The 57134-nt window shown below is 62.4% G+C and carries 52 protein-coding genes (2 of these 52 only partly in view); 27 read left to right on the forward strand and 25 right to left on the reverse strand.

The window, feature by feature from the left end; genetic code table 11:
• The 4 genes in view from tssM to OX459_RS22995 are tightly spaced (at most 53 nt apart) and all read right to left on the reverse strand, a layout consistent with a single transcriptional unit that may run on beyond the window.
• A protein-coding gene (gene tssM / locus OX459_RS22980) for a type VI secretion system membrane subunit TssM (RefSeq protein WP_289906669.1) crosses the window boundary here: on the reverse strand, positions 1 to 455 show its beginning. 3310 nt of this gene lie to the left of the window's left edge; the window shows 455 of its 3765 coding nt (coding positions 1–455); it begins with the start codon at positions 453 to 455; the stop codon falls past the left edge of the window.
• A 53-nt stretch (positions 456 to 508) separates the two neighbouring features.
• A complete protein-coding gene (locus tag OX459_RS22985; RefSeq protein WP_289906670.1) occupies positions 509 to 1945 on the reverse strand; it encodes a hypothetical protein in 1437 nt (478 codons plus the stop codon).
• 31 nt (positions 1946 to 1976) lie between these two features.
• Positions 1977 to 2246: a PAAR domain-containing protein gene (locus OX459_RS22990; RefSeq protein WP_289906671.1), complete on the reverse strand. Its 270-nt coding sequence runs from the start codon at positions 2244 to 2246 to the stop codon at positions 1977 to 1979.
• 11 nt (positions 2247 to 2257) lie between these two features.
• On the reverse strand, positions 2258 to 3100 hold the full coding sequence (locus OX459_RS22995; protein WP_077402306.1) for a M15 family metallopeptidase: 843 nt from the start codon (positions 3098 to 3100) through the stop codon (positions 2258 to 2260).
• A gap of 220 nt (positions 3101 to 3320) precedes the next feature.
• On the opposite strand from OX459_RS22995, the gene OX459_RS23000 reads away from it, so the two are divergent.
• The 5 genes from OX459_RS23000 to OX459_RS23020 are packed head-to-tail and all read left to right on the forward strand — an operon-like array spanning position 3321 to position 10267.
• Entirely contained in the window at positions 3321 to 4124 is an 804-nt protein-coding gene (locus OX459_RS23000; protein ID WP_289906672.1) for a hypothetical protein, read from the forward strand.
• A complete protein-coding gene (locus tag OX459_RS23005; RefSeq protein WP_289906673.1) occupies positions 4121 to 7021 on the forward strand; it encodes a type VI secretion system Vgr family protein in 2901 nt (966 codons plus the stop codon). The genes OX459_RS23000 and OX459_RS23005 overlap by 4 nt, the downstream gene beginning before the upstream one ends.
• A 2-nt stretch (positions 7022 to 7023) precedes the next feature.
• On the forward strand, positions 7024 to 7944 hold the full coding sequence (locus OX459_RS23010; RefSeq protein ID WP_289906674.1) for a DUF4123 domain-containing protein: 921 nt from the start codon (positions 7024 to 7026) through the stop codon (positions 7942 to 7944).
• Positions 7945 to 7957: 13 nt separating this feature from the next.
• Positions 7958 to 8620, forward strand: coding sequence for a hypothetical protein (locus OX459_RS23015; RefSeq protein ID WP_289906675.1), 663 nt, complete (start codon positions 7958 to 7960; stop codon positions 8618 to 8620).
• A gap of 3 nt (positions 8621 to 8623) precedes the next feature.
• Entirely contained in the window at positions 8624 to 10267 is a 1644-nt protein-coding gene (locus OX459_RS23020; RefSeq protein WP_289906676.1) for a DUF2235 domain-containing protein, read from the forward strand.
• Positions 10268 to 10285: 18 nt separating this feature from the next.
• On the opposite strand, the gene OX459_RS23025 is transcribed toward OX459_RS23020, so the two are convergent.
• From OX459_RS23025 to tssI, 11 genes are all read right to left on the reverse strand, one after another.
• The gene (locus OX459_RS23025; protein ID WP_289906677.1) at positions 10286 to 11389 is read right to left on the reverse strand and encodes a hypothetical protein; all 1104 of its coding nucleotides are present in this window, start codon (positions 11387 to 11389) and stop codon (positions 10286 to 10288) included.
• Positions 11386 to 12222: a PoNe immunity protein domain-containing protein gene (locus tag OX459_RS23030; RefSeq protein WP_289906678.1), complete on the reverse strand. Its 837-nt coding sequence runs from the start codon at positions 12220 to 12222 to the stop codon at positions 11386 to 11388. Before OX459_RS23030 ends, OX459_RS23025 begins: the two co-directional genes overlap by 4 nt.
• Before the next feature lie 2 nt (positions 12223 to 12224).
• Positions 12225 to 13142 carry a PoNe immunity protein domain-containing protein gene (locus OX459_RS23035; protein WP_289906679.1) on the reverse strand — a complete coding sequence of 306 codons (918 nt, stop codon included), beginning with the start codon at positions 13140 to 13142 and terminating at the stop codon, positions 12225 to 12227.
• Position 13143: 1 nt separating this feature from the next.
• Positions 13144 to 14025, reverse strand: a complete 882-nt coding sequence (locus tag OX459_RS23040; protein ID WP_289906680.1) for a PoNe immunity protein domain-containing protein — start codon at positions 14023 to 14025, stop codon at positions 13144 to 13146.
• The gene (locus tag OX459_RS23045; RefSeq protein ID WP_289906681.1) at positions 14022 to 15098 is read right to left on the reverse strand and encodes a type VI immunity family protein; all 1077 of its coding nucleotides are present in this window, start codon (positions 15096 to 15098) and stop codon (positions 14022 to 14024) included. Before OX459_RS23045 ends, OX459_RS23040 begins: the two co-directional genes overlap by 4 nt.
• Before the next feature lie 233 nt (positions 15099 to 15331).
• Complete coding sequence (locus tag OX459_RS23050; RefSeq protein WP_289906682.1) at positions 15332 to 16357, reverse strand: PoNe immunity protein domain-containing protein; 1026 nt, start codon at positions 16355 to 16357, stop codon at positions 15332 to 15334.
• A gap of 279 nt (positions 16358 to 16636) precedes the next feature.
• Positions 16637 to 17491: a PoNe immunity protein domain-containing protein gene (locus OX459_RS23055; protein WP_289906683.1), complete on the reverse strand. Its 855-nt coding sequence runs from the start codon at positions 17489 to 17491 to the stop codon at positions 16637 to 16639.
• A 136-nt stretch (positions 17492 to 17627) separates the two neighbouring features.
• On the reverse strand, positions 17628 to 17786 hold the full coding sequence (locus OX459_RS23060) for a hypothetical protein (RefSeq protein ID WP_289906684.1): 159 nt from the start codon (positions 17784 to 17786) through the stop codon (positions 17628 to 17630).
• A gap of 63 nt (positions 17787 to 17849) precedes the next feature.
• Positions 17850 to 18875, reverse strand: coding sequence for a PoNe immunity protein domain-containing protein (locus tag OX459_RS23065; RefSeq protein ID WP_289906685.1), 1026 nt, complete (start codon positions 18873 to 18875; stop codon positions 17850 to 17852).
• Between the two features lie 2 nt (positions 18876 to 18877).
• Positions 18878 to 20638, reverse strand: a complete 1761-nt coding sequence (locus OX459_RS23070) for a hypothetical protein (RefSeq protein ID WP_099664641.1) — start codon at positions 20636 to 20638, stop codon at positions 18878 to 18880.
• The gene (tssI, locus tag OX459_RS23075; protein ID WP_289906686.1) at positions 20635 to 23799 is read right to left on the reverse strand and encodes a type VI secretion system Vgr family protein; all 3165 of its coding nucleotides are present in this window, start codon (positions 23797 to 23799) and stop codon (positions 20635 to 20637) included. The genes OX459_RS23070 and tssI overlap by 4 nt, the downstream gene beginning before the upstream one ends.
• A gap of 285 nt (positions 23800 to 24084) precedes the next feature.
• Here tssI and OX459_RS23080 point away from each other — a divergent pair, with 285 nt between their 5' ends.
• From OX459_RS23080 to OX459_RS23110, 7 genes are all read left to right on the forward strand, one after another.
• Complete coding sequence (locus OX459_RS23080; RefSeq protein ID WP_289906687.1) at positions 24085 to 24690, forward strand: hypothetical protein; 606 nt, start codon at positions 24085 to 24087, stop codon at positions 24688 to 24690.
• Between the two features lie 130 nt (positions 24691 to 24820).
• Entirely contained in the window at positions 24821 to 25522 is a 702-nt protein-coding gene (locus tag OX459_RS23085) for a DUF2325 domain-containing protein (RefSeq protein ID WP_289906688.1), read from the forward strand.
• Between the two features lie 59 nt (positions 25523 to 25581).
• Positions 25582 to 26418 (forward strand): TlpA disulfide reductase family protein, encoded by an 837-nt coding sequence (locus OX459_RS23090; protein WP_289906689.1) that lies wholly within the window; start codon positions 25582 to 25584, stop codon positions 26416 to 26418.
• A gap of 122 nt (positions 26419 to 26540) precedes the next feature.
• A complete protein-coding gene (locus OX459_RS23095) occupies positions 26541 to 26816 on the forward strand; it encodes a metal/formaldehyde-sensitive transcriptional repressor (protein ID WP_099664637.1) in 276 nt (91 codons plus the stop codon).
• 10 nt (positions 26817 to 26826) lie between these two features.
• Complete coding sequence (dmeF, locus tag OX459_RS23100) at positions 26827 to 27795, forward strand: CDF family Co(II)/Ni(II) efflux transporter DmeF (protein WP_289906690.1); 969 nt, start codon at positions 26827 to 26829, stop codon at positions 27793 to 27795.
• A gap of 91 nt (positions 27796 to 27886) precedes the next feature.
• On the forward strand, positions 27887 to 28228 hold the full coding sequence (locus OX459_RS23105; protein ID WP_077402365.1) for a zinc ribbon domain-containing protein YjdM: 342 nt from the start codon (positions 27887 to 27889) through the stop codon (positions 28226 to 28228).
• A gap of 67 nt (positions 28229 to 28295) precedes the next feature.
• Complete coding sequence (locus tag OX459_RS23110) at positions 28296 to 29324, forward strand: RNA methyltransferase (RefSeq protein ID WP_289906691.1); 1029 nt, start codon at positions 28296 to 28298, stop codon at positions 29322 to 29324.
• Here the strand turns inward: OX459_RS23110 and OX459_RS23115 are convergent.
• Both OX459_RS23115 and OX459_RS23120 read right to left on the reverse strand, forming a co-directional pair.
• The gene (locus OX459_RS23115; RefSeq protein WP_289906692.1) at positions 29321 to 29725 is read right to left on the reverse strand and encodes a hypothetical protein; all 405 of its coding nucleotides are present in this window, start codon (positions 29723 to 29725) and stop codon (positions 29321 to 29323) included. The two genes, OX459_RS23110 and OX459_RS23115, sit on opposite strands and share 4 nt — an antisense overlap.
• A 62-nt stretch (positions 29726 to 29787) precedes the next feature.
• Complete coding sequence (locus tag OX459_RS23120; protein WP_289906693.1) at positions 29788 to 30015, reverse strand: protein L; 228 nt, start codon at positions 30013 to 30015, stop codon at positions 29788 to 29790.
• A gap of 125 nt (positions 30016 to 30140) precedes the next feature.
• Between OX459_RS23120 and OX459_RS23125 the strand changes: the two genes are divergently transcribed.
• The gene (locus tag OX459_RS23125; RefSeq protein ID WP_289906694.1) at positions 30141 to 30818 is read left to right on the forward strand and encodes a phosphoribosylanthranilate isomerase; all 678 of its coding nucleotides are present in this window, start codon (positions 30141 to 30143) and stop codon (positions 30816 to 30818) included.
• On the opposite strand, the gene OX459_RS23130 is transcribed toward OX459_RS23125, so the two are convergent.
• The 7 genes from OX459_RS23130 to OX459_RS23160 form a co-directional block, all read right to left on the reverse strand.
• Positions 30815 to 31720, reverse strand: a complete 906-nt coding sequence (locus OX459_RS23130; RefSeq protein WP_289906695.1) for a LysR family transcriptional regulator — start codon at positions 31718 to 31720, stop codon at positions 30815 to 30817. The genes OX459_RS23125 and OX459_RS23130 overlap by 4 nt on opposite strands.
• Positions 31721 to 31918: 198 nt before the next feature.
• Positions 31919 to 32434, reverse strand: coding sequence for a 4'-phosphopantetheinyl transferase superfamily protein (locus OX459_RS23135; protein WP_289906696.1), 516 nt, complete (start codon positions 32432 to 32434; stop codon positions 31919 to 31921).
• A gap of 21 nt (positions 32435 to 32455) precedes the next feature.
• Entirely contained in the window at positions 32456 to 36511 is a 4056-nt protein-coding gene (locus OX459_RS23140) for a Pls/PosA family non-ribosomal peptide synthetase (RefSeq protein WP_289906697.1), read from the reverse strand.
• 148 nt (positions 36512 to 36659) lie between these two features.
• Entirely contained in the window at positions 36660 to 37367 is a 708-nt protein-coding gene (locus tag OX459_RS23145) for an anaerobic ribonucleoside-triphosphate reductase activating protein (RefSeq protein WP_289906698.1), read from the reverse strand.
• Positions 37357 to 37557 carry an anaerobic ribonucleoside-triphosphate reductase gene (nrdD, locus tag OX459_RS23150; protein WP_092610345.1) on the reverse strand — a complete coding sequence of 67 codons (201 nt, stop codon included), beginning with the start codon at positions 37555 to 37557 and terminating at the stop codon, positions 37357 to 37359. Before nrdD ends, OX459_RS23145 begins: the two co-directional genes overlap by 11 nt.
• Positions 37554 to 39302 carry a ribonucleoside triphosphate reductase gene (locus OX459_RS23155; protein ID WP_289906699.1) on the reverse strand — a complete coding sequence of 583 codons (1749 nt, stop codon included), beginning with the start codon at positions 39300 to 39302 and terminating at the stop codon, positions 37554 to 37556. The genes nrdD and OX459_RS23155 overlap by 4 nt, the downstream gene beginning before the upstream one ends.
• Positions 39303 to 39425: 123 nt before the next feature.
• Positions 39426 to 39836 carry a hypothetical protein gene (locus OX459_RS23160; RefSeq protein ID WP_289906700.1) on the reverse strand — a complete coding sequence of 137 codons (411 nt, stop codon included), beginning with the start codon at positions 39834 to 39836 and terminating at the stop codon, positions 39426 to 39428.
• Between the two features lie 165 nt (positions 39837 to 40001).
• Between OX459_RS23160 and OX459_RS23165 the strand changes: the two genes are divergently transcribed.
• Genes OX459_RS23165 through OX459_RS23175 form a run of 3 tightly spaced genes read left to right on the forward strand, consistent with a single transcriptional unit; the run spans position 40002 to position 42502 of the window.
• The gene (locus OX459_RS23165; RefSeq protein ID WP_289906743.1) at positions 40002 to 41036 is read left to right on the forward strand and encodes a peptidase U32 family protein; all 1035 of its coding nucleotides are present in this window, start codon (positions 40002 to 40004) and stop codon (positions 41034 to 41036) included.
• Between the two features lie 9 nt (positions 41037 to 41045).
• On the forward strand, positions 41046 to 41942 hold the full coding sequence (locus OX459_RS23170) for a U32 family peptidase (RefSeq protein WP_289906701.1): 897 nt from the start codon (positions 41046 to 41048) through the stop codon (positions 41940 to 41942).
• Positions 41943 to 41962: 20 nt separating this feature from the next.
• Positions 41963 to 42502 (forward strand): SCP2 sterol-binding domain-containing protein, encoded by a 540-nt coding sequence (locus OX459_RS23175; RefSeq protein ID WP_289899053.1) that lies wholly within the window; start codon positions 41963 to 41965, stop codon positions 42500 to 42502.
• Between the two features lie 23 nt (positions 42503 to 42525).
• Here the strand turns inward: OX459_RS23175 and OX459_RS23180 are convergent, their stop codons facing one another.
• A complete protein-coding gene (locus OX459_RS23180; RefSeq protein ID WP_077402408.1) occupies positions 42526 to 42789 on the reverse strand; it encodes a heavy-metal-associated domain-containing protein in 264 nt (87 codons plus the stop codon).
• Between the two features lie 248 nt (positions 42790 to 43037).
• Here OX459_RS23180 and OX459_RS23185 point away from each other — a divergent pair, with 248 nt between their 5' ends.
• The 11 genes from OX459_RS23185 to OX459_RS23235 all read left to right on the forward strand — a co-directional run.
• Complete coding sequence (locus tag OX459_RS23185; protein WP_289906702.1) at positions 43038 to 43907, forward strand: transporter substrate-binding domain-containing protein; 870 nt, start codon at positions 43038 to 43040, stop codon at positions 43905 to 43907.
• A gap of 261 nt (positions 43908 to 44168) precedes the next feature.
• Positions 44169 to 45851, forward strand: coding sequence for an aspartate-alanine antiporter (gene aspT / locus OX459_RS23190; RefSeq protein ID WP_099664623.1), 1683 nt, complete (start codon positions 44169 to 44171; stop codon positions 45849 to 45851).
• A 56-nt stretch (positions 45852 to 45907) separates the two neighbouring features.
• Entirely contained in the window at positions 45908 to 47596 is a 1689-nt protein-coding gene (aspT, locus tag OX459_RS23195) for an aspartate-alanine antiporter (protein ID WP_289906703.1), read from the forward strand.
• Between the two features lie 76 nt (positions 47597 to 47672).
• Positions 47673 to 49283 (forward strand): bifunctional aspartate transaminase/aspartate 4-decarboxylase, encoded by a 1611-nt coding sequence (locus tag OX459_RS23200; protein ID WP_099664621.1) that lies wholly within the window; start codon positions 47673 to 47675, stop codon positions 49281 to 49283.
• 177 nt (positions 49284 to 49460) lie between these two features.
• On the forward strand, positions 49461 to 50885 hold the full coding sequence (locus tag OX459_RS23205) for a TolC family protein (RefSeq protein WP_251351117.1): 1425 nt from the start codon (positions 49461 to 49463) through the stop codon (positions 50883 to 50885).
• Between the two features lie 2 nt (positions 50886 to 50887).
• Positions 50888 to 51862 (forward strand): HlyD family secretion protein, encoded by a 975-nt coding sequence (locus tag OX459_RS23210; protein WP_251351118.1) that lies wholly within the window; start codon positions 50888 to 50890, stop codon positions 51860 to 51862.
• A 6-nt stretch (positions 51863 to 51868) separates the two neighbouring features.
• Positions 51869 to 53050, forward strand: coding sequence for an ABC transporter permease (locus tag OX459_RS23215; RefSeq protein ID WP_289906704.1), 1182 nt, complete (start codon positions 51869 to 51871; stop codon positions 53048 to 53050).
• The gene (locus tag OX459_RS23220) at positions 53047 to 54198 is read left to right on the forward strand and encodes an ABC transporter permease (protein ID WP_289906705.1); all 1152 of its coding nucleotides are present in this window, start codon (positions 53047 to 53049) and stop codon (positions 54196 to 54198) included. The genes OX459_RS23215 and OX459_RS23220 overlap by 4 nt, the downstream gene beginning before the upstream one ends.
• A gap of 170 nt (positions 54199 to 54368) precedes the next feature.
• Positions 54369 to 55949, forward strand: a complete 1581-nt coding sequence (locus OX459_RS23225; protein WP_289906706.1) for an AAA family ATPase — start codon at positions 54369 to 54371, stop codon at positions 55947 to 55949.
• The gene (locus tag OX459_RS23230) at positions 55946 to 56434 is read left to right on the forward strand and encodes a hypothetical protein (protein WP_289906707.1); all 489 of its coding nucleotides are present in this window, start codon (positions 55946 to 55948) and stop codon (positions 56432 to 56434) included. Before OX459_RS23225 ends, OX459_RS23230 begins: the two co-directional genes overlap by 4 nt.
• Positions 56435 to 56443: 9 nt before the next feature.
• Positions 56444 to 57134 carry the 5' portion of a hypothetical protein gene (locus OX459_RS23235; RefSeq protein WP_289906708.1) on the forward strand. Its footprint extends 281 nt past the window's final position, so the window shows 691 of its 972 coding nt (coding positions 1–691); the start codon lies at positions 56444 to 56446; its stop codon lies off the right edge, out of view.

Raw genomic sequence — 57134 nt, forward strand, 5'->3', positions numbered from 1 at the left:
CTGTCCACAAAAGGAAACTGCAGGCCGGAATTGGCGATCGCCGTACTCTTGCCGGCGGCGGGGTTGCCGATGATCATGTACCACGGTAATTCATACAGCGCGGCATCGCCCGACAGCTGGCCCAGCCGCGACGTCTTGATGGTATTGATCGCTTCCAGCATGCGCTTGCGGATGGCTTCGGTTTCCTCGCGCTGCACCTGACCGGCCTTGGGCGCGGCGCCCGCCGCCTGCTGCTCCAGCATGCTGTTGAAGCTGGCGCCCTCGCGCCGGCGCCGGCGGCGGCGCAGCCACCACACGATGGCGCCCAGCAGCGCCGCCGCGGCCAGCAAGGGCAGCAGCCGCATGGCCGGCCAGTCGAAAATGACGGCGCAGGCGAACAGCAGCAGGATGGCGGCCGCGATGCCGAGGATGAGCAGGCTGGTGCGTGAAGTCAGGGAGTGCCAGAATCGTTGCATCATAGTTTTATAGTGTGCAAACCGTTAAGGTGCGTGAATGGGACGTCGCTGTATCAGGTGGTGCCGTGACTGTTTTTCGCGCGCGGACCAATGACGAGGGCGCCGCGCTGCAGTGGATCGAGGTTGCTGAGACATAAAACGTGCGCGCCGTCGTCGGCCGCCGCCTGCCGCGCCATGGCCAGTGCGGCCAGCGTCGTGACGGCGCCGCACTGGCCGCATGCGGTGCCGACGCCCAGCACCTGCTCGCCCAGGTCCAACTGGGGCAAGATGGCACCGGCGCACTGCATCAGTTCGAGCACGCGGTTGGCGCGCTGGTCGGTATCGGCGCTGACCAGCGCGATGCCGGCCGCCGCATCGTCGCCGGCTGCCGCCAGCGCTTGCCGGCCCAGTTCCGCCAGCATGCTCTTGTCGGCCGGGCCGCGCTGGCTGGCGCCTTGCGGCAGTTCGCCCGTGGCTGCGCGGTGCAGCAGGACAGGCGCGGGCTCGTCCGGTGGCGCCGTCGCGCCAGGGATGGCCAGCAGCAGGCCGGCCGCGCCTTCGCCGGGAATCTGTCCGTTCGCCTGGCTGGCGCTGAACAGCTGGCCCTGGCTCGCCAGGACATGCACGCGCAGCTCGCCCAGGTGCGAATCGCAGGCCAGCACGATGGACAGGCCGGGCGGCTGCGGTGGCGCGGCATGGCCGGCAAGCTGGTTCAACAGGGCAAACGGCGCCGGTGGCCGGTTGGCGGCGTCGGCGGGCGGCGGCAATGTCTGCGCTGGCCAGCCCTGTTCGCGCGCCAGGTGGCGCAGCCAGGCGTCGCCGGCCTGGCGCTGGGCGGCGCTCCACGAGGTCGGCATCAGCAGATGCAGCCGCAGCATGGGCGGCGCGCTGGCTGGCGAGGCCCGTGCGCCTGCGGACAGCGCATGCTGCAGGGCTTCGTCCACCAGTTCGGCCAGCACTTCGGCGCCCAGGGCCAGCGCGCGCACGTCTTCCGGATTGAAGGGAAACGGTTCGCTGGCCAGGCCGGCCTGCGGATGCTCGCGCAGCCAGGCGGCCAGCACTTGCTGCTGCTCTTCTTCGTCGATGCCGTCCACCCTGCCGCACAGCAGGGGATAGCCGTCTTCATCGAGCAGCTGGCCGTCGAGTGCAGGGCGCGCCTGGCGGGAGCGCATGGCGGCCAGCAATTCCGACGGCGTGGCGCCGCCCGGCATGCGCAGGGTGGCCGCCACGATATGCAGCGGCAACGGTGCCACGGGAGGTGTCGCCGCCTCGGCCTGAAGTGGTGCGGCAAGACCCGGCGCCGCCAGGGCTGGCCCGGCCAGCAGCCTGGCCAGCAGTTTTTTACCCAGCCACAGCATCAATAGCAGGGCCAGCGGTAGCGCCAGCATGGCGCCGGCCAGTTCGCCCGGCGTCGGCATGCGCGTGCTGTCGCGCCAGTAGGCGATGGCGCCCGTCCAGCTCAGCGCAAAGACGGACACGGTCAGCAGGCCGCGTCGCAACCAGGGGCGCATCAGCGGGCTCCTCCGCGTATGGGCAGGGCCGTCATGCCTGGTCGATGGTGGCTTGCTGGCTGGCGATCAGCAGCGCCCCACAGCTGGTCTTGTCGCCGTGGCGCGCCACGGGCTTGCCATCGACGATGAAGCTGGAGTCGCCGCTGACGATGGGGCAGACGCCATGGCCGGGCAGGGGACAGGCGACCTTGTCGCCGACCCGCGCCATGCTGATGCCGCCGCTGTCGCTCACCGCCGATGCTTCCAGCACGGTGCCGCCATGCGATGTCTTGTCGCCCAATCTGATTACCGGACCCGCCATACGCGCTCCCCTCAGTGTTTTTTCATTACGCCGGGCAGGCGCAGTTCGGTATGCCCGAAATCCATCATTTTCCAGCGTCCACCCCAGGTCATGCCGACCGATTCGGCCACTTCGCCATACAACTGGTAGCCGCGCATGGCCCACGGGTCCTTCTCGGAAATGACCAGCTTGCCATTGCGCAGGAAAGCGCAGTCGGCCGCCAGGCCGTACTGGTGCCAGCTTTGAAAGGCGGCCGCGTTGCTGACGTTGGGACCCATGCCCGCCAACATGTCTTGCCGCTCGGGGCTGCGATAGCCTTCCAGCAGCGCCATCTCGTAGCCATGCTTTTCCTTCATGATCTTGAAGACCAGCAGCAAGCGCTGGGCGTATTCCACATTCAGCAAGGTCCAGTTGCGGCTGGCCGATACCAGCAGCGGGCGCTCCTGGCGCACTTCTTCCGTGGCAAACACGAGCGGCGGCAGGTCGACGGGCGGCACCAGCTGTTCGCCCTGCAGCAGGCTGGCGACCTGCGTATTCATTTCCCGCGTCGATACATCGTAGGCGCCCAGCATGGATTTGCTGTCGGCCATCAGGGCCAGCAGGGTCGGCAGGCTGAGCGCAGCCACGCCCGCGAGACACAGCAGGTAATGACGGCGCAGCAAGTCGGCAGTGCGGGCCCACAGCGCGCTGCTGCGCTGTCCCAGGCTGGCCATGCCCGTCTGCCTGCGCCTCGCCACGCGCTGCAGGCAGGCGGCGAGGCGCTGCTCCGCGCCATCGACGGCGTGCAGCACGAAATCGCGCCCGGCCGGGAACAGGATCAGCCAGCTGATCAGGCATGCCAGGATGAAATACAGCGCTACCGCGAGTAGGAACACGCTAACCTCAATCAAGAAATGTTTGGCTGCGGGGAACGGTGCTGTCCATCGGGGAAAACAGAGAATCGACGGATATTGCCTGGAAGTATATCTTACAAAACTGATAATTAAGGAGGGCTTTTTTCAATTGTGCGGAGGGTGCGCACTGTTGATTTTATGGCACGCGTCATGATTTTGTTGAATAGCGTAAAGTCTTGCAAATATTACAGGAGCGCACATTTTGCGAACTCATGACGATAGCCCCCGGCTCCCGGCCCGGCCCAGCCTGTTGACGCAGGCGCAGCAGGCGGAGGCCGACCGTAACCGCATCCTGAGCACGCTCGAGGGTGGCAACGCCGGCGCGTCCGCGAAGGCCAGGCGCGGTACCCTGGCCCTGCGCGGAGGCGTGGGCGCGCTGCTGCTGTTATTGGCAGCGGGCGTCTGGCTTGGGCAGCGCGGAGAACGGGTTGGCGACGACGATGCGCCGGCGGCGCCGGTTTCCCCGCCCGTCGCCACCGCCGCGCCCGCCGCCGTGGAAGCGCCGCCGGTCGTCGCCAGCATCCGTGACGAGGCGCCGCCTGGCGCCGCCGCACCGCAGCAGAGCCTGAGCGAGATGCTCGATGCCGGCGCGTCCGCCACAGCCGCCACAGGCGCTGCCCGGAATGCGAGTGCTGCGCACCCGGGCGATGTCCTGAGCAAGGCGCTGGAAACGCCGTCGCCCCCAGCCGCCGCCTCGAAACCCGTCACGAAACAGGTGGCCAAGGCGCCCCGTCCGGCAGCCAAAAAACCGCCGGCGAAAGGGCCTGCGGCTACGCCCGCCCGCCGCGCGGAAGACAGCGATATCGCCCTGCTGTCGGCCCTGCTGGCACACGCGCAGGCCGCGCCGGCGCCGAAGAAAACCGTTCCCAATCTGCGGACCCAGTTGCAGCAATGCGCGGCGCTCAAGCGCGACGCCGCCGCCGCGTGCCGCGCGCGCGCCTGCCAGGGCCATGCCGATAACGCGCAATGCAAGGCCGGGCAAGTTGCCGTGAAAGGCGAAAAATGAGCGCCGCCAGCGCCGCTCAGGTCAACGCTTCCCTCGCTGGTTTCAGCAGTGTGACGCGGTTGTATGAGCTGTCGCTGGACGGCGGCGACGCCGGCGACGGCGGGACGGCGCAGTGGTTGGTGGAAGCGTTTGTCGCCGACGAGCAGTTGCAGGCCGTGGGCGTGCGCGACGTCATCGTGCTGTCCACGCAGGCGAATGTGGCACTGGCGCCTCTGCTGGGCAAGCGGGCCGCGCTGCACGTCAGCCTGGCCGACGGCAGCCGCGCTGTCTTCAGCGGCTATGTCAGCGAAGCGGCGATGCTGGGCAGCGACGGCGGACTGGCCCGTTTCCGGCTGCGCCTGACGCCGTGGCTATGGCTGTTGAGCCAGGTACGCAACAGCCGCGTCTGGCAAGACAAGAGCGTCATCGAAATCGTCGACAGCGTGTTCCAGGCTTACGCGCCGCAAGCCGACTGGCGCTGGAGCGGCGACACGGGGCCGTTCATGGCCGAGGCGCAGCCGCGCAGCTATTGCTGCCAGTACCGCGAGTCGGACCTGGCCTTCGTCACGCGTCTGCTGGGCGAAGAAGGCCTGGCCTGGCGCTTCGAAGAACACGAGGGCGGCCATTGCCTGGTACTGTTCGCCGACAGCAGCACCTTGAGCGCGGTGCCGGAAGACGCCAGCAGCGCGCAAGGCGGCGGCATCCGATTTCATGGCGCGCGGGCCGTGGAACAGGCCGACGCCATCCAGGCGCTCAGCCGGGCACACGCCTTGCGCACGGCGGTGGCGACCGTGCTCAGCTATGATTACAAGGCCAAGAAGGCCGTCAGCGCCAGCGTGCCGACGCGCTTGGCGCCGGGTGGGAAAAATGCGCCCGTGCTGGAAAGCTATGACATGCCAGGCCAGTATTTCTATGCCAATGCGGCCCAGGCCGAACGCTATGCCTTGCTGCGGATGCAGGCGCTCGAAGCGCGCGGCGAACGCTGGCAGGCGCGTTCGACCGTGCGCACCTTGCGTGCCGGTACGCGCTTTACCCTGACGCAGGGACCGTTGCAGCAGGACGGCGCCGAGGCGCCGGCGCTGGTCGTGCTGCGCGTGTACAGCGTGGGCGTGAATAACTTGCCGGCGCCCGCCAGGCAGGGCCTGGCTGAGCTGTTCGGCCCCATACCCGAATTGCTGCAGGAAGGCCTGGCTGGCCAGGCGCTGGCGCCGCGCGATATCGCGCATGTCCAGCAAGTGATCGCCCAGGCGGTCGAGAGTGGCTATGCCAACCATATTGAGGCGATCGCGGCCGATACGCCATGGCGCCCGGCACCAGAGGGCGGCGACGCGCGCCACCATCCGGCACCGACGGCCCGCGGCAGCCAGAGCGCCATCGTGGTCGGCGCCGACGGCGGCGCCAGCGCCAGCGCCAGCGGCGGCAGCGAGATCCATTGCGACAAGCTGGGCCGGGTGCGCATCCGTTTCCACTGGCAGCAGGAGGGCGGCGCCACCTGCTGGGTACGCGTGGCGCAGCGCTCGGCAGGCGGCGGCATGGGCAGCCAGTTCCTGCCGCGCATCGGCCAGGAAGTGCTGGTGCAATTCCTGGAAAACGATATCGACCGCCCCATCATCGTCGGCGCCCTGTACAACGGGCAGGGCGAGGGCGGCGTCGCGCCCTCACCGGGCGGCATCACGGACAAGCCCGCGGAGGCCAGTGTCTTCGAACCGGCGCGCGACCATGCGCCGTCGGCGCAGGGCAACGTGGCTGGCGGCAACAGCCCGGTCTGGCATGGCGCGGCCGGCGGCAGCGCCGGCCACCGCAACGGCGCGGCGCAATGGGGTATCCGCAGCAAGGAATTCGGCGCTGCCGGCTACAACCAGTTGCTGTTCGACGATACCGACCAGCAGGGGCGCATCCAGCTCAAGAGCAGCCATGCGGCAAGCGAACTCAATCTTGGCCACCTGATCCATGCGGCCGACAATTACCGGGGCAGCCTGCGCGGCACGGGCGCCGAGCTGCGCACCGACGCTTACGGCGCCGTGCGGGCCGGCGCCGGGCTCCTGATTTCCAGCTACCTCGTCAATCACGACGCGCAGGCGCGCGATCCGGCCGGCGACAATGCGCCGGGCATGGTCTTGCTCAAGCAGGCGGCCAAGCTGGGTGCAACCTTCAGCGCCGCCGCCGTCACGCACAAGACGGTCGCGTATGCCAGTCACCTGGGGCCGGCCAAGGCGAATGCCAGCGTGCTCGACGAGAAGGCGGCGCCCTTGCCGGCGTTTTTGACGAGCGTCTCCGGCATGCTGAGCCAGGACGATACGGCCGCCGCCAGGCGCGACGCGGCGGGCAAGCCGACCAGCCCCGGCGACGACAAGTTGCCGCACAGCAGCGACGCCATCATCGCCATCGCCGCCCGCGCCGGCCTGGGCGTGCTGGCGGGCCAGGATATCCAGCTGGCAAATGGCGAAACCACCTCCTTGATGAGCGGCCTGGACACCCAGTTCGTTGGCGGCGGTCAGTTGCGCGTGCACAGCGGGCAGGCCATCGGCGCCCTGGCCGGGGTGGTCAAGGCGGGCGAGAACAATATCGGCCTGCAACTGATCGCCGCCAAACAGGCCATCGACCTGCAGGCGCAGGCTGACGTGCTCAACGTGCAGGCGCGCGAGGAAGTCAACATCGTCAGCGCCGCCGCGCACATCGACTGGGCGGCGGCGAAAAGCATCCGTTTGTCGACGGCGGGCGGGGCGAACATCACGATCGAGGGCGGCAACATCACCGTGCAGTGTCCGGGCAAGATCACGGTGCATGCCGGCAAGAAGAGTTTTACGGGGCCATCCCGTGCAAGCTATCCACTGCCGGTCATGCCTCGCAGTATTTGCAAGGAATGTCTGTTAAATGCGGCCAGGAGCGGCTCGCCTTTTGCCGCGAAGGGGGAGTAAGCATGCGCGACGACGATGGCGGGGCTCCCGCCTGCGGCTTGCAGCTGCTTGCGCTGCTCGATAGCCATCCTGCCGACCAGGGCGTGACCCTGTACAGCTTGATTGATGGCGCCAAGTTCGATGGTTTGGCCCGTATCCGCTTGCCAAGCGATCACAGCGTCGAGTTGTATTCCTTGTTAGGTGAATTGGCCGAGCCAGACGCCCTGTACGCCGGCCCGATATTGTTGCGGCATATCAAGGGCGAGCAATGTCCCTTGCTCGCCCAATTGCTTTGCACTGCCGGCAGCGCCCATTTCATGTCGCTGATTGTTTCTGACCGGCCCCTGCCGCAAGTGCTGGAACGGCTGACTTGGCTGACCGAGGTGGAGCACGATGACGGTACGGAGTGGATCATGCGCTACTACGATCCGCTTATCCTGCCGCACTGGCTGGACGTGCTGGAAACGGCGCAGCGCAAGGCTGCACTCGCGGAAATCACGGGCTGGTTGTACATGGACGTGCGTGGGGTGCCACAAATTGTACCTGGCGAGAAGGATGAGGAGTCTGTGCCCCTTGGAAGCGAACGAATGCTTTTGGCACAACATCAATATGTCGAGCTGATGAATAGAACAGCGCCGTACATGCTGATGAAGCAAATGGAGAGCGATGATCCGCAGGCGCTCGACGGTTTGCCTCCGGATCAGCGCTATGACTTTTTCTTTCAACAGCTGGGCAGGGCGCAGGCATATGGACTCAGTTCGCCCACAGACTTGAAAAGCTACTGCATGTTGTCGCTCATGCTGGGCGCCGATTTTCATCTGTCCCCAATCGCCGCCATCGCTTTGCAGGCCACGGGAACGGCGCAGTTATTCAGCGACCGGATATTGGCCTGGACTCCCCAGCAATGGGCTGCACTCGAAGAAATTTCCGCTTCCAGCATATGAATGCGATCCCGACATGAAAAAACTGACCTCTATCGTATTGTGCCTATTTATTTTGGCCGCTTGCAATTCCAAGGAAAAGGAAAATCGCTTGCAACAGGAATTAAGCGAGAAAACCTTCACTACCACCTCATATAACTACACGCCGTACGATATTTACTCCATCACCTTCAAGGGTATTTCACTGCCATTCAAGATCGATGAAGCTCCCAGCGGCGGTTCCATTTTTTTTCGCGACGCCAGCGAGGCGGAAATGGACAATGGTGAAAAAGTCCGTTTCAGTAGCGGAAATTGCTGTTTTATCTGGGATAGTCCCGTGGATAAACCGCTGCGAGTGCGGGTGGTCTGGAGCGTGGTGTTCGATACTGCCTACCACAATGGAAAATCGAGTGTTGACTACGACGAACGCACTTCCAGGCTGAGTTCTCCCGGAAGCCGCTGGTGTCAGGCCACTGTGGACATCCTGCCCGCCAAAGGGCCTGATCGCCCAACCACCGTGCTCTTGCACTTTCTTGCCGATGGAACAGTCCAGGCACATCTGGGAACCTTCAAGACGCAGGCGCCACTTGCTGCCGAGCAAGTGAAACTGCATGCCACGCGCCTTCCCCAAGGCCAGTTCTGCAAGCAGGAAATCGAGAATCCCTTTTATGGCATACCTCGCACACCGCATAGGGAATAGACCATGAGTAAACCAACGATACGCCGGCTTAGCGACGTCACGAAGAGTGAAAGGCTTGCCCGAGGAATTTATCGCAAGGAATTGGAGAAATGTGCGAAGGAGTCGGATTGCCGAAAGCCCGTCTGGATCAGCTGTTTTTTTGACGGAACTGGAAATAATTTCAAAAAAGATGGAAATGGTTCGCTGGCTTCGTCGAATGTAAAGTACAGCAATATTGCGAAACTGGGAAAGTTTGCGCATACGGCCGAAGACGAAAAAAACAAGACTTACGCGATATATACGCCAGGGGTCGGCACGCCGTTTCCGGAAATTCAAGACAGCGGTGATGGAATCGATGGGGCGCTCGGCATGGCATCGGCTGCCAAAGGGCAGGCCCGCATCAGCTGGATGCTGAAGGAGTTGAAGGTGCGGGTGGACAAGCACATGCCGCATGTAAATCAAATCAATGTTGCCGTGTTTGGCTTCAGTCGGGGGGCGGCCCAGGCGCGGGCCTTTGTGCGTCAGTTGGCTGGACAGTGTTATCAGCAGGGAGATGGATTGATCTGGATCAAAAGTGGCGGATTTATTCAGCCGCGTCTGGTGATTTACTTCCTCGGCATTTTTGATACCGTGGCCTCGGTGGGGTTTGGCGGTAGCCGCCTTGAGTCGAATCTCAAATATCACCTGGGACCTGTCTGGGGCGGCGTGATGTATCTGGCAGACGAGGGCGGCCATGCGGAATGGGCCTCCGATCTGCGTATTCCACCGTATGTGCGCTTTTGCGAGCATTATGTCGCAGCGCATGAAGTGCGCGAGAAATTTCCATCAGACTCTATCCGAATCGACCAGGCCACTGACTCGAACTGTCGGGAAACCCTTTATCCCGGGGCGCACTCCGACGTGGGCGGCGGTTATGACGACATGAATCAGGAGGGACGGTCAAACGAACTGGCGCGCATTCCGCTGTGCAATATGTATCTGTCGGCATATGCCGCCGGGGTGCCGTTCAAGTCACCCGAAGAGGTTCTTCAGGATTATGGCTCGCTGTTTAACATCAGCAGCGAATTGGAGGCATGCTTCGACGCTTACATGAAGCACGTCAGCGCGGACAAGCGGCTCGAGACGCAAGTCATCAGCCACATGAACAATTACTATCATTGGCGCTGGGGACGCACGGAACGTCAGCGCGCGGCGCGCAAAGAACGCGAAGCCATCATCGCAAAGGGGCAGTCCGTCATGTATGCCACGCCTGACAAGTACATGACCACGACGGACAGCGAATGGGAACGCGACGTTCAGAATATTGCAGAAAAGAAAACAGGCTTTTTTCGCAGTTCCACGGAACCGCTGGAGGACGCGATCTACGATGCCTGGAAAGGCAAGCTCCGAAAGTCGCTGTCGGTTGCGGAGCGGACTTTATTTGACAAATTCTTCGATCGCTATGTGCATGATTCTGTTGCGGGATTCAAGAATCAGATGAGTGACGCCAGTATCGGCTTTGTTGAAGCCAGTCGCTGGTCCCGAAACCGGCAGTATTTCATGGGAAAACGAGGCAAGAAATATCTGTATTGGCGATATGAGGGGGAAAAACCGGCATCGGGCGGCGTAAAAGAGGCGATGCTGGTGCCGAAAGAAGCGTCGACAGGTGGCGACACGGCGATAGCCTAGCAGAAACGGGCCTAGCCGCTATCTGGCGCGGGCCGCCGCCCTGGCTTGCTTGTCGCACTCGCGCACGGCCGCTTTGCATGCGGAAAACGCTTCCAGATACGTCACGGCGGCCTGCCGCTCTTCGACCAGTTCCGCCACCCGCTGCGTGAGCTGCAACGGTGTCGTCGGGGGCAGGTTTTTCAGTTTCTTGCTGATATCTTTGAGAGAACGTTGCTGACGCGCCAGTTCCGCGGCCAGCACGGCCTTGCGCTCGGCAGCGGGCAGGGCAGGATACAGCCTGCCGTTGCCGGCCTTGACGCTGCCATCCGCCGTCATCGACTGCGATTCGTGCGGGGCGCGAAATTCCAGCGCCAGCTTGCCATCGGCTTGCACGACGACCAGCAGCTCCTCGGTGGCATTGCCGGCAGGCAACGGCAGCGTGCGCGTTTCCGGCTTGCCGTCTGGCAGCCAGCGGTACTCGACGGTCAGCTGCACCGGCTTGTGCGGCGTGGCCGGCAGGTAGAAACAGCAATTGGCGGCGCTGCTCATGTAAGGGTTCAGGGGATCGGTATCGACGGCATTGGCCGGATTGCCGGCATCGCTGACGCCGACCTGGATGGCGCGGGCGCTGTAGTTCAAGGTGCTGACCGCTATCTTCGTTTCATCGGCCCCGGGCCGGTAATCGTGCTGGCCGCGCTCGCCGCGTTCGGCATGGCCTGCCAGCAGCGGCCGGCGCTGCATGGACTTGATGCCGATGGCAAAGATATGACTCAGGTAGCCGGTATCCGAGCGGCCGTCGCGCGAATAGCTGTCGCCGGGCGTGCGGTAGAGGTAGCCGATGTCTGCGATGGCCAGGGTGCGCACCTTGCTGTCCTGCGGAAATAGTGCTTCCTCCAGATAGCGATCCCTGGCGCCCATCACCTTTCCAGAGAGCACGCCAGCCCACGCCCGTTCCCCTGCGAAGCGGGGAAAGACGTTGAATTCGCCGTTGATGAACGGTTCGATTTTCAGCACATCCTGCGTCATGCCCGTGACGGGATCGATGACGGAATAAATCCCCGGAAAGGGCGAGTCTGCGGCGTGTGACTGCGCGGGCATGGCGAAGATGAGGCAGGCTGCGATCACGGCCGGTTTGTGGCTCATGCCGGCTCCGATCGCATACTGGGTGGCTGACGGTGGAATGCCACCAGGTCGGCGGGATAGAATTTGGCATCGCGGTAGCTGCTGTCGTCGATATCGAGCAGGCAGGTGATGGCCGCCGCTTCCCATGACCAGTAGCCTGAAAAGGACGTGTCGCGCGCGTGGCTGTCATAGTAGGGTTCGCGGCGGCTGGCGTCATACCATTGCCTCAGGTAATCCTTCATCAGCGCCGGGCGCTGGTTTTCTTCTGCCGCAAATATCTTGAGCGTTTTGACGTAGGGCAAGTGGCGGGTACATTCCGGCCAGGTGGTATCCCTGTTATCGATGGAAAATGCCAGCAGGCGTTCGACCAGCCCATCTTTTTCGTGGTTGTTGAAATCGATGACTGGCGCCAGGCGGGGCAGCAAATTGCCCCAATCCAGGAGAATGCCAAGGCAGATCATGCGGTTGACCTGCTCGTAGTCATCACCGGGCAGGGCGAAGTGGGGAAATCCCTGTTCCGCAGCGCAGGCCTGCACGTCAAAAGCCCTGTCATAGTTGGCAAACTCTTCCCAGTGTTCGAGTATCGTGGGATACAGCGCGCGCAGATCGGCTATCGTATGACCGGCGCTGTAGGCCAGGCTGAGCAGGTCTATGCCATCCCAGGCCCGCTGGCGCGTGGCCGTCATGAAATTTTCTGGCGGGATATTTTGCAGTAATTCGGCAGGTTGTTGCAAGCCTGCCTCCACCATGTCGAAGCACTCGTCGTGGCTGTCTTTGCTTTCAAGGTAAATCGCGTAGGACAGCAGCGGTTCCCTGCGCCTGGCCAAAAAAGTGTGTTCGTCCAGAGTCTGCATTCTTACTCCCGAAAATCCGTGTCACGGCAGGGCTGTTTGCCTTCGACATGCCCGCCATCGCTTGCCTCATTCCTCTCTATGCTGGTATAGCGACCTTCTTTCGATAACTGTCGCGCATAGTCAACGAGGTCTTTTGGATAGACCAAATGGTCTATGTCGCTGTCATCGAGGTCAAAAACAAAAACCATTGCAGCTGCTTCAAATGCCCAATAACCATAATATGGCGCGTAGCCTTCATCGCTGATTCTGAGATGGCCGTTGTACCAGCGTGGATGGTCCTTCATCGCCGGGTACCATTGTTTTAAATACTTCTTGAGTAAATTTCGTGCCGAATTTTCATCATCTTCATAAACTGTCTGCAGCAAGACATCGTACGGTTTGCCCAGTACGCAAGTGTCGATCCTGATCGCATCCTCCACATAGGCGCTAATCAGTTCCTCGAACAAGCCATCCTGTCCACGGTGGCTGCTAAGTATGCGTATGATGCGACTGACCGAACGCTGGTCACGCAATAATATAGCGATACTCAGTAATTGCAGCGTATCTTCATAATCGGCAAGGTCGCCAAAATTTGGTGCTGCCCGATATCTATATGGGCCATATTCAGGGTATTTCGATAATATTTCCTTCTGATGGATTTGATCGACTTCATTCCACTCCGCAAACTTGTCCACGATGCCAGACAGGCGTGGTGCGAGGTCTTCTATGGGCATGCCCGCAGTGTAATCGAGTAGCCAAATCCAGAAATTTTCAAGATACAGAAAATTGTAAGCCAGACTGAGATCTGCCGCGGATTCAGCCGATTCCTTATTCTTCTGTTGGACTTTTATCAGGGCAAGCGAATTTTCCAGGGTTTTTTCATACAGTTCCTGGTAAATGAATTGCTGGCGGCGGCGATCATCGAATGGTGGATTTTTCATTTTATTCGCCGCCTTCTCGTTCGGCCGGTGGTTTCATCTGTACGCTGCTGTGGCGGCCTTCTTTCCGCAGCTGGCGCGCATAATCGACTAGGTCCTTGGGGTAGACCAGATGGTCGATCTGGCTGTCCTCCAGGTCAAGTAAAAAAACCGCCGCACCCGCTTCAAATGCCCAGTAACCGTAATAGGGAGCATACCCCTCGTCCCTGATTCTCAGATGCCCGTCGTACCAGCGGGGATGATCTTTCATGGCTGGATACCACTGTTTCAGGTATTTCTGGACCAGTTTGAGCATCTCTCTCTCATTGTTTTCATAGAAAACCTGAAGTAAAGTATCATAGGGCTTTTCGAGAATGCACGAATCAAGATCTTGCTTATTCTCGACATATGCGCCAATCAATTGCTCAAATAATCCATCCTGGCCACGGTGGCTGCGTAGCACGTGGATGATGCGTAAGGCCGAATGTTGATCGCGCAGTAATAGTGCAATACTGAGTAGTTGTAGCGTGTTCTCATAATTTGCAAGCGTGGAAAAGTCTGGTGCTCCCTTGTATTCGTACGGCCCATAATCCGGAAACTCAAGCGCCGCTTCCTGTTGACAGAATTGATCGACCTCATTCCACTCTTCAAACTTATCCACGATGCCGGCGATACGCGGCGCCAGTGCATCGATCGGTTCACCCGCTGTGTAATCCAGCATCCAGATCCAGAACGCTTCCAAATACAGAAACTGATGTACCACAGAGTTTTCCAGCGTTGATTCCACTATTTTTTTATTTGCAAGTCGGACTTCAATTAATGCGAGCAGATTTTCCCGCGTTTTATGATAAAGATCTTCGTAGAGAAATTTCTGCCGGCGCCGCATATCGAACGGGGCGGCCATCATTGTTTGTCCGTCGTTTTTGCTGCTCGCTGGCGCAACTCGGCGCTGGGCCAGTCGCTGTCGGTGTCGAAGCGCCGCATCCAGCGCAGCGAGTCGGCGTCATTGAAGCGTTCGTTAGGGTCGCCGTCCCATTGGCCAAAGCCCAGCAGCGCCATGTGGTCGTTGCGGATCGGCTTGAGCAGTTTGTTGAGCAGTGCCGGCAATTCCGGCACACCGTCCTCTACCGGGTAGAGGGGCGGTTCCTCGCCCAGTTCGATCCATAGGCCTGCGCCGAGCTCGTCGATCCGGATGTGCGGATGCTGCAGGCGGAGTCTTATCTGGTCGCGGCTAAGGTTCAATTTTTCGCGCCAGGTATCCGATAACAGGAAGCCCCAGGTTGGCGGGCGGATGCCGTCTGCCAGCGAGCCGCTCATGGAAAAAGGATAATCAATGTCCAAGCCAAAAAATCGCGGTGCCAGAGAGCGTTCCCACACGGTGACTTCCGAGCGGGTGCCAAAGGCAAGCGGATTGGCCATCGAAAAGCCGCTGTAAACCTGATCAGGTTTCAGTTTTTCCATGGTTGCCAGAACAAACTGCCGCCATGCATTCTTGTTATCCTTCCACCATGACCAGCGATAGTAGAATTGAATGGATGAGTAAACCTTGTTTGATGGTTCGGGATTGTCATTCATGTAATCCCGCATTTTCCAGAAATATCCTGCTGTGGAAGGGGATGATCTGTGATTTTTTTGATCAGAAAAATCGAAAGTGAATGATTGACCAAGTTTTCTCTTGCGCGCAAACTCCCGCAAATCAGGGAGGCGTTTGGACCCGTAACGATGTGGCCGTTCTGAATCTGGGTGCGTAGCGAAAAGATCGGGCATTCCAGTTAAACGCTCAAAATTTTCGTGGATGTCTACCATCAGTAACGATGTCACCAAGGAGTGATTGGTATCATATAAGAAATAGAAAGTGATAAAAGGAGATACACCCAGATCTTGATTTCCATCGTCACAGGACATGTTTGGCCATTCCTTGAGGTCAGCAACCATTCCCTCTACATCTTCGGCAGTAAAAAAACGTTCCGTTGTGCTCATCTTTTCTCCTCTCACTGCATTGTTTCTTTACGCCTTCAGAAAACGCCACACCGTCAAACCATAGGCGGAATCCAGATTGCTCATGATCTCGCCTTGTTCAAATCGCCGGGTTTGCGGCGGAATGTCCAGCGCTTGCCACTGTCCGGCCTGTGGGCAGACCTAGCCGGCTTCGGCGCGCAATTCCAAAGGCCCCTGCACTGGACCAGCCGCTGACTGTGCGAGATGGAATTTGGCTATTGTTCTTCACTCCAATGCCAGATGGTTTCACCGTATGCCGCATCGTCAAAAACAGGCATCACTTGGCCTTGCGCGAAGTGGCTACGGCTGTGTAACCTTGTTGGGGCTTCCCAGAAGCCAGTTTGGGGGCAGGGGTGATCACCCTCAACACGAACGGCCTTATTTATTAAGTCAGTATCCATGCTTGTGTAACGGTGTTCCGCGCGTAACTTGCGGCCATAATTGACCAAGTCTTTAGGGTAGACCAGATGATCGATAGCGCTGTCGTCCAGATCGAGAATAAAGACCGCCGCTCCGGCTTCAAATGCCCAATAGCCATAATAGCCGGCATAGCCCTCTTCGCTGATCCTAAGGTGCTCGTCATGCCAGCGTGGATGATCCTTCATTGCCGGATACCACTGTTGTAAATATTGCTTGAGCAAGCTGAGTGTGGCCGTCTCATCTTCTTCATAAAAGACACCTAGCAAGGTGTCATAAGGGGCGCCAAGCACGCAGGTATCGCGCTCGACGACGTTGTCGGCATAAGCACTGATCAATTGCTCGAACAGGCCATCTTGACCGCGATGGCTACGTAGTACGTGGATGATGCGTTGGACCGAACGCTGATCGCGTAGCAAGATGGCAATGCTCAGCAGTTGTAGCGTGTCTTCGTAGTCGGAAAGTGTCGCGAAATCGGGCGCCCCCGAATATTTATATGGACCATATTCAGGCAGCTTCAGTGCACACTCCTGTTGATACTTTTGATCCACTTCGTTCCACTCTTCAAATTTGTCCACGATATCGGCGATTCGAGGCGCCAGTTGATCGAGGGCTATGCCAGCCGTGTAGTCAAGCATCCATATCCAGAGTAATTCCAGATACAGGAAATGATGAACGGAGGAGCTTTCGCCTATCGCATATGCATCCTTTTTGTTTTCTTCTCCTCCCCGGATCAAGGAAAGTTGATTTGTCCGTGTTTTTTTATAAAGTTCTTCATAAAGAAATTGTTGCCGACGCCGTTCGTGAAAGACGCTATTTTTCATGGTGAAGTACCATTTTTCTTGTTTAGTGCAGATTTCTGCAAGATGTTGTCGAACATTGCGTTCAATGTAAATGCCTAACATACTTGGCTGTGTGAGATGAAATATTGACTATTGTTCTTCACTCCAATGCCAGGTTGTTTTGCCGTATGCCGCATCGTCAAAAACAGGCATCACCTGGCCTTGCGCGAAGTGGCTAAGGCTGTGTAATTTTGCTGAGGTTTTCCAGAAACCACTTTGGGGACACGAATTCCCCCCTTCAACACGGCGGACATTGTGCTGCTATTTCGTATACAAGCTGGTGTAACGGTTTTCTTCGCGTAATTTTCGCCCGTAGTCTACAAGGTCTTTTGGATAGACCAGGTGATTGATGCCGCTGTCATCGAGATCGAGTAGATAGACTGTTGCGCCTGCTTCGAATGCCCAGTAACCATAATAACCGGAATAACCTTCCTCGTTGATATGCAAGTGTTCTTCATGCCAGCGTGGATGATCCTTCATGGCTGGGTACCATAATTTCAAATATTTTTTCACAAGATTGAGCGTCGCACTTTCATCTTCTTCATAAAATACCTGCAGCAGCGTGTCATAGGGTTTTCCAAGAACGCAACTGTCTATATTTATTTCTTCTTCGACATATCCGCCAATTAATTGTTCGAATAGGCCATCTTGACCTCGGTGACTGCGTAGCACATTAGTGATGCGCATGACCGATTTCTGGTCGCGCAGTAAAATGGCAATGCTAATTAATTGAAGGGTATTTTCGTATTCAAAAAGATTGGAAAATTGCGGGGCGCCGACATATTCGTAAGGTCCAAATTCTGGAAATTCAAGTGCAGCATCCTGTTGAAATGATTGATATACATCATTCCATTTTTCAAATGCGTCGATAATAACGGCAAGGCGCGAGGCAAGTTCATGGATGGGGACGCCTGCGGTGTAGTCCAACATCCAGAGCCAAAATAGTTCAAGATGCAAGAACTGATAAATCGAATTTTCACTTTGCGTTGTACTGGCTACATTTTCATTATCATTTCCTACTTCAATGAGAAGAAGTTGATTTTCCCGTGTTCTATTGTAAAGTTCTTCATGGAGAAATTGCTGTCTGCGTCGGTGATGAAAGGGTAAATCTTCCATGGCTACTTGCTTTTTTCTTGGGTAAATTGTATTCGTGTCAAAGAAGGTACGCGCATGCTGAAACCGCAATGCATGATTGCCTTTTTCAGTCGAGCATCAGCTCGATGGTTTCGAACATCAGTACCGCCGCTGTTCTTCATGCGTTCAGGAAGCGCCACACCGTCAAGCCATAGGCGCAATCCAGATTGCGCATGATCTCGCCTTGTTCAAATCGCCGGGTTTGCGGCGGAATGTCCAGCGCTTGCCACTGTCCGGTCTGCGGGCAGGCCTCGCCGGCGTAGGCGTGCAATTCCAAAGGCTTATGCGCTGACGCAGCTCGGCGCTGGGCCAATCGCTGGCTGTGCGAGATGGACTTTGGCTATTGTTCGTCACTCCAATACCAGATGGTTTCACCGTATGCCGCATCGTCAAAAACAGGCATTATTTGGCCTTGCGCGAAGTGGCTGCGACTGTGTAATTTTGCTGGGGTTTCCCAGAAGCCAGATTGAGGGCAGGGCTCGCCGCCCTCGACGCGTCCCTTGCGCATCAGTGGTTCTGTTTCCTGACTGGTAAAGCGGCCTACTTCCCATAACTGTCGTGCATAATCGACCAGGTCTTTGGGGTAGACCAGATGGTCGATCTGGCTGTCGTCCAGGTCGAGTATAAAGACGGTCGCCCCTGCTTCGAATGCCCAGTAGCCGTAATAGGCGGCATAGCCTTCCTCGTTGATGTTGAGATGCTCATCGTACCAGCGCGGATGATTTCTCATAGCTGGGTACCACTGTTTCAGGTATTTTTGCAGCAGGACTAAGCTAGCTTTCTCATCTTCCTCATAGAATACTTGCAACAGGGTGTCGTAGGGTTTGCTGATAATGCAGGTGTCGAGGTCTTGACTGTCCTCGACATATGCGCCAATTAATTGCTCGAACAGCCCATCGTGGCCACGGTGGCTACGCAGTACGTGGATGATGCGTCGCACCGAACGCTGATCGCGTAGCAGGATGGCGATGCTGAGTAGTTGAAGCGTGTCTTCATAATCGGAAAGGATGGAAAACTGTGGCGCTCCCTCGTATTCGTATGGCCCGTATTCTGGAAAGTCAAGCGCCGCTTCCTGTTGATAAAGTTGATCGACTTCATTCCATTCTTCAAATTTATCCACGATGCCTGCAATGCGCGGCGCCAGTGCATCGATCGGCTCACCTGCCGTATAGTCGAGTATCCAGATCCATAGCGCTTCCAAATACAAAAACTGGTAAATGACAGTTTGACTTTGTGTTGATTCGGCCACTCTTTTGTTGGCAAGTTGACCTTTAATTAGTGAAAGTTGATTTTCTCGAGTTTTAGTGTAAAGCTCCTCATAAAGGAATTGTTGGCGACGGCGTTCATGGAATTCTGGGTTCTTCATTGTTATTTTCTCCGCTTTCTCTTTCCTGAAACTGCTTTGCTTGATTTATTCTTGTTCTCTTGCTGTTCTTGTTGATCGACTGGTTTTTTAGACGTTGCTTTTTCGAGGCTTCTACGTCCTTTGTCTATGCGATCAATTTCCATATAGTTGAATGTGTCGCTTATTCCATGAGTTTCTTTGTGTTTGTCATGTATTTTTATATTGTAATGATCACCTGATGCGAGTAATTCCAATGTCGCTGCAAGATGGTCGACAACTCCAGGTGCTGCTGCTAACTTGAGCTTGCCATGCGGGTGTGCCGCCGTCACGAACGGATTAGAGAGTGCGGTGCTTCCCAGTATTAGATATGTCCAGCGATTTTTTAAATTTTCAACGGATTGCATGGCACCGTTTTTGGTGCTGTTGGTAAGCCATTTTTTCCCCATCTGCGTGCCCTTTATACGTTCACCGAGCAAAGTCCATAACATCAGCTCTCTGTCGTTGAGGGATGCCGGGGGGCGTGGGATGTTGCCACGTTCCACTTCCTTTTGCAGCCGCTGGAACAGTGTGTAGGCACTGCTACTGAATTTTGCTTCGATGAAATGGAAAGTGTCGCTATTTGTCTGCCAGATGGTATCCACACCATTTTGTAGCATTTTTTTTAAGTCTTCGGGTACAAGCTCTGTCGGGCGTTTGTGTGCGTTATCGGGACCGACAACGCGCGGGTAGTCAAAGCGCCATTTTCCATTGACGTTACCGTGCGGCCAGGCGGTGGCTTTTTTAAGCACGTGTTCCATATGATAATAATCTGCCATATGCTCACCGATGAGTCCCTTTGGCCCGAATGGCACTTTGGACAGCAATTCGCGAATCGGCCGCGACGTATTCTTCACCGGTGCGGTGCCGCCGTCGCTGCTCTGGCGGTGCGAGTCGTCCACGGGTTTGTGTTCCTTGCCCTTGCCCGGCGAGTCCCGTTCTTTGGTTTTTGCTTTGGCATCCACGCCCTTGGTTTTTTTATCGGTGCTGATCGTGGGCGACTTGAACTGGGCGTTGGCGCTGTGCGGATGTGTGTTGCCGGGCTTGTGATTGTGCCTGGCTGCCGTATTGGCGCCGGTGCCGGCGGCGACGGCGATTTTTTTTGCCGCCCATAACGCGTCTTCGCCCAGCATGTCCTCGATCAAGTCCTGCAACGCCTTGGCGCCTTGCGCAATGCCGGCCTTGAGGGGGCCGCGCACCGCTTCGACTTGCGGCTTCATGTCGCGTGCCAAATGCTGCAAGTCCGACGGCAGCCACCAATGGCTGGTCGACAGGTAGCCGAGCAATTGCACGCAGTTGTCCAGCGCGCTCATGGCCGTGCTGATTGCCAGCTGGGTGTTTTGCGCCCACTGGAAGGTTTTCAGGAATTTGATCGCGGCGCCCTTGCTCTTGCCCAGCATGGCTTCGATCATGACATTGCCGCCAGCGGCCGCCGCGCCAACCTCCTTGCGGTACTTGCGCAAAGGCTTGATGATGGTCTTGAACAGGCTGCCGACTTCTGGAATGCAGCCGAACGCCGCCAGCGCCATGTCGACCCAGTCATCGCGGGTCGCGCGCGACACGCCTTTCCTGCCGACCCGGTAGATCATGCCCGAGACATCGCGCACATCCATCACCTGGTCAACCACGGGGATCAGGGAAATGGCGCCGCCGACGATCATGGCGGCCTTGCCCTGGTCGTCCTCGAAGTCGCCCAGGATCAGGTCCTTGAAAAACTCTACAATCTCATCGACAAAGTTCTGGCTCATGGTTGGGGATCCGGTTTACTGCTTTTCCTGGCCGCTTCCAGCAATGCGGAAGCCTGTTTCAGCTGCTGCCTCGCTTGCTGCAGACGGGGTTCCGCTAGCAATGGCGGCGCTACCCAGTCGCGCTGGTCCTCGCCATATTCAATGTGATATGCGCCGGGAGGAATGTTTTCGAGGCGGGCATGGCCCTTGTCGTTGAGCAATCCACTGAGGGAAGTACCATTGGCGAACGTGATTTTGTAGGGGGAGTTAATGACAGGTTCGAGATCGCCATAATGCAGGTTCAGTTCGACTGCCCGGCCCAGGTCGGCCGCATTCGGCATCGCCGGCAAGGTGGGCTGGCTGCTCGCCGGCCCCGTCAATTCCTTCATGCTGGCGTTGAAATCGATCTTGCCCGGTCCATGCAGCATGATGTTGCCGCCTTCGAGGCGGATGTACGCGCCCTGGGCCGTCATCAGGATGTGCTGCTTGGCCGCCGCCGTGACGCTCTTGGCGGTGCTGCTGACGGTGATGGCCTTGTCGGCCGTCAGCCGTGTCGCATCGGACTGGCTTTGACTGCTGACCTTGCCGCTGGCCGCATGCAGGCGGATGCCGGTTTCCTGGTTGGGCTTATCCTTGCTGCTGGCCTTGCCATAGGTAAACAGGCTGATGCCCTTGCCCAGCGCGTACAGGCTGTTGCCCTGCGCGGCAAAGTTGAGATCCGCGCCCGCCGTCAGACTGCCATTGCCGCCGGCGACCAGCACGGCGTTGGCCGGTGTGGTGGCGGCGATGCCGGACGGACTGGATAATTGCAGCTGCGGGTCGCCATACGCGCTGGCCTGGCCTTCGCCGCCCGCCGCCTGCTGGCCCTGGCCCGCAGCGGCGGCGCCCTCGGCCGTCGCGCCCAGGACCTCGATGCTGTGCTGCATCTGGGCAAGGGCGGGGAGCTGGGCGGCTGGCGCAGGCGTCTGCGGCTGGTCCGGCGTGGCAGCGGAAGCTGGCGCGGCCGCACCGGCTGTGGCCGGGCTGGGCATTTCGAGCGCGAAATGTTTTTGCGCCTGCTCGGCCAGCGAGGTCTGCAGTTGCAAGCTTTGCCTGAGCTGTTCCAGCGCTTCCTGCGCATCCATCTGGCTGCCGCCGGCATCGCGGCCATGCGCCGACAGCAGCATGCCCGCTCCCGCGCGCAGGGCAGCGCTGTGTTCTGTTTTCAGCTCGGCGCCAAAGCCGGACGGCGCCAGCCGCTGGTTGTCGCTCTGGTGGCGCAAATGGCCCAGGTTCAGTTCGGCCGTGCCCTGGTGAGGGCCGGCGTGGCGCTGCAAGGCGACACGGCCCTGGCCCGGGCTGTCGTCGAATACCAGCTGGCTGTAGGCGCCGCCGCCGCCCTGGCTGGCTTGCATGGCTTGCGTCTTGATGCCGGACAAGGCCGCCGGGTGGGCGTGGGCGCCGGCCTGGCCGGGAAACCAGGCCGGCGCGTTGCCCGTCGCCGCGCCCGTGCCCTGACTGACCTGGTTGTTTTGCGCGTCTGCCTGGCCGCGGCCGTTGTACAGCGTGCCGATGACGACGGGGCGGTCGATATTGCCTTCCAGGAAATCGACGAGCACCTCCTGGCCCACGCGGGGCAGGGCATTGCTGCCCCAGTTGGCGCCGGCGACGGGCGCCAGCGGCGTGGCTACCCTGACCCAGGTGCCGGCGCTATCGTCGCCGGGGGCGCCTGTGTGGCCGTCGGCGGCCGGATGCGCCAGGCGGCTATGGCTTTGCGCTCCCCGCTGCCAGTGGAATTGCACCTTGACGCGGTGGTCGCGGTCCGTATGCAGCTGGACGCCGGCCGGGCCGACGACGATGGCGGTCTGCTGGCCCATGATGCTGGGGCGCGGATGCAGCAGTTGCCCATGCTGGTCGGCATAGCTGCTGCGGTAGGGGATCTTGCTGCGGATGGCGTCGATGCGGTTGCGGTAGGGCGGGCGTTCGCCGATGGTGTCGCCGACGGCGTGCAGGCTGCCGGCCGCTTCGTCGCCGATCAGCGCGTCGAGCAAGCCCTTGCCGAAGCGCTGCAGCAGTCCGCCGCCGAGTTCCGCATCGAGGTTGTTATGCATCAGGTGCACCGTGCGGGTGACGAGGAAGGTCGCCGCGTCGCCATCGCCCGCCGCGTCCGTTTGCGCCTGGCCGCTCAGGGTGAAGGTGGTGCCGGGCGCCAGGGTGCGCACGGTGCCGGCGCCGGTAAACACTTCCCTGGCCGCCGTCAGCGCCTGCAACTGGCGCTCGGCAAGGCGTTGTCCGTGCTCACGCGACGGGTAGGCATAGGCGCCGGGAGCGTCGCGGCTGAGCAGCGCCATCGTCCCGTCCCTGGCGCCAGCGGTGCTGATGGGGCGCTGGCCCAGCGCGCGGTAGTCCCAGCTGGACAGTTCGATGCCGTTGGTTTGCTGGCGCAGCTGCATGCGCCAGCGGTCCATCGTGTCTTGCGGCATGACGGCGCCTGGCTGGCTGTAGGCGATGCTGGACTGGGTGTTGGGCTTGAAGCTGCCGTTGTGGTCGGCAATGACGAGGGTATGGCTGCCCAGGCTGGCGCTGCCTGCATCGCCCGTGTGTTCCGCATAATAAAACAGCCCTTCCTCGCTCATCAGCCGTTCCGCAAAGGCCCAGTCGCTTTCCTGATACTGGCTGCAGATGCTGCGTTTCGGATAGGCCGCGCGGTCGAGCAGGTCGAAGCGCCAGGCGGGCGCCAGCATGCCCTGGCCCTGGTAGCGGGCGAAGACGACTTCGAGGATGTCCGGTACCGCCAGGTCCTGGAAGACGCGGCTGTCGCGGCCGTACGCCAGGAAGGCCGTCCAAGGCTGCATGGTCAGGTTGTAGCGGGCAAAGCCGCCGTTTGCGCCCGCCAGTTCGACGGCGGTGATGTGGCCGTGGAACGGGCGCCAGTCCTCGGTGCCGGCGGCCGTGCGCAATTCCAGCAGGATGGGCTGGCCGATCAGCGACTTGAGGGGAATGGCCGCGTCGAGCGACAGGGCGGCGATGTTGAAGACATAGCCCAGTCCCAGGCCTTCCTCGCCGCGCACGCATTCGGCCAGCAGCTTGTCCGGGCCCAGGGGCGTACTCAGCTTCAGCAGGCGCGTGGCCTGGCTGAAGCCGCTGGCGACGGGTGACGTAGCAGGTGACGGCGACGCGCTTGCTTGGACCGGTTCGGACATTGATTGGAACTCCGTGTGGAGAAATGAGCGTACTTGCATTTAATTCAATGATTTGCTTATAAGATTACACCTTAGAAATAGTGATTTAACAAGCGCGATTCAATTGAATCGTGCGGCAGGCCGGGTCGTGCGCGGGCCGTGCGGGCCGTTTTTTCCCCTTCTGCTAGAGTGCGGATCTTGCCAATTCCACCATTGCAAAAAATACTGCTAAATATTACTTAGAAGCAATAATGTGGCGTGCCGTGCCTGTTTTTCGGCAGCCGTCCCACGTGAACCGGAGCAAGAATGAATACAATGAAATGCGCGGCTGCCGCCGTGCTGTGTGCCAGCCTGTCGCCCCCCATGGCGACGGCATCCCCCGTCGAACCACCGTTTCTCGATGTGCTCGTCCATCAGTACGCCAGTTGCGTCCAACCCGCCTATCACCAGGCTGAGCTGCGGGTACAGGACGGGACGGGGCGCTACCAGATCGACGTCAAGGGCGAGGTTTACACGGTCGAACTGCAGGAGCGCATGGGCTTTTCGCTGCAGGCGGGCATTGACGGTCCCGTGGCAGCCGTCGTCAAGCTGGACCGGCCGCCAACGGGGCAGTTCGGGGAGCAGGCGCGCTGGCGCGAACGCTGGCTGCGCGATGTGGCCGAGCGCAGCGGCGTGGCGCTGGAAGAGCGGGCGCTGGCTGGTGGCGCGCGCCTGCTGATCGTGAACAAGGGCGAGATCAAGGGCAATTATGTGGGCCAGTCCCTGCTGATCGATCCGGCGCGGCTGTTGTTCATCGATGTGGCGTGGCCGAACACGCTGGGAATCTATCGTGGCCCCGACGGCTTGCGGCATGTGCGGCAGGTGCAGGACGATGTATGGCAGCGCCTGCTGTCTTGCCCGCCGGCTGCGTGACGCTGGCGGCCGTCGCATACCCCTACTGCGCGCACGCGCATAGACAAATAATAATGATTCTCATTTATAATTCGAATCCATGGGGGTGCGATGGGCTGGCGCCATGGCGCCACGGTCGGTGAAGGAGGGCATGATGGGCAGTGTGTATGGCAACGAAGACATGATCGCGCACGAGCATCGCGTGCTGATGGGGGAATATGGCCGCGCGCAGGCGCGCTGCAGTGCGCAACTGGCTGCGCAGGCGGCCCGCATCGCGCAGCTGGAGTCGGAATTGATGCGCGCGCGGGCGCAGGTCGTGATCCGCGATACCCGGCTGGCGCTGGCGCGCGACGAGCTGGCCGAACTGGCGGCCAGCGTGCCGGGCTTGCCGACGCGCGCCCGGCTGGCCCGCCGGGTCGAGTGGCTCGGCGAACGGGTGCAGGACCTGATGCGCGAATTGCTGCGCCTGCAGTGGCTGCCCGCGCCTTCCGTCGTGCCCGTGCCCGCCTTGCAGGCCGATGTGCGCGAAAAAGCCGTGCTATATGTGAGCAACTATTCAAGCCTGGAACTTGGCCGGGACGCGGGTGGCGCCAACGTGGCGCAGCAAGCCATCGAGCAGGCCGGCGGGCGCTTCCTGCACCATGCCGGCGGCGACGATGGCGCCGACGATGCGGCGGCGCTGGAAGCGGGCCTGGTGGCGGCCGACTTGGTGATTTGCCAGACGGGCTGCGTCAGCCACGACGCCTACTGGCGCGTGCACGACCACTGCAAGCGCACGGGCAAGCAGTGCGTGCTGGTGGACCAGCCGCAAGCCATGCATTTCGTGCGCAAGGAAGCGCTGGCCGCTTCTTAACGCCCACTTAATCCGCATCGGGCAGAATGGCCGTCCATTCGACGTTATAGAGAGCGCCCATGCTATCCCTGCAAATCGGTCCCCTGGCCCTGCCTACGGGCCTGGTCCTGCTGATCGTTTCCCTGTGCGTCGCCTACGGCGCGGCGTGGTCGCTACGGCGCTATCGCCAACTGCCGGACGCCGGTTCCCTCGTTTCCGACATGCTGATCGCCGGCCTGCTGGCGGCGCGGCTGGCATTCGTCTTGCGCTGGCACGAACAGTATTTCAGCTCCCCCTCGGCGGCACCCTGGTCCATCCTCAATATCCGCGACGGCGGGTTTCTGGCGCCGGCCGGCATCGCCGCCGCGCTGGCCATCGCCGCGTGGCGCTGCCGGCGTCCCGCCATGGCGGCCATGCGCCGCCCTCTCGCCATCAGCGTGGCGTCGGGCGCGCTGGCATGGGGCGTGCTGAGCGCGGGGATCTCGCTGGCCTACGACAAGCCGGCGGCCTTGCCGGCCGTGGTGCTGCAGGCGTTCGATGGCGCGCCGGTGACCCTGGCGGCGCTGGCCGGCGGCAAGCCGCTGGTGGTCAATCTGTGGGCCAGCTGGTGCCCGCCATGCCGGCGCGAGATGCCCGTGCTGGCCGCCGCGCAGCAGGCGCGCGCCGATATCGTCTTCGTGTATGCGAACCAGCGCGAGGATGCGGCTGCGGCCAGCGCTTTCCTGGACAGGAGCGGCGCGACCCTGCGCAATGTGCTGCTCGACAGCGAGGCGGCGCTGGGCAAGGCGGCCGGTTCATCGGCCCTGCCCACCACCCTGTTCTATGACGCGCAGGGGCGCCTGGTCGATACGCACCTGGGCGAATTGTCCGACGCTTCGCTGGCCAGCAAGCTGCGCAAGATCGCGCCGGCGCCATAGCGCCTGTTCCTGCCTGAATGAGCCGCCCATCCGCGAGGATGCGCGGCTTTTTTTAACGCCTTGCCGCACGCGGCGCGCTTTCTGATAGTATACCCCCCTATAGTATTTATCGGAGTGGAACCATGGGACACACGGCGCACAACAAGACCAAGCTGTTGAACAGGATCAAACGCATCAAGGGACAGGTGGAAGGCCTGGAACGGGGCCTGGAAGAGGGGCGCGACTGCGGCGAAGTGCTGCAGCTGATCGCGGCCGTGCGCGGCGCCGTGAATGGCCTGATGGCCGAAGTCATCGAAGAACACCTGCGCGAGCACGTGGCCAGTCCCGATATCTCCGGCGACGAGCGGGCCAGGGGCGCCGACGACATCGCGGGCATTCTGCGCACCTACCTCAAATAAGGAGCACGTCATGCAAACGCCATCCATCAAGGAAGACCTGTCCGCCTGGCAGCATGAACACGTGTTTGGCGCCGCCAGCGACAAGGCGGAACGCCGCGCGCGCATCGTCATGTGGATCACCCTGGCCACCATGGTGCTGGAAATCGTCGCCGGCTGGTGGTACAACTCCATGGCTCTGCTGGCCGACGGCTGGCATATGAGTTCGCACGCGCTGGCCATCGGCCTGGCCGCGTTTGCGTATGCGGCCGCGCGCCGCTATGCGCGCGACCCGCGCTTTGCCTTCGGCACGTGGAAGATCGAAGTGCTGGCCGGCTACACGAGCGCCATCCTGCTGCTGGGCGTGGCCGTGCTGATGGTGGCCGCTTCCGTCGAACGCCTGTTCTCGCCGCAGCCCATATACTATCCGCAGGCGATGGCGGTGGCGGCTTTCGGCCTGGCTGTCAACCTCGTGTGCGCGCTGATCCTCGGCGGGCACCACGACCACGACCACGGGCATCATGCTCATCATGACCATCACGGTCACCATGAGCACCATGGCCACGGCGAAGACTTGAACATGAAGGCCGCGTACGTCCACGTGCTGGCCGACGCCGCCACATCCGTGCTGGCCATCCTTGCGCTGGCCGGCGCGTGGGCTTACGGCTGGCGCTGGCTCGATCCCGTGATGGGCATCGCGGGCGCCGTGCTGGTGGCCCTGTGGGCGAAAAAGCTGATGCAGGAGACGGGCAAGGTCTTGCTGGACCGCGAGATGGACCACCCCGTGGTGGATGAAATCCGCGAAGCCGTGGAAGTGGAAAGCGCAGGCGACACGCCGCGCGTCGTCGATCTGCATGTGTGGCGGGTCGGTAAGCAGCTGTATTCATGCGCCCTGTCCGTCGTCAGCCGCGACGCCAGCCTGACGGCGGCCGAACTGCGCGCGCGCATCGGCATCCACGAAGAAATTGTCCACAGCACCATCGAGATTATTCGCCGCCATTGATAATGATGGCGAAAAAAGCAAGCTGATGCGGGGCGTAGGCAGTATAATGTCGGCTTTTACAGCACGCGCTGTTCACCAGACAGAGAAGAAAATGAGCACATTACCACCATGCCCGCAATGCCAATCCGAATTCACGTATGAAGACGGCAGCCAGTTGATCTGCCCTGAATGCGCGCATGAATGGTCGGCCACTGCTGCAGAAGCGGCGGAAGAGGGCGCCAAGGTGTACCGTGATTCGGCCGGCAATATCCTGCAGGACGGCGACACGGTCAGCGTCATCAAGGACTTGAAATTGAAGGGCGGCGGCGGTGTCGTCAAGATGGGCACCAAGGTCAAGAACATTCGCCTGGTCGACAGCGACCACGATATCGATTGCAAGATCGACGGCTTCGGTTCCATGAGCCTGAAAACCGAGTTCGTGAAAAAGGTCTAAGCCTTTTCCTTGCCATTCGCGGCGCGCCTCGCATTCCTGCCGGCGCGCCGTTTTTTATTCAGAATCCATGCAAATCGATCATCTCCGCCAGCGCCTGCGCGCCCTGGGCGCCAAGCCCCTGCACGAACAGCGCGTGCTGCGCGACTGGATACAGGCGCAGCCGCATGACCAGGGCCGGCGCCGCGCCGAGGATTTTTTGCCGCTGCCCGTGCGCGAGGCCTTGCCCGCGCTCGACCTGGAATTGCAGGGCATGCTGAAATTGCTCAGCACGCACCCGGGCGCCGACGGTTCCGCGCGCCTGCTGGTGGGGCTGCACGATGGCCAGACGGTGGAAAGCGTGCTGCTGCCGCGCGATGGCTTGTGCGTGTCCAGCCAGGTCGGTTGCGCCGTCGGCTGCCAGTTCTGCATGACGGGCCGCGACGGCTTGATCCGGCAAGTGACCAGTGGAGAAATTGTCGCCCAAGTGGTACTGGCGCGCACCTTGCGCCCCGTGAAAAAAGTCGTCTTCATGGGCATGGGCGAACCGGCGCATAACCTGAACAACGTGATGGAAGCGATCGAGCTGCTGGGCACCGAGGGCAATATCGGCCACAAGAACCTCGTGTTTTCCACCGTGGGCGACCCGCGCGCCTTCGAGCGCTTGCCGCAAGGTCGCGTCAAGCCGGCGCTGGCCCTGTCCCTGCACACGACGAAGCGAGAGCTGCGCGAACAGCTGCTGCCGCGCGCGCCCAGGCTCACCCCGCAGGAACTGGTGGACTTCGGCGAATCGTATGCGCGCCTGACTGGCTACCCGGTGCAGTACCAGTGGACCCTGATGGAAGGCGTCAACGATGGCGAGGACGAGATGGATGGCATCGTCGCGCTCTTGCAGGGGAAATATGCGGTGCTGAACATGATCCCGTATAACACCATAGCCGACTTGCCGTTCAAGCGCCCCAGCTGGGAAAAGGCCCGCGCGATCGCCGCCGCCTTGCACGCGCGCGGCGTGCTGACCAAATTGCGCGATTCGGCCGGGCAGGACGTGGAAGGCGGCTGCGGACAGTTGCGGGCGCGCGAAGCGAAGGGCAGGGTCATCCCCATCCGCGCCGGCGTCTAGACACCACCCAGCAAGTCGCTTTCATTCAATATCGCAAACGCGATCTCGGGATGCGCGGCCAGGCAGCGGCGCACGGCGGCCGGAATGGCGGCGCGCGTCTTGCGGCACAGGCCGGGCCGCTCCAGCAGGCGGATCTGGAAACCTCGCACGGTGCGCACTTCGCCGCTGCCCGGTGTAATCTGCAATTCCACGCCCAGGTTGTCGCGCAAGCGCTGCTGCAGCGTTCGCAACTGCGCATGGGTGGCGATGCCCTCGATATGCGCGAGCAGGCGCTTTTCTTCCGTCAGGTTCAGGCGCAGGATGGCAAGGTCCGCCTGCGCATCGTCGAGCAGGCGCTCGCGTTCGCAGTCGCACAACTGCGGCGGGCACTCCTTGCGGATTTCAAAGTCGACGATGCGCATACGCGGCTTCCAATGGCGATCCCGGATAAATCAAGTATCGTCCGCCACCTGGCGCATGTCAATCAGCGCGGGCTGACGATCAGGCGCCAGCGGATCGGCCCCTGCTCGCTGTTGTGCTGGTGGTGGTTTTGCGGCGGCATGACGTGGCCTTCCGTCGAGACGATTTCGTGCGCGCAGCCGTCGCAGCGGTAGATGCCCGAATACGGCACGGCTTCGCCCGGTGACGTCAGTTCATCGAAACGCGGGTGCATCGAGCGGGCCACGTAGCTGGGGTTCTTGTAGTCGGCCATGGATTCCTCGGGAAGTGGGCAGGCCCCATTCTGGCACACAATCGCGCGCGGGCTTGACCGCGTGTCTTGGCGCGCGCGCCGCCCTGTGTTGTAATGTTGATCATCCCGATTGAACACGCCAGGCCATGAGAACCCGCATCAAGATTTGCTGTATCGCTTCCATCGACGAAGCGCAACTGGCCATTGCCGCCGGCGCCGACGCGCTGGGCCTGGTGGCGGCCATGCCGTCCGGCCCTGGCCCGATTCCCGATGCGCGCATCGCGCAAATCGCCGCCTGGACGCCGCCGCCCGTGGCCACGTTCCTGCTGACGTCCGAGACGACGGCGCCAGCCATCGCAGAACACGTGCGCGCCACGCAGCCGTCCACCGTGCAGATCGTCGGGCATATCGACCCGGGCGAGGTGGCTGAACTGGCGCGCTTGCTGCCGCACGTGCGGCGCGTGCAGGTGATCCACGTGGAGGGGCCCGAGGCTTTGGCGCTGATCCCCGCCTATGCGCCCCACGTCCATGCGTTTTTGCTCGACTCGGGCCGTCCCGGCGCTGCCGTGCCTGAACTGGGCGGCACGGGCCGCACGCATGACTGGAGCATCAGCGCGCGCTTCGTGCGCGCCAGCCCCCGTCCCGTCTTCCTGGCCGGCGGGCTGGACGCCACCAACGTAGCCGACGCGCTGCGCCAGGTACGCCCCTACGGCATCGACCTGTGCTCGCGCGTACGCACGGACGGCAAGCTCGATGTCATGAAGCTGGCCTTGCTGATGGCGGCCGTGCGCGACGCGGATGCGGCGCTGTATGCGGAAGGCTAATCGGCCGGCAGCTTGGCCATCTCGTGCACGAATGCTTCCGTAAATGCGGCCACCATGCCGCCGGCGGCGCGCGGCGAGATCAATCCCACGACGGAATGCGATTCTTCGTCCGGCAGGGGAATAAAACGCACGCCGGGCGGCGCCACCAGGCGCATGCTGTCCGGGACGATGGCGATGCCCATGTTCGCTTCGATCAGGTTCAGCTGCGAAGTCTTGCGCGACAGGGCGCGCGCCGCTTTCGGGAAGAATCCCTGCGCCAGGCACAGGCCCGCCACCAGATAGCTGAGGCCTCCCCGGTCCTTGTGCGGGATCGAGACGAAGGCTTCGTCGCGCAGGGCGGCGATCGTCGTGCGTTCCAGCGCGGCCAATGGCGACATCGCTGACACGGCCACCACCAGCTTTTCCGCGTACAGTTCGCGCACGACGATGTTGGCATGCTTGCGCAGGGTGGGCAGGCGCACGAGGCCCAGGTCGGCGCGGCCTTCCTCGATGTCCGCCGCCTGGTTTTCCGACGATCCCTTGGAGATATCGAGCGAAACGCCGGGGAACTGCGCCAGCAGGCGGTTCAGTACGGCGCCGATGGCGGGCGTGAGGGTGACGGAACTCGAATGCAGCAGGCGGATGATGCCTTGCGCCCCTTGCCCCACATGGCGCGTCTGGCGCACGGTTTCGTCGATATCTTCGAGGATGCGTTTGGCCCGCTCATAAAAGACCTGTCCCGCAGGCGTCAGTTCGATATGGCGCGCATCGCGCGTCAGCAGCAGCGCCTGCACCTCGCCCTCCAGATCCTTGATCTGCCGGCTCAGGGCCGATTGCGCGATATATAATTTTTCCGCCGCGCGCGAGTAGCTGCCCGCATCGACGACTTCGACAAAATAGCGGAACTGTCTGATGGAAATCAATCGTATGCCTTTTCGAGATCGGAGACTGCCTGATTTGATATTAGCCTGGCCCCGGGGTTCGCGTTACAGTGGCCTGGTCTGCTGTCACTGCAAAGGAATGGCCATGCTGGAATTGATCGGATTGCTGGGACTGCTCGTCAGTATTATCGTAAAACTGATTTTCGTCCAGATCGGCGCGGCGGCCGAGGGCAAGGAAGACTAGTATGCCAGGGTCGCCACATACGGAGCCGCCAAGCTCAAAGCTTGCAGGCGGCAAGCTGGCGCGGCTCCGTCCCATTCCGCCAGCGGCAAGCCCGCGCACTTGAGCGCCGCCTCGCGCGCCGTCCACGCTTGCGCCAGGGCCAAGGGGCGTTGAGCATCGGGCAATGAAGCCAGCTCCTGCGTCACCTGCGGCCCCAGGTAATCGCGCGCCAGATTGCACCAGTCGGCAATCGCCTGCACCCGCATCACGTCAAGGCCGACAGGGCCGTGCAGATGGACGGCGGCCAGCGAGATGCCCTCGTCATGGGTCAATGACAAACCCGCCGCGCGGCCGGCCAGCATCAGGCGCGGGGCCTGGCCAGGCGTCGACTCCACCGAAATCGCCTCGATGTCCAGCTTCAGCCACTGGGCTAGCGCCTCGCGCACGGCGGCGCGGATGCGCAAGCGGGCTTCGGCGCGCGGCAGCACGGCGGCGATGCCGATCACCAGCACGCCGTTTCCAGACCAGAGCACCGTACGATTCATCGACTGCGATCAGCTGCGCAGCGGCGCGGCCGGGCAGCCCGCCCAGTTGCTGCCGGCGGGGATATGCTCGCCCTTCATTACCAGGGTCAATGGCCCCAGGCGCGCATTGTCGCCCACCTTGGCGCTGTACAGCACGGAGCTGCGCGGGCCCATGTAGACGCGCTGGCCGATTTCCACGTGGTCGATCTTCATCACGCGGTCTTCGAACAGATGCGTTTGCGGGCAGGTGAGGGCGTTCAATTCGCTGTAGTCGCCGATGTGCACGCAGTCGAATTCCGTGATGTCGGTCGTGTCCATGTAGACGCCGCGGCCGATCTTGCAGCCGAACAGGCGGAAGGCGAGAGGCAGCCACGGCGTGCCGCGCAGGTAGCGCATGAAGTTGGGCACGGCGATGCCTTCGTACAGATTCGTCACGCCTTCCGAAATCCACACGAACGGCGTCCACATGGGCGCTGCGTGCTTGCGGTAGCGTCCCAGCAGCAGCCACTTGAACAGCACCACCACCAAAAAATTGCCGATGCCGTAGGCCAGGCCGGCGATGGCCAGGTCGCTGACCACTTCGCCCCAGCGGCCGGCACCCGCGATCGGCATCACGTCCAGCACCAGGGTATAGCCGACGGCGATCACCACCGCGTGCGGCGCGACGATGCGGAACGCTTCGATCAGGCTGCGGCCCAGGCGGCGCAACAGCGATGGCTTGAACGTCAGGTGTTCGGCAAAGCCGCTGACTTGTTCGCGCGCGGGCAGGTGCATGGGCGGGGAGCCTAGCCACGTGTCGCCGCTGTGCATCTGCTCATTGCGCGGCGCGTGCGTGTGTACGCCGATCAGCACGTGTTCGGGCAGTACGGTGCCATCCGGGATATAGCTGCCGTTGCCGACGAAGCTGCGGTGCGAGATGACGGTGGGGCGCATGGTCATCCAGCCGCCGTCGATCTGTTCGTCGCCCAGCATGACGGCGTCGGCGATGAAGGTGTCGTCTCCCAGGGTCAGCATGTCGGGCACCACGCCCAGCGCCGTGGAAATCTCGGCGCCCTTGCCCACCTTGGCGCCCAGCAGGCGGTACCAGTACGGCGCGTAGACGGTGGCGTAAATACCGTGCAGCACGTTCAGGCTCGATTCCTGGATATGGCTGACCAGCCACTTGGCGCAATAGATATTGCTGTGCACGGGCGAGATGCCCGGCTTGAGGCGCGGCAGCGCGCCCCAGCGGATGGCGGCCGACAGCAGGGCCGTGAGCACGATCAGCACGGCGCTGGCGGGGAAGGCCAGCAGGAAGTAGCGGGCCAGCTGGGTCGTCACGTCGCGGCCCTGCAGCCATGGCATCATTTCGCGCTCGTCGAACCAGTCGATCAGCACGAAGCTGGGGAAGACGGGCATGAAGAACAGCACGGCGATGAGGACCATGCCAAAGCAGAAGAACAGGGTTTCGCCCGTCAGGCGCAGGCGCGAGACGGCGGGGCGCGGCGGCTGGCTGGCCACGTCAAACGGGCCGATATCGCGCGCGGGCGAGCCAGTCCAGACCCTGCCGGCCGGCACCGCCGCGCCATCGGCCAGCGCCGATTGTCCCTCCAGGTGGCCAAACGCGCCCACGCTGGTATTGCCTTCCAGGATAGCGTAAGAGTTGATGCAGGCATCGTCGCCGATGCGGATCTGGCCCAGCAACAGGCGGCCCCGCTCGACCCTGGCGTTTTCAAAGTTGACGGCATTGCCCACGCTGACGTTGTCGCCGATGGCCAGCAGGTCGGGCGCGCGCAGGGTCATCGAGCCGATGACGACTTCCTTGCCCACCTTGGCGCCCAGCGCGCGCAGCCACCAACTGTTCAGGGACGAGCCGCTGAGCAGGTAGGCGGGCGCCGATTCGACCAGGCGGTCTGCCAGCCACCAGCGGTAGTAGGTGACGCCCCACAGCGGATAGTTGCCCGGCTTCAAGCGCCCGGCGATCAGCCACTTGCCGGCAATCGCAATGGCAAATTCGGCCAGGGTCGCCAGCAGGAACACGCCGATCGAGGCGGCGATGGCGCGCGGCACGGTGTCTCCCGTGTCGCCCGTGAAGAAGTGATAGGTGAAGAACGGCGCCATCCACTGCGCCATGCGCAGGGTGACGAGGCCAGGCACGGCCGCCGCTTGCGCGGCACCGCACAGCCAGCGTTTCCAGGTCGATGGCGGCGTCCAATCCGCTTCCGGCGTGGCCAGCGCGGGCGCTTCACCCAGCACGGCGGCGATCTTGCCGATCTGCCGGTTCTGGTAAATATCGCGCACCGTCATGTGGGCGTAGGCCGGATCGGCGCGCAGGGCGGATGCGAGGCGCGCAGCCAGGAAGGAGTGGCCACCGAGGTCGCTGAAAAAATCCAGCCGGCGCAAGATCGCCTGGCCGGGAAACAGCTTGGCCAGCGCCGCGAACAGGGCCGCTTCGGCCGGCGTTTCCGGCACGTCCGATTCGCCCGCCTCGCCTGCTGGCGGCGCCGACAATGGCATGGCCTTTAATGCTTTCCGGTCGATCTTGCCGGAAGTGAGGCGCGGCATCAGCGGCAGCAATTCAAAACGGCTCGGCACCATATACGGCGGCAAATGCAGGTTCAGGGCAGCGCGCAGTGTTTTTGCCGCCAGGGCATCCTCGGGCGCCTCGTCGCTGCCGACGATATACGCCACCAGCTGGTCGATGCCGTCGTCCTTGCGCAGCAATACTGCCACCGTGCCCACGCCCGCCTGCTGCGCCAGCACGGCTTCGATTTCGCCCAGCTCCACGCGGAAGCCGCGAATTTTCACCTGGTCGTCGGCGCGGCCCAGGCACAGCACCTGGCCGTCCGCATCGATGCGCGCCAGGTCGCCTGTGCGGTACAGGCGCGCGTCATCGTCGCTGGTCGCCCAGGGATTGGGCAGGAATTTTTCCACCGTCAGGTCGGGCCGGCCCAGGTAACCCTCGGCCAGGCCGGGGCCGATGATGCACAATTCTCCCGTCTCGCCCCTTGGCAGCAGGGCCAGGGGACGGTTTTCTCCCGCTTCGGCCACCTGCAGCACCAGCAAGCCATAGTTGGGCAGCGGCGTGCCGATGGTGACCGGTTCGCCGGGCCGCAGTCGCGCCAGGCTGCACGAGACGGTGGCTTCCGTGGGCCCATAGGTGTTGAACATGGCGCGGCCCGGGCGCGACCAGCGTTCGACCAGCGACTCCGGGCACATCTCGCCGCCCAGATTGATCAGGCGCAGGCTCGGTACTTCTTCGGCGAACAGGGCTAGCAAGGTCGGCACGGCGTGCAAAACGGTGACCTTGTTCTCTGCCAGGGCGCGGGGTAAGGCTTCCGGGTCGCCCGAGATATCCTTGGGTCCCAGCCACAGGGTGGCGCCCACCAGGTAGGCGATCCAAATTTCCTCGAACGACATGTCGAAGGCGACGGAAAAGCCCTGGTAGACGATGTCGTCTTGCGTCACTTCCAGCACGGCGTTTTCGCTGCGCAGGAAGTGGCAGATGCTGCGTTGATTGATCAGGATGCCCTTCGGCTTGCCCGTGGAGCCGGACGTGTAGATCACGTACGCTGGGTGTTCGGGCAGCACGGCGCCGCGCGCGGGCAGCGCTTCGCCCGGCGCGGCGGGCGCCAGCAGGCTTTCCGCCGTCCATACGGGGCGGCCCACGCTGGCCTCCGCTAGGCGCGGTGCAAACTGCGCGCAGCTGATGACGCCTGCGCCATTGGCGTCATCGAGGCACACTTGCAGGCGCTCGACGGGCGTGTCTTCATCGACGGGCAGCCAGGCGGCGCCAGCCTTGGCGATGGCTGTCTGCATCAGCAGCAAATGGGCGCCGCGCGGCAGCCACAGGCCCACGATGTCGCCGGGCTTGACGCCGGCCGCCACCAGGCGCGACGCCGCCAGGCCCGCTTGGGCATCGAGTTCCGCATACGTGATGCGGCGCGCGCCATCGATCAGGGCGATTTGCTGCGGGCAGCGGCGGGCCGTCGCTTCCAGCAGGTCGGCCAGCACTTCCTCGCGCAGCAAATCCGGTCGCGGCGGGCCGTACAGGATGTCGGCATGGGTGGAAGGGGTGCCTGGGCTGGCTGCGGTGAAATCGTTCATGGATGACGCTTATCTGTAATGCGGTGTGAGGAATCTGACGGGCTGCGCGTGGTGCGCAGCACAGTCGATACATTACAGCACGCAAGACATTTCAGCGTTGCAGAACGGGGAATTTTGCGGGGCTTTCCGAAATAATCTGCTTGTCGGCTCAACTGCCATGATTACGGAATGTAAAACGGGGAAACATGGCGCCGATTTGCGCCACCGTGCGCGCTGCCGGATAGCCGTGCAGGGGGCGCCCGGACAGTGCCGCATCCGCGCAGCCTTCGGCGCGAAATTGCTGCAGCACGTAGTTATCGACGCCTTTGGCGGCCAGGGTGGCGGCCAGGGCCAGCAGCTGCTCGTCCGGCAGCAGGTCCGGATGGGTGGTGGTGCGGCATTCGTAGGCGACGCCGCTGGCGAGGATGGCGTCCAGGCAGGCGCGCGCCGGGTCGCCGCTGCCGGCCACGCGGGTCACATGTCGATAGTCGGCAAACGGCGCCTTGATGTCGAAACCCACCCAGTCGACCAGGGGCAGCACTTCCTGCAGACGCTGCGGATAGATGCAGGCCGTGTGCAGGCCGATGCCGAAACCCAGTTCCCTGACGTCCTGCATGGCCCGCCCCAGCGCCGGATCCATGCACGCCTCGCCGCCGCTGAAGACGACGGCGTCGACCAGGCCCGTTCTGCGGCGCAGCCAGGTCAGGACGTCTTGCCACGGCATGGCGCCTTCAGGCGTACGCGTCTGCAGGTGCGGATTGTGGCAATAGCCGCAACGCCAGGGACAGCCCTGCACGAACACCACCGCCGCCAGCTTGCCGGGATAGTCGGTGGCAGAAAAGGGCGTCAGGCCGCCCACTTTCAGTTCAAGCGCCATGGCAGGCGGGCTGGCCAACCCGGGCGCTCGCTTCCGTAAAATACTGGCGCTCGTGGAATTCGCCCTGCTTGCCGATGTTGAACGAGGCGACGGGGCGGTGGTAGCCCATCACGCGGGTCCAGATTTCGCAGCGCTGGCGTTCCGTATCGAGCAGGGTGATGGCGGGAGTGAAGTCGGGACGTGCATTCATGGCGTTTCCTCAAGTGATGGAGCAGGTTGGGCTTGCTTGCGGGCAATGAGCTCCGCATCGCAGGTGGGACAGAATTCATGCTTGCCGGCCAGGTAGCCGTGGCGCGGGCAGATGGAAAATGTGGGCGTGACGGTGATGTAGGGCAGCGAAAAGCGGCTCAGCGCGCGTTTTACCAGTTCGCGGCAGGCGTTCGCGTCCGACAGCGCTTCCGTCATGTACAGGTGCAGCACGGTGCCGCCCGTGTACTTGCGCTGCAGCGCGTCCTGCAATTCCAACGCCTCGAACGGGTCGTCGGTGTGGCCGACGGGCAGCTGCGACGAGTTCGTGTAATACGGGTTGTCGGCGGTGCCCGCCTGCAGGATGGCGGGAAAGCGCTTGCGGTCTTCGCGGGCGAAGCGGTACGTCGTGCCTTCGGCCGGCGTCGCTTCCAAGTTGTACATATGGCCCGTCTCTTCCTGGAAGGCCACCATGCGGGCGCGCACGTGGTCGAGCAGGCGCACGGCCAGCGCGTGGCCTTCTGGCGTCGTGATGTCATAGGCGTCGCCGCTGAAATTGCGGATCATCTCGTTGATGCCGTTCACGCCCAGGGTGGAAAAGTGGTTGCGCAGGGTGCCCAGATAGCGTTTCGTGTAGGGGAACAGGCCTTGCTGCATCAATTCCTCGATGGTGCGGCGCTTGATTTCCAGGCTGGTCTTGCCCAGCTCTAGCAGACGGTCCAGGTCGGCCATCAAGGCTGGCTCGTCGCCGCGCCACAGGTGGCCCAGGCGCGCGCAATTGATCGTCACCACGCCCAGGGAGCCCGTCTGCTCGGCGGAGCCGAACAGGCCATTGCCCCGTTTCAGCAGTTCGCGCAAGTCCAGCTGCAAGCGGCAGCACATGGAGCGGATCATGTTCGGCTTGAGTTCCGAATTGATGAAATTCTGGAAGTAGGGCAGGCCGTAGCGGGCTGTCATTTCGAACAGGCGTTCGGCATTCTCGCTATGCCAGTCGAAATCCTCGGTGATGTTATAGGTGGGGATGGGGAAGGTGAAGACGCGGCCCTTGGCGTCGCCCGCCATCATGATCTCGATGTAGGCGCGGTTGATCATGTCCATCTCGGCCTGCAGCTCGCCATAGCTGAAGTCCATCTCCTGGCCGGCGATGACGGGAATCTGCTCGCGCAGGTCGTCCGGGCAGACCCAGTCGAAGGTGAGGTTGGTGAACGGCGTCTGCGTGCCCCAGCGCGATGGCACGTTGAGGTTGAAGATCAGTTCCTGCATGTACTGGCGCACGTCTTCGTAGCGCAGGCTGTCCTTGCGGATGTAGGGTGCCATGTAAGTGTCGAAGGAGCTGAACGCCTGCGCGCCGGCCCACTCGTTTTGCAGCGTGCCGAGAAAATTGACGATCTGGCCGATGGCGCTCGACATGTGTTTCGGCGGACCGGACTCGATCTTGCCCGGCACGCCATTCAAGCCTTCGTGCAGCAGGGTGCGCAGCGACCAGCCGGCGCAATAGCCGGCCAGCATGTCGAGGTCGTGGATGTGCAGCGCCGCTTCGCGGTGCGCCGCGCCCACGTCCGGCGGATAGACCTGGTCCAGCCAGTAGTTGGCGATGACCTTGCCCGACACATTGAGTATCAGGCCGCCCAGCGAGTAACCCTGGTTGGCGTTGGCGTTGACACGCCAGTCGCGCCGGTCCAGGTATTCATTGATGGACGCGGCGACATCGACCTGGCCGCGTGTGGGGGAAACTGCATTCGTCGTCATGAAACCTCCAATAAACACAACATGCGGTGTTTTTATGGAGATTAATCACTAAATATAGTGGCGTCAAAGGGCGCGTGCAGTGGCATGACGAATCCTTGATGCAGGTGAAAAAAGCGCCCCCGTTTACTTTTTCAGGCGGCCCTGGCGCAGGATGAAGGCGCTCGCGGCGAAGTAGGCGGCGCCGCAGACGGCGATGCTGAGGATGGAGGCGGGCAGCACGTGCGCCCAGATTTCCCGCGCCGAGAAGGTGCTCCAGCTGGCCACGCGCGCGTCGAACGTGACGTAGTTGGCCAGCAGCCAGTAGACGGCCAGCAGTCCCGTGCAGATGGCGGCCTGGCGCGTCACGGGCATGGCGCGGCGCGCGAAGACGGCTTGCAGGAACAGCAGCAGCACGCCCGGATACGCGCCCAGTACTTCGGGCGACAGCACGGAGAGCGCCTCGGCGTCGTAGCCTTCCGTGGGGGCGGCCCACTGCACCTGCAGCACGGTGAGGAACAGGGTGAGCAGAAAGATCAGCAGCGGTTTGCGGGGCATGGCGGGCAATCGAAGAGGGAGAAAAGGAGGGCATTTTACAGCCAGGTCAAGCAAGTTGAACGCGCACCAGCCATGCATGCATTCCTTCACCTGCGTCAAGGACTGGGCAGCCTGGGCGGGGCTATAGTCTGCACCCTGAGCCGATACAGGACTGTGAACACCATGATGCTTGAATCAACCACCGCCACCCGCGTGGCCGGACCGCTGGAACTGGTCTGCCCCGCCGGCAGCCTGCCAGCCTTGAAAGCGGCCATCGACAATGGCGCCGACACCGTTTATCTGGGTTTTCGCGACGCCACCAATGCGCGCAATTTCGCCGGCCTCAATTTCGACGAGAAGGCTATCGCCGAGGGCGTGCGCTACGCCCACCAATATGGGCGCAAGGTGCTGCTGGCGCTGAACACCTATCCGCAGCCGCACAACTGGGCCGTGTGGCGCAGCGCCATCGACCGCGCCGCCGATGCCGGCATCGACGCCATGATCGTGGCCGATCCGGGCTTGATGGCGTATGCGGCCCAGCACCACCCGCAGCTGCGCCTGCACCTGTCCGTGCAAGGTTCGGCCACCAACTACGAAGCCATCAATTTTTACCATGAACACTTCGGCATCGCCCGCGCCGTGCTGCCGCGCGTGCTGTCGATGGCGCAGGTGGAGCAACTGATCGCCAAGACGGAAGTCGAGATCGAGGTGTTCGGCTTCGGCAGCCTGTGCGTGATGGTCGAAGGGCGCTGCGCACTGTCGTCGTATGCGACGGGCGAGGCGCCGAACACCCACGGCGTGTGCTCGCCGGCGAAATCCGTGCGCTGGCTGGAAACGCCGAACGGGCTCGAATCGCGCCTGAACGGTGTGCTGATCGACCGCTATGCGCCCGGCGAAAACGCCAGCTATCCCACCCTGTGCAAGGGGCGTTTCGAAGTCAACGACGAAGAGTATTACGCGATCGAGGAACCGGCCAGCCTGAACACCCTGGCGCTGCTGCCGCAATTGATCGCCATGGGCGTGCGCGCCGTGAAGATCGAAGGGCGCCAGCGCAGCCCCGCGTACGTGGCACAGGTCACGCGTGTGTGGCGCGAAGCGATCGACGCCTGCCGCGAAGGCAATGCGCGCTACGCCGTCAAGCCGGGCTGGATGGCGGCCATGGACAAGCTGGCCGAAGGCCAGCAGCACACCTTGGGCGCCTACCACAGATCTTGGAAATAAAGGATGAACATGCTGAAGCTTTCACTGGGCCCTTTGCTGTACTACTGGCCGCGCGCCACCGTTTTCGAGTTTTACCAGCAGATCGCCGGCACCGCCGTCGATATCGTCTACCTGGGTGAGACCGTGTGCTCGCGCCGGCATGAGGTGCGTCTGGCCGACTGGCTCGATATCGCCGACATGCTGGCCGCCGCCGGCAAGGAAGTGGTGCTGTCGACGCAGGCGCTGATCGAGGCGGGCGCGGAACTGGCGACCCTGCGCCGCATCACGGGCAATGGCCGCTACGGCGTCGAGGCCAACGACATGGGCGCCGTGCACTGCATGGAAACGGGCACGTCCTTCGTCGCCGGTCCCCATTTGAACCTGTTCAATGGCCCCAGCCTGCAATTGCTGGCGCGCCTGGGCGCGCGGCGCTGGGTGATGCCGCTGGAAATGGGGCAGACGGCGCTGGCCGAGATGCAGCGCCAGAAGCCGGAAGGGCTGGAGACGGAAGTTTTTGCCTACGGCCGCATGCCGCTGGCGTTTTCCGCGCGCTGCTTCACGGCGCGCAACCGCAACCTGCCGAAGGACGATTGCGGCTACAGCTGCCTGGAAGAGCCGGACGGCCTGCTGCTGCGCACGCGCGACGAAGTGCCCTTCCTCGTACTGAATGGCACGCAGACGCAGTCGGCGCTCGTCTACAACCTGGTGCGCGAACTCGACGCCATGCGCGACATGGGCGTGGCGGTGGCGCGCATCAGCCCGCAGGCCATGCATACGGAACAAGTCATCGCCATCTTCGACCGCGCCCGCCGCGGCCAGGTCAGCGGCATCGGCGCCCAGGCCCAGCTGGCGGCCTGCCAGCCGGCCGGCGCCTGCGACGGCTACTGGCACGGCCAGCCCGGCATGGAACAGCACGCCGCCCATTGAACGCCTCGAAAGGAAGCACCATGCAAGATCAACTGGAAAGATTGCCCGTCCCGGCGCCGGTCCCCGCCCGGCCCGGCATGAGCAAGCCCGCAGTGTCGTACCGGCTGCCGGAACCGCTGGCCGAATTGCTGTCCAAGCTGCCCCCGTATCCCGCCTCCTGGCTGTTCGTGCAGGGCTTGAACCGCCTGCTGGCGCCGCAATTGCCCGACGACGTGCGGCGCAGCCTGGAAGGGCGCAGCTTGCGTTTGCGGCTGCTGGACGCGGGCATCGCCTTCGATTTCGAGTGGCAGGGCACTGTGTTCGTGGCGGAGCGCTATGCGGACGTGCCGGACCTGTGCATCGCCGCCAGCGTGCATGATTTGATGCTGCTGGCGCGGCGCCAGGAAGATCCGGACACGCTGTTCTTCAGCCGCCGTTTGAGCCTGGAAGGCGACACGGAACTGGGCTTGCTGTTCAAGAATACGCTCGATGCCATCGAATTGCCGCCATTCGACCTGCAGGCGCTGGGACCGCGCCGCGTGCTGGCGCATCTGCGCGACCGGGGCGCGCGCGAAGGCTGAGCGGAGAAAGGGAGGGCGGGCGCTCAGTGGCGGCAGTGGCCGCAGGCGCCGCTGCACGAGGCCAGCTGTTCTTCATCCGTCGCCTCGCCCATGAAGCCGGCGTCATTGACGGCGGCCAGCAGGCGTTCCTGCGTGGCCAGCCGTTCGTCGAACTGCACCGTGGCGCCGTGGCGCGCCAGCGAGACGCACACGGTGGCCACGCCCGTGACGGCTTCGAGCGCGCCCGTCAGCCTGTCGGCGCAGCCTTCATGATCCATTCCGATAATATTCAAGCGTGCTGTCTGCATGGGTTCCTCTTGTTTTTCAGATAAAAAAACAGCGTAGGCGAGCCATGCGCATGCCGTCCAGAGCAGCACGCAAGATTTATTTTGTATTTGCGGTTTTATTGATCTGGATTAATCCCCAGCCCTGCGGGTCACCTTGAAAGTGCTGTTGTTTTGTACACAGTTGCCGTATTCCAGTCGACAAGCGTGCCCTGCTGCGCGATACTGTCATTCTGATAAGAACGCTATGACAGCGCTGGAAAGGAGGGGCCATGCAGCGCCGCCCCCTGCTCAAGCTTGCCGCCCTGTGGCCATTGGGCGCGGCCGCCGGCGCGGTGCCGCCGCCGCTGCCGCTCGTATATCCGCGCCACCAGGCGCTCTATGATCCGCAGCAAGGCTATGTGACGGCCTTGCTGCAACAGGCGCTGGCCCGTTCGGGCCAGGCGTATGCCTTGCGCCGCTCCGAACTGCGCATGGCGCAGACGCGCGCGATGCAGGAAATCGCCATGGCGTCGGGCGGTGTCGACGTCGTCTGGGCCATGACGAGCCGCGCGCGCGAAACGCAATTGTTGCCGGTGCGCATCCCCATCGACCGCGGCCTGATCGGCTGGCGCGTGGCCCTGATCCAGGCTCGCCAGCCGCAACTGCTGCGCGGCGTGCGCAGCATCGCCGCCCTGGCGCGGCTGTCGGCCGGCCAGATGCGCGACTGGCCCGACTCCGCCATCCTGCAGGCGAATGGCTTGCGCCTCGATACCTCGAGTACCTACGAAGGCCTGTTCCAGCAACTGGCGGCAGGGCGCATCGATTACTTTCCCCGTTCCGTAATCGAGGCGCAAAGCGAACTGGCCAGCCATGCGCACTTGCCGCTGGCGCTCGACGCCTACCTGGTCATCCGCTACCCGGCCGCGCTGTACTTCTTTGTCGGCAAGCACAGGCCGGAACTGGCACGCCACATTGCAAGGGGATTGGAAAGCATGCTCGCCGATGGCAGTTTCGCGCAGCTGTTCCAACGCCATTTCGGCCGCCTCGCGGATGGCTTGCAGCTTTCCCGGCGCCACGTGCTGGAGCTGGCCAATCCCGACTTGCCCGAGGAGACGCCGCTGGCGCGCAAGGCACTTTGGTATCGTCCCAAACATTACTAATAATCTTATTGATCAATGTCAAACAGTGGCTTCAATCGTGCGCCCGATGTTTGATGAAGCGCAAAGCGAGTTCAACAGAACACCTGTTGACACTTATTAAATTTTCGCCGAACATAATTCCACGTTGCAACTTTTTCCCAGCACAAGCGCTTGCCGCAGGTGTCGTGCGGGAGCCGTGCGCCCGTTCCACAGCCAGCTGCCGCCAGCCGCCGAACGCGCTGTCCCCTTGTCACCATCCGTTATCTTTTCGAAGGTTCGTCCATGCTCGATTCGATCACGTCCGTATTGCACCAGGTGCCGGAACTGGCCCTGTTCCTGGCGCTGGCGCTCGGTTACGCGGCAGGGCAGATACGCTTCGGCCCCATCCAGCTGGGCGGCGTGTGCGGCACCCTGGTCGCCGCGCTGCTGATCGGCCAGCTGGGCATCACCCTGGACGCCAGCGTCAAGAATGTCTTCTTCATGCTGTTCATCTTTGCCCTCGGCTATGCGGGCGGTCCCCAGTTCTTTGCCAACCTGAATGCCAAGGGCTTGCGCCTGGGCCTGCTGTGCCTGATCGAAGTGGTGGTGGTGCTGGCGCTGGTGCTGCTGGCCACGCGCTTCCTGGGCCTGGACCAGGGCACGGCGGCCGGCATGATGGCGGGCGCGGCGACGGAGTCGGCCGTCGTCGGCACGGCCACGGACGCCATTTCGAAGCTGGCGCTGCCGGCCGCCCGCATCGCCGAGCTGCAGGCCAACGTCGTCACCGCGTATTCCATCACGTACATTTTCGGCTTGATCGCCATCGTCATCGTCACCAGCCAGATTTTTCCGCTGTTGCTGCGTGTCAATTTGCGCGAAGAAGCCGATAAGTTGTGGGAAAAGATGGGCGGCGCGCAGACCGACGGCGATGGCGTGCAGGCCACGCCGGAGATGGTGGGGCGCGCCTACCGCATCAGCCGCGGCGCGGGACGCCGCCTCGACGCCTTGCAGCATATCTTTGCGGGCCGCGCCAGCATCACGCGCGTGCGCCGGCATGGCAAGGTCTTGCCCTTGGAGCCGGCATTGCGCTTGCGCAATAACGACGAAGTGCTGGTGATCGGCCACCGTCCCGCGCTGGTGGCGGCCGAAGCCATCCTGGGCGAGGAATTTGCCGATACGACGGGTTTGAACATGGCGGTCTCGGCCGTCGAAGTGGTGCTGCAGCAAGCCGCGCTGGTGGGCCAGCCCTTGCGCCAGCTGGCCTTGCCCTCCGGCGTGCACGTGGCGGCCGTCGTTCGTGGCGAGCACAGCATGCCGCCCTTGCCGGACCTGGCCCTGCAGCGCGACGACGTGCTGCGCCTGTATGGCACGACGGAAGGGCGCGAGCTGAACACGGCGCTGGCCGCCATCGGCAAGCGCGTGCCCACGGGCGACCGCAGCAATATCGTCTACGCCAGCATCGGCATCGTGCTGGGCGTGTATATCGGCGGCTTTTCCGCCAAGCTGGGCGGCATCCCGTTTTCGCTGGGCACGGGCGGCGGCGCCTTGCTGACGGGCCTTGTGTTCGGCTGGTACCAGGCGCGAAAACCGGGCATGCAGGGTATCCCCTCCAGCGCGCTCGACATGATGAAGGATATCGGTCTGGCCACCTTCATCGCCTGCGTGGGCCTGGCGTCGGGGCCGCAGGCGATCGATCTGATCCGCCAGTACGGCCTGTCCTTGCCGCTGATGGGGGTCTTGATCGCCGTCATCCCCGCCTCGCTGTCGCTGCTGGTAGGCCACTTTTTCCTCAAGCTGGAAGCGCCCGTGCTGCTGGGCGCCATCGCCGGCCAGCAGTGCAGCACGCCGGCCCTGTCGGCCGTGCAGAATGCGGCCGGCAATTCCACGCCCTTGCTGGGCTACACGATTACGTATGCCATCTCGAACGTGGTGCTGCCCCTGCTGGGGCCGCTGATCGTGGCCCTGGCAGGGTCGGTGCACGCATGAGCAGCCAGCAAGGGCAAACGCAGTAAAGAATTCCTTCAACACGAAAGGCGGTCCGCATGGAATGGTTGCATGAGTTATTCAAGAAGTCGCCTGAAATTGCCTTGTTTCTCTCCCTGGCAGTGGGTTACTACATCGGCAAGATCAAGTTCAGCTCGTTTCAGCTGGGCGGGGTCGCCGGTTCACTCCTGGTGGCGGTGCTCGTCAGCCAGGTGGGCGTCGCCATCGATCCCGGCGTGAAATCGGTGCTGTTCGCGCTGTTCATTTACGCCGTCGGCTATGAAAGCGGGCCGCAATTCTTCAATTCCCTGGGCCGCCAGTCGGTGCGCGAAATCATCCTGGCCGTCGTGCTGGCCGTGACGGCGCTGCTGACGGTGGTCATCCTGGCCAGGGTCTTTGGCCTGGACAAGGGCCTGGCGGCCGGCGTGGCGGCGGGCGGCTTGACGCAGTCGGCCATCATCGGCACGGCCGGCGACGCGATCACCAAGCTGGGCCTTGCGGCCGACGAAGTGGCGCGCCTGCAGGGCAACGTGGCCGTCGGCTATGCCGTGACGTATGTGTTCGGCTCGTTTGGCGCCATCATCGTCTGCGTCAATATCTTGCCGAAACTCATGGGACGCACCATCCGCGAAGATGCGATCAAGGCGGAAACGGCGCTGCAGGCGGGCGTGCAAGTGCTGGGGCCGGGCCAGACGCCGGCCGCGCCCGACCTCATCGGCCGCATCTACGACGTGGGTCCGGGCGCCGGACGCTCCGTGGCGGACATCGAAAGCGCCCATCCGAGCACGGCCATCACCATCGAACGCGTGAAACGCAATGGCCAGATCATCGACGTCAGCCCGGACCTGGTGCTGGCGGCCGACGATATCGTGCTGCTGGTGGGCCGCCGCGAAGCCATGCTCAGCGTGTCTTCCCAGCTGGGCAAGGAATTGCTGGCAGTCGAAGGCATGGAACTGGTGATGCAGCGCCGCGACATGGTGCTGACCAACAAGGCTTACCACAACAAGACGGTGGGCGAAATCCGCAGCGCCACGGCGCCGGGTGTGCGCCACGGCATCTTTGTCGTGCAACTGAGCCGCATGGGCAAGATTCTGCCCATGCAAGCGGAAACCGTCGTGCAGACGGGCGACGTGGTGACCATCTACGGCGCCGAGCAGGACGTCAAGCGCGTGGCGGCCGAAGTGGGCTACATGATCGTGCCGAGCGCCAAGACGGACTTCGTCTACATGGGCGCCGGCCTCGTCGTCGGTTTGCTCGTGGGCTTGCTGGTGGCGCGCATCGGCTCGATTCCGCTGACGCTGGGCAGCGGCGGCGGCGTGCTGCTGTCGGGCCTGGTATTCGGCTGGTTCCGCGCCAAGCGCCAGACGTTTGGCTACATGCCCAGCGGCGCCGTGCAAATCCTGAAAGACCTGGGCCTGGCCGGCTTCGTTGCCGTCGTCGGCCTCACGTCCGGCCTGCAAGCCGTGCAAACCGTGCGTGAACACGGTCTGACCCTGTTTGGCGTGGGCGTGGTGGTGACCATCCTGCCGATGATTCTGACCATGCTGATCGGCCGCTACATCTTGCGTTATGACAACGTGGCCATCTTCGCGGGCGCCTTGTCCGGCTCGCGCAGCGCCAATCCCGCGTTCGGCGAAGTGCTGAACGCGGCGCAAAACTCGATCCCCACCGTACCGTTTGCCATTACGTATGCCCTGGCCAACGTTTTCCTGACCTTGCTGGGGCCGCTGATTGTGGCCTTCGTCTGAGTCGGGCGTATTTGCAGGACCTAAGCCGCCTGTGCGGGGCTTTTCCCATATTGTCAGTTGATAAGGAGTCGTTGAAATGGATTTCAGTAACCCAAGCAAACTCGCGCTGTTGAGCCCCTTCGAATTGAAGGATGCGCTGATCCAGACGGCCAAGCAAAGCAACCGTCTGATGCTCAATGCGGGCCGCGGCAACCCGAATTTCCTGGCCACCACGCCGCGCCACGGCTTCTTCCAGTTCGGCCAGTTCGCCATGACGGAAGCGGAACGTTCCTATGTGTACATGGATGACGTGGGCGGCTTCCCCACGCGCGACGGCATCGAGGCGCGCTTCGAAATCTTCGTGCGCAAGCATGAAGGCAACCCTGGCGTGCATTTCATCGAGGCAGCCATGTCGTATGTGCGCGACCAGCTGGGCCTGGACGCGGGCGACTTCATCTACGAGATGTGCGAAGCCATTCTCGGCTGCAACTATCCCGTGCCGGACCGCATGCTGCGCCTGTCCGAGAAAATCGTCGGCCAGTATATTCACCGCGAAATGATCGGTGACCATCCGTTCGTCGGCAACTTCGACATGTACGCCGTCGAAGGCGGCACGGCGGCCATGACGTATCTGTTCGCCAGCCTGAAATCGAACCACATCATCCAGGAAGGCGACACGATTGCCCTGGGCATGCCGATCTTCACGCCGTACATCGAGATTCCCCAGCTCAATGATTACAAGCTGAACACCGTGCATATTGATGCGCCGCAATCGAACAATTGGCAATTCACAAAGAAAGAGCTGGACAAGCTGCTGGACCCGAAAGTCAAGGCCTTCTTCCTCGTCAACCCCAGCAATCCGCCATCCGTCAAGATCGACGATGACACCCTGGAATACATCGCCAAGATCATCAAGAAGCGCCCGGACCTGATCATCCTGACCGATGACGTGTACGGCACGTTTGCCGACAATTTCGTTTCGCTGTTCGCCATGTGTCCGTACAACACCATCCTCGTGTATTCGTTCTCGAAATACTTCGGCGCGACGGGCTGGCGCATGGGCGTGGTGGCCACGCATGAAAAAAATGTACTCGACGACAAGATTGCCAAGTTGCCGGAAACCATCAAGAAGCAGCTCGATGCGCGCTATCACTCGATCACGACGGAGCCGCGCGAGCTGAAATTCATCGACCGCCTGGTAGCCGACAGCCGCACGGTGGCGCTGAACCATACGGCAGGCCTGTCCACGCCCGTGCAGGCGCAGATGACCTTGTTCTCCCTGTTCTCGCTGATGGATGAAGAGCAAAAGTACAAGCAGTCGATGAAGCGTATCGTGCTGCGCCGCAAGGAAGCGCTGTACCGCGAACTGGGCTTGCCGATGGTGCATGACGCCAATTCCGTGCGCTACTACCACCTGCTGGACATGGAGTCCCTGGCCGCGCAGATGCATGGCGTGGAGTTTTCGCAGTGGCTGCTGAAAAAGCTCAAACCCAACGAAGCGCTGTTCCGCCTGGCCGAGGAAACGGGCGTCATCCTGTTGCCTGGCCGCGGCTTCGGCACCACGCACCCGTCCGGCCGCGTGTCGCTGGCCAACCTGAACGAATACGACTACGCCAACATCGGCCGCGCCATCCGCAACATGGCGTCCGAGTTCTTTGCCGTATTTGAAAAGGAAAAGGAGAAGGGCGGCAAGAAGGCGAAGAAGTAATTCGCCGGGTAGCTGCTTGAGTTCAACGGGCGCCCCGCAAGAGGCGCCCGTTTTTGCGTATCCGCCGCAGTAGGCAATAGTGCAGGCTGGAATAGACATCCGTAGATATAATTGCTATTGTGAAAGTATAAACATGGCAACCCCGTGCTTTCCCCTCATTCATTGACTGGACGCTACATGGGCAGATTGCAAGGACACTTATCATTATTGCTGGCGGGCGCGCTGGGCGCGGCCATGCCCGCCCTGGCGCAGTTGCCGGCCGGCGCGCCGCTGACATTCAACGAAGCGCTGCAGCAGGCGGCCCAGGCTTCGGGCGCCGTGCAGGGCGCCGCGCTCGACGTGCACGCCAAAACCCTCAAGGCGGAGGCGCTGTCGAATATCGATGGTCCTTCCGTGGACTTGACGGCGTTTCGCGGCCGTTTGTCGACGGATTTGAGTATCGACACGAGCGGCTTGTCCGGCGTGGTGGGCGGCATCGAATCCGTGCTGCCGCCGATTCCCGGCTTGCCCACGCCGCATATTCCCAACTCCCTCAACCGCGAAGTGGTGACGGACCTGACCTCGTTCGGCTTGCTGGGCATGTGGCCCATCTACACGGGCGGGCGCCTGGACGCCGTCAAGGGGCTCGCATCGAGCCTGACCCTGGCCGCGCAGGCGGAGCGCACGGAAGCGGAAGAGCAACTGGCCACCCTGGTGGCGCAGCGCTATTTCCAGTTGCTGCTGGCCAAAAGAGTGGTGGCCGTGCGGGCCGAAGTGACCGCCGGCGTGACGCAGCACCAGCGCGATGCGGCCAAGCTGGAAAAGGGCGGCCTGATTTCGCGCGCGGAACGCTTGCGCGCCGACGTGGCCCTGGACAGCGCCCGCAGCGATGAAGCGCAGGCGCGCAGCGACGAGGAAATCGCCCAGGTGGCGCTGGACCGCTTGCTCGCCGTCAATACGCAAGTGCGCCCCAGCACGCCGCTGTTCGTCAACAGCTTGCCGGTTGGCACCTTGCAATCGTTCATCAGCACGGGTATGCGCGAAAATGCGAACTGGAAGAAGATCGACAGCAAGCGCGTGCAGGCCGAGCAAGCCTTGAAGCTGCATGGCAAGGAATACGCACCTACCGTGTTTGCCATCGGTAACTACAATTTGAACCGCGGCAATGAAAAGCTCGTGCGCTCGAACTGGGCCGTCGGCCTGGTCGTGTCCGTGCCCCTCGTGCACCGCATCAATACGGGCAAGATGATTGCCGCCGCCAAGCTGGACCAGGAGCGGGTGGAAGTGGTGGCGCGCCAGGCCGAGCGCGACATTCCCACCCTGATCGAAAAGAATTGGCGCGCGCTGGAAAACGCCCGTATCCAGTACCTGTCCACGGCCTCGTCGGTGGAGCTGGCCCGAGAAAATATCCGCCTGCAAACCGTGGCTTTCCAGCAAGGGCAAGTGACGTCGCTGGAAGTGGTCGACGCGCGCCTGAACCTGGCGAAGGTGGAAACCCAGCGCGCGCAGACGGCCTATAACTATGTGATGGGGCTGGCGCAATTGCTGGAAGCGACGGGCGAGACCCAGCGCCTGGGCAGCCTGGCGGCCGCGGCCGATATCCAATTACCTGTGGACAAATAATAATGAGCACCTCCAAAAAACCCTTGGCCATAGTCGCCGCCGTCATTGTCCTGGCCTTCGTGGGCTGGGGCTTGTACCAGGCATTCCAGCCGCAACGCCTGCCCTTGCAGGGACAGATGGATGCGCAGGAAGTCAATGTCTCGTCGAAAGTGCCGGGCCGGGTGGGCGAGCTGTACGTCAAACTGGGCCAGACGGTGCCGAAAGGTGAGCTGCTGTTTCAGCTGACGAGCCCGGAAGTGGATGCGAAGATCGCGCAAGCGACGGCCGCCACGCAAGCGGCCGAAGCCGTGGCGCACAAGGCGCAAGCGGGAGCGCGGCCGGAAGAAATTGCCGCTGCGAAAGCGAACTGGGAGCGGGCGCAAACGGGGGCCACCATCGCCAAGACCACGTATACCCGCGTCAACAATATGTTCGAGCAAGGCGTGATTGCCCAGCAGAAACGTGACGAGGCGCAAGCGCAATGGCGCGCCGCCGACCAGCTGGCCCAAGCGGCTCGCGCCCAGTTTGACATGGCGCAAAAGGGCGCCCGTCCCGAAGACAAGACGGCTGCCGCCGCCCAGGCGCGCCAGGTGGGCGCCGTGCTGACGGAAGCGCAGATCGCGCTGGCCGAGACGAAGATTGCCGCGCCGGTGGCGGGCCAGGTCAGCAAGATCCAGATCCAGCCGGGCGAATTGGCGCCGCAAGGTTTCCCCGTGATTACCCTGGTGAACCTCGATGACGCCTGGGCCGTGCTGCAAGTGCGTGAAGACGAGATGGCGGCGTTTTCCATGGGCAGCACGCACACGGCGAACGTGCCGGCCTTGAAACAGCAACTGAGCTTCAAGGTCAGTTCGGTTGCCGTGCTGCCGGACTTCGCCACGTGGCGCGCGGCCCGTCCGGGCGGCACGGACTTGCGCACGTTTGAAATCCGCCTGCGTCCCGCCATCAAGGTCGAAGGCTTGCGTCCGGGCATGTCGGTCGTGTTCCCGCCGCTCTGATAGCCGATGAGCGAGATTGACAAAGAGCAGCCGGCGGCGCTGGCACGCGAGTGGCGGCGGCTGCGCGGCGACTTCTGGGACTTCGGCATGCTCAGCTGGATTCCTGTCGTGCTGTGCGGCATGCTGTGGCTGGTGTTTTCCGCCGGCATCGCGCGCGACTTGCCCATCGTCGTCATCGATAACGACAATTCCACCTTGTCGCGCCAGCTCACGCGCTGGCTCGACGCTTCGCCCGGCATCCAGGTGGCGGCGAAAGTGGCGTCCAGCGATGAAGCCCTGCATCGCTTGCGCGAACGCACGGCGTTCGGCTATCTGCTGATCCCGAACGATTTCGAGCAGAAACTGCTGGGCGGCCGGCAAGCCACCGTGCAATGGCTGTACAACGCGCAGTTTTCCTCGCACGCGGGCGCCTTGCTGCGCGACGTGCGCACGGTCAGCACGACCTTGTCGGCCGGCATCGAGATGACGGCGCGGGTGAAAAAGGGTATGTCGGGCGTGCAGGCGGCGGCCCAGTTCGAACCGATACGCACGACCCTGAACAGTTTGTATAACGAAAACATCAGCTATGAAGCGTTTTTAACGTTGGCGCTGATGCCGGCCATGCTGCAGATTTTCATCGTCGTCGCCGTCGTCACGAGTATCGGACGCGAGTTGCGCGACGGCACGGTGCCGCAATGGCTGGCCTCGGCCCATGGCAGCTGGCTGCGCGCCGTGGGCGCCAAGCTGCTGTTCCCCCTCGTCGCCTACTGCGCGCTGGCGCTGCTGTACTTGCTGTTCTTCAGCCTGGCGCGGGATTGGGCCGTGGCGGGCAGCTTGCCGGCATTGCTGCTGAGCATGCTGTTGCTGGTGCTCGCGTATTGCGGCCTGGCCACCTTGCTGATCGCCGCCACCCTGTCCCTGCGCCTGGCCCTGTCGGGCGCGGCCTTCATCACGGCGCCCGCGTTCGCGTTTGCGGGCCAGGCCTTTCCCTTGATGGCCATGCCGGCGCCAGCCCGCGCCTGGGCGGAAGCCTTGCCGCTCACGCATTATTTGCAGCTGCAAACGAAATACTGGCTGGCCGGCGCGCCATGGCGCTATGGCGTGCAGGAAATGCTGATACTGGCCGGCATCGCCATCGGCTGCGGTGCCGTGGGCGTATTCCTGCTGGCGCGCCGCGCGAATGCGCCTGCGGCCTGGGGGCGCACATGATGTGGCCGGCCTTTGTCGCCACCTGGCGCGCCATGCTGACGGACAAGGGCGCGCTGACCTTGCTGTTTATCGGCGGCATCATCTATTCCTTCTTCTATCCGTTGCCGTATTCGACGGAAATCGTCCAGCGCGTGCCCGTTGCCGTCGTCGATCAGGACCGCAGCGCCATGTCGCGCCAGCTGACGCGCTTCGCCATGGCCCACCCGTCGCTGCACGTGGTCGCCGTCACGCCGGACTTGCCCGTCGCGCAAGATTTATTATGGCGCGACCAGGTCATGGGCGTATTGATCATTCCCCATGGTTTGCAGACGGACGTGCTGGCTGGCCACGCCGCCCACGCGCAAGTGGCGGGCAATGGCTTGTATTTGATGCTGAACAAGGTGGCCCTGAACGGGCTGGCCGAAGTGGTGGGCACGGTGTCGGCCGGTATTGAGCTCAAGCGTTTGGGCGCGGGCACGCCGTCCACCATCCAGGCCAACCAACAGCGCTCGCCCATCGCCTTCGACGCCGTGCCCCTGTTTAACGTCAAGGAAGGCTATGGCGCCTATGTCGTGCCAGGAGTGGCTACTCTCATTGTGCAGCAGACTTTGCTGATCGGCATGACCATGCTGTTCGGCACCTGGTACCAGCGCAAGGCCTTCCCCGTGGCGGGCAGGCGCACGGCGGGCGGCTACGCGGGCATGCTGCTGGCGTTTGCCTGTGTGGCGTTTTTGAACTGCTGCTATTTCTTCGGCTTTGTCTTCTGGTTCCAGGATTACCCCCGTGGCGGCAACTTTGGCGGCATGCTCTTGCTGCTGGTGCTGTTCTCGCTGTGTGAGGCGGCCTTCGGCATGTTGCTGGGCATGCTGTTCCGCACGCGCGAGCGGGGCACGCAGCTGATGATCGCCACCTCGATGCCCGTGCTGTTCCTCGCGGGCCTGACCTGGCCCGTGTCGTCCATGCCCGTCGTGCTGCAATGGCTGCGCTGGCTGCTGCCATCCACGGCCGGTATCCAGGGCTTTGTTGCGCTTAATCAAATGGGCGCCTCGCTGTATGAAATCCGCCATGAAGTGGCGGGCCTGCTGGCCTTGCTGGTCGCTTGCGTGGCGCTGGGCTGGCGGCGCTGGCGCGGGATGGAGGAGACTGTTGTCGATTTGAACAAGGCGTAACTGGGCCGATATGCAATAATTTCGTTTCCACATTAAATAACAACGCCTGACAAAAACCGTAGCGAGCGGAAGGGAGTTGCGGCCGAGAAGCGCAACTGTGCGAATGTACAGTGAGCATCGCAGGCCGTAAATACCGACGCGCAGTAGGTTTTGACAGGCGTTAGCCAATCATGTCAGCTTTTAATCTGTTCCAGCGCCTGTCCCAGGCCCCCACCAAACCCAAGGCGGCGCCCGCCGCGCGGCAGTTCGACGTGGCGGACCTGTACCAGGGCCCCATCGCGCTGGGAGCGGAAGGCGAGGCGCAAGCCCGGCCTTTCGATGAAAAGCTGCGCCAGGCATACTTTTGGATCGTCAACCACGCCATCATCAGTCCCCATTACGACATCGAGTACAACGATGGCCCGTCGCAGACGTATGCCGTGGGCGACAGCCGCCGCACCCTGAATTTGCCGTCGGCGCAAAGCTATTCCAGCTTCATTTTGCTGCCCCTGCTGACGTTCGCCACGCGCCGAAAATGCCTCTTCGTCGGCGGGCCGGGGCGTGGCAAGACGGCCAGCGCCCTGTTGATGGGCGTGCTGGCCGGTTCCACCGTCAAGGAAGTCAAGCGCGCCATGCAGCATGGCCACCCGCAGATGACGGTGGCCGACTTGCTGGGCAATCCGCTGCCGGCGGACCTGGTGAACGCGCAAAGCATGGACGACATCCGCATCGCCTGGCGCGCCTGGCTGGGCATGCGCGTGAAGATCGTCGATGAGTACAACCGCATCCCCACGCGCACGCAAAGCGCGCTGCTCACCGTCATGGGCGACAATTACGCGGAAGTGCTGAACCATATTTACGAATGTCCGGAAGCGGCCTGGTATCTGACGGCCAACGATGACCAGGGCGGCGGTACCTACCAAGTGATCGAAGCGCTGCGCGACCGGGTCGACGTGACGGTGCAGGCGCTGGCCTTCAACCCCCGCTTCCTGAATGAACTGCTGCTGCGCGTGGAGGAAAACGTGCGGCCAGAAGAACTGGTGCCGCCCGATATCATCTTCACGGAAGCAGAGGTGGATCAAATTGGCGAATCCATCCGCCAGGTGGGCGTGCCCGAAGCCGTGCGGCGCCGCCTGGAATTCTTCGCCAGCCAGTTCGAGCTGTTCGAGACGGCGGGCGGCCAGTTCGAATACATGACCAAGGATACGGCCCGCCTGGCCGGCGCCGACCGTGGCGCCGCGCAGGCGGCCGACAATGGGCGCGACCGTTTGAAGGATCTCGGTTGCCAGACCTTGAATGGCATTTCCGTGCGCACCCTGATGGCGCTCTTGATCTACGCCAAGGCCATGGCTTATTTCCGCGGCAATGGCGAGGTGGAGCTGGAAGACTTGCGCCAGGTGCTGCCGTTCGTCCTGCATAACAAGCTGCAGCCGGATCCGGACGCGCCATTTTTCGCGCTGCCGGAAAACGCCGCCTACCGCAGCGACAGGCTGGGCTGGCTGCGCCGTCTGTTCGATCTGTCGAATGATGAATTCAACCGCCTGGACCTGGACCGCGACGACCCTGTCGGCGTGCTGTCGGCCGAATTCGATCTGGGCCTCGATGGCGTGAGCGAGCGCGAGACCCTGGCGCGCCTGAACCGCATCGAAAAGCTGATCGGCGAGCGTACCAAAGGAAGAAAACTGTACGGCCCCCTGTATGACGATTTGTTGAAGCTCAAATATCTGCACCAGCGTTATACGAATTACCGCAGTTGGCTGCGTTCGCAATGAATGACGCACTGAACATCGACCATTGCCGCGGGTTTCTCGACGCCCTGGCCATGTTGAACAGCGAGGCCAGCGACCTGTGCGCAAGCTATGAGCTGCAACGGCTGCCCGACGCGCCGGACCTGCTCACGGCGGTGGGCTTGCGGGTGGAAGATTACGCCCTGAATGTAAGCACCCCGGCGCGCGCGCTGCCGGCGCCGCCCTTGTGGCAGATCACGGTGGCGCCGTGCGGGCGCGCGCACCTGGAGCAGGTGTGCCAGCGCTGGTTCTTTTCGTCGGACCACATGCGGACGGCGCCGCCGGACCGTTTCCGCGCCTGCCTCGTCAACGCCTTCCTCGACGCGCTGGACATGTCGCTGGCCGCATTCACTATGCATATCGTGAAGATGACGCCGCCGCCTGGTGTCTGGTATGCGATCCACTGGGACGAGATCGCGTTTGAATCAGGGGATGAGCGCTATCTGCTGCATTTTTCGCACAGCGATTGAGGAGGAACAATGATTTCTCCTGCCTTCGCAACTATCCTTGCCAGCGGCCGCGCCCAGTTCAACGGCCGCGCAGCGGAAGCGCGCCGGCGCTTTCCCGCGCTCGACATGGCCGCCTTCGGCGCCTTCTTGTACGACGGCGTCGATCCGCTGGTGGTGGCCGTGGCCGCCGCCGCGCCCGAGCGCGTGGGCGGCGTCACCTTGGCCGCCTATGACATGGCCCTGGAGTTGGTGGGCCATGGCCTGGCCGGTCCGGCCGCGAAAAATCCCTTCCTGAATAGCGTGTGGCGCGAGCTGGCGCCATCGTTTGCGCCGCTGCTGGCGACGGCCCCCGTCAACGTGCTGGGCATGCTGAGCAACGCCGCCATCCACATTTCCTCCGTGGCGGGCGCGCGGCCCGCGCAATGGCAGGCCGGGATGGCTGCCGTGGCGCCGCAAGTCGGCAGCGTCGCGCAACTGCGCGCCGTGGGGCAGGTGCTGGCCTGGCGCGCCGGCGTCGCGCATTTCCGCCAGGGCGCGTTGGCCGCCGCCGACACCTTGCCGCATGCGCTGGCGCTGGCCGCCTTTGGCGAACCGGGCGCGCAATGGCCGCAGGTGCATGCGCAGCTCATGGCGAATCCGTGGCGCGGCAATGCCGAGGGCAGGGAGTTCGGCAGCTTCAGTGGCCTGGGTGGCGATTTCGGCGCGCCGCCGCAAGTGCGCG

Origin of the sequence: Janthinobacterium sp. SUN026, from assembly GCF_030397625.1 — a bacterium.
Classification (GTDB): Bacteria; Pseudomonadota; Gammaproteobacteria; order Burkholderiales; family Burkholderiaceae_D; genus Janthinobacterium; species Janthinobacterium kumbetense.

Excerpts from the sequence above, each read along its gene's own strand:
- OX459_RS22985 (WP_289906670.1), bottom strand. The coding sequence starts at position 1,945 with ATGCGCCCCTGGTTGCGACGCGGCCTGCTGACCGTGTCCGTCTTTGCG.
- OX459_RS22990 (WP_289906671.1), bottom strand. The coding sequence starts at position 2,246 with ATGGCGGGTCCGGTAATCAGATTGGGCGACAAGACATCGCATGGCGGC.
- OX459_RS23005 (WP_289906673.1), top strand. The coding sequence starts at position 4,121 with ATGAGCGCCGCCAGCGCCGCTCAGGTCAACGCTTCCCTCGCTGGTTTC.
- OX459_RS23010 (WP_289906674.1), top strand. The coding sequence starts at position 7,024 with ATGCGCGACGACGATGGCGGGGCTCCCGCCTGCGGCTTGCAGCTGCTT.
- OX459_RS23015 (WP_289906675.1), top strand. The coding sequence starts at position 7,958 with ATGAAAAAACTGACCTCTATCGTATTGTGCCTATTTATTTTGGCCGCT.
- OX459_RS23020 (WP_289906676.1), top strand. The coding sequence starts at position 8,624 with ATGAGTAAACCAACGATACGCCGGCTTAGCGACGTCACGAAGAGTGAA.
- OX459_RS23025 (WP_289906677.1), bottom strand. The coding sequence starts at position 11,389 with ATGAGCCACAAACCGGCCGTGATCGCAGCCTGCCTCATCTTCGCCATG.
- OX459_RS23030 (WP_289906678.1), bottom strand. The coding sequence starts at position 12,222 with ATGCAGACTCTGGACGAACACACTTTTTTGGCCAGGCGCAGGGAACCG.
- OX459_RS23035 (WP_289906679.1), bottom strand. The coding sequence starts at position 13,142 with ATGAAAAATCCACCATTCGATGATCGCCGCCGCCAGCAATTCATTTAC.
- OX459_RS23040 (WP_289906680.1), bottom strand. The coding sequence starts at position 14,025 with ATGATGGCCGCCCCGTTCGATATGCGGCGCCGGCAGAAATTTCTCTAC.
- OX459_RS23045 (WP_289906681.1), bottom strand. The coding sequence starts at position 15,098 with ATGAGCACAACGGAACGTTTTTTTACTGCCGAAGATGTAGAGGGAATG.
- OX459_RS23050 (WP_289906682.1), bottom strand. The coding sequence starts at position 16,357 with ATGAAAAATAGCGTCTTTCACGAACGGCGTCGGCAACAATTTCTTTAT.
- OX459_RS23055 (WP_289906683.1), bottom strand. The coding sequence starts at position 17,491 with ATGGAAGATTTACCCTTTCATCACCGACGCAGACAGCAATTTCTCCAT.
- OX459_RS23065 (WP_289906685.1), bottom strand. The coding sequence starts at position 18,875 with ATGAAGAACCCAGAATTCCATGAACGCCGTCGCCAACAATTCCTTTAT.
- OX459_RS23070 (WP_099664641.1), bottom strand. The coding sequence starts at position 20,638 with ATGAGCCAGAACTTTGTCGATGAGATTGTAGAGTTTTTCAAGGACCTG.
- tssI (WP_289906686.1), bottom strand. The coding sequence starts at position 23,799 with ATGTCCGAACCGGTCCAAGCAAGCGCGTCGCCGTCACCTGCTACGTCA.
- OX459_RS23080 (WP_289906687.1), top strand. The coding sequence starts at position 24,085 with ATGAATACAATGAAATGCGCGGCTGCCGCCGTGCTGTGTGCCAGCCTG.
- OX459_RS23085 (WP_289906688.1), top strand. The coding sequence starts at position 24,821 with ATGATGGGCAGTGTGTATGGCAACGAAGACATGATCGCGCACGAGCAT.
- OX459_RS23090 (WP_289906689.1), top strand. The coding sequence starts at position 25,582 with ATGCTATCCCTGCAAATCGGTCCCCTGGCCCTGCCTACGGGCCTGGTC.
- OX459_RS23095 (WP_099664637.1), top strand. The coding sequence starts at position 26,541 with ATGGGACACACGGCGCACAACAAGACCAAGCTGTTGAACAGGATCAAA.
- dmeF (WP_289906690.1), top strand. The coding sequence starts at position 26,827 with ATGCAAACGCCATCCATCAAGGAAGACCTGTCCGCCTGGCAGCATGAA.
- OX459_RS23105 (WP_077402365.1), top strand. The coding sequence starts at position 27,887 with ATGAGCACATTACCACCATGCCCGCAATGCCAATCCGAATTCACGTAT.
- OX459_RS23110 (WP_289906691.1), top strand. The coding sequence starts at position 28,296 with ATGCAAATCGATCATCTCCGCCAGCGCCTGCGCGCCCTGGGCGCCAAG.
- OX459_RS23115 (WP_289906692.1), bottom strand. The coding sequence starts at position 29,725 with ATGCGCATCGTCGACTTTGAAATCCGCAAGGAGTGCCCGCCGCAGTTG.
- OX459_RS23120 (WP_289906693.1), bottom strand. The coding sequence starts at position 30,015 with ATGGCCGACTACAAGAACCCCAGCTACGTGGCCCGCTCGATGCACCCG.
- OX459_RS23125 (WP_289906694.1), top strand. The coding sequence starts at position 30,141 with ATGAGAACCCGCATCAAGATTTGCTGTATCGCTTCCATCGACGAAGCG.
- OX459_RS23140 (WP_289906697.1), bottom strand. The coding sequence starts at position 36,511 with ATGAACGATTTCACCGCAGCCAGCCCAGGCACCCCTTCCACCCATGCC.
- OX459_RS23145 (WP_289906698.1), bottom strand. The coding sequence starts at position 37,367 with ATGGCGCTTGAACTGAAAGTGGGCGGCCTGACGCCCTTTTCTGCCACC.
- nrdD (WP_092610345.1), bottom strand. The coding sequence starts at position 37,557 with ATGAATGCACGTCCCGACTTCACTCCCGCCATCACCCTGCTCGATACG.
- OX459_RS23155 (WP_289906699.1), bottom strand. The coding sequence starts at position 39,302 with ATGACGACGAATGCAGTTTCCCCCACACGCGGCCAGGTCGATGTCGCC.
- OX459_RS23160 (WP_289906700.1), bottom strand. The coding sequence starts at position 39,836 with ATGCCCCGCAAACCGCTGCTGATCTTTCTGCTCACCCTGTTCCTCACC.
- OX459_RS23165 (WP_289906743.1), top strand. The coding sequence starts at position 40,002 with ATGCTTGAATCAACCACCGCCACCCGCGTGGCCGGACCGCTGGAACTG.
- OX459_RS23170 (WP_289906701.1), top strand. The coding sequence starts at position 41,046 with ATGCTGAAGCTTTCACTGGGCCCTTTGCTGTACTACTGGCCGCGCGCC.
- OX459_RS23175 (WP_289899053.1), top strand. The coding sequence starts at position 41,963 with ATGCAAGATCAACTGGAAAGATTGCCCGTCCCGGCGCCGGTCCCCGCC.
- OX459_RS23180 (WP_077402408.1), bottom strand. The coding sequence starts at position 42,789 with ATGCAGACAGCACGCTTGAATATTATCGGAATGGATCATGAAGGCTGC.
- OX459_RS23185 (WP_289906702.1), top strand. The coding sequence starts at position 43,038 with ATGCAGCGCCGCCCCCTGCTCAAGCTTGCCGCCCTGTGGCCATTGGGC.
- aspT (WP_099664623.1), top strand. The coding sequence starts at position 44,169 with ATGCTCGATTCGATCACGTCCGTATTGCACCAGGTGCCGGAACTGGCC.
- aspT (WP_289906703.1), top strand. The coding sequence starts at position 45,908 with ATGGAATGGTTGCATGAGTTATTCAAGAAGTCGCCTGAAATTGCCTTG.
- OX459_RS23200 (WP_099664621.1), top strand. The coding sequence starts at position 47,673 with ATGGATTTCAGTAACCCAAGCAAACTCGCGCTGTTGAGCCCCTTCGAA.
- OX459_RS23205 (WP_251351117.1), top strand. The coding sequence starts at position 49,461 with ATGGGCAGATTGCAAGGACACTTATCATTATTGCTGGCGGGCGCGCTG.
- OX459_RS23210 (WP_251351118.1), top strand. The coding sequence starts at position 50,888 with ATGAGCACCTCCAAAAAACCCTTGGCCATAGTCGCCGCCGTCATTGTC.
- OX459_RS23215 (WP_289906704.1), top strand. The coding sequence starts at position 51,869 with ATGAGCGAGATTGACAAAGAGCAGCCGGCGGCGCTGGCACGCGAGTGG.
- OX459_RS23220 (WP_289906705.1), top strand. The coding sequence starts at position 53,047 with ATGATGTGGCCGGCCTTTGTCGCCACCTGGCGCGCCATGCTGACGGAC.
- OX459_RS23225 (WP_289906706.1), top strand. The coding sequence starts at position 54,369 with ATGTCAGCTTTTAATCTGTTCCAGCGCCTGTCCCAGGCCCCCACCAAA.
- OX459_RS23230 (WP_289906707.1), top strand. The coding sequence starts at position 55,946 with ATGAATGACGCACTGAACATCGACCATTGCCGCGGGTTTCTCGACGCC.